This window comes from Dokdonella koreensis DS-123 (genome assembly GCF_001632775.1).
Lineage (GTDB): Bacteria > Pseudomonadota > Gammaproteobacteria > Xanthomonadales > Rhodanobacteraceae > Dokdonella > Dokdonella koreensis.
This window is the reverse complement of sequence record NZ_CP015249.1, coordinates 516,858-574,528: the sequence shown is the minus strand read 5'-3', so window position 1 is coordinate 574,528 and position 57,671 is coordinate 516,858. Positions and strand designations below refer to the sequence as shown.

General features: G+C 71.9%; 36 protein-coding genes and 2 riboswitches (2 of these 38 cut by a window edge). Of the genes, 19 read left to right on the top strand and 17 right to left on the bottom strand.

Annotation, left to right across the window (positions count from 1 at the left end):
- Nucleotides 1–1,703, bottom strand: partial view of a DNA polymerase I gene (gene polA, locus I596_RS02195; protein WP_067643527.1) — the 5' portion only. The gene continues 1,024 nt to the left of window position 1, outside the view; 1,703 of the gene's 2,727 nt are visible here — the first part of the coding sequence; the start codon lies at nt 1,701–1,703; its stop codon lies off the left edge, out of view.
- Between the two features lie 327 nt (nt 1,704–2,030).
- Here polA and I596_RS02190 point away from each other — a divergent pair, with 327 nt between their 5' ends.
- Together I596_RS02190 and I596_RS02185 are read left to right on the top strand one after the other, a co-directional pair.
- The gene (locus I596_RS02190; RefSeq protein ID WP_150131974.1) at nt 2,031–3,992 is read left to right on the top strand and encodes a S9 family peptidase; all 1,962 of its coding nucleotides are present in this window, start codon (nt 2,031–2,033) and stop codon (nt 3,990–3,992) included.
- 200 nt (nt 3,993–4,192) lie between these two features.
- Nucleotides 4,193–4,960 (top strand): oxygen-binding di-iron domain-containing protein, encoded by a 768-nt coding sequence (locus I596_RS02185; RefSeq protein WP_067651311.1) that lies wholly within the window; start codon nt 4,193–4,195, stop codon nt 4,958–4,960.
- Nucleotides 4,961–4,996: 36 nt separating this feature from the next.
- Here the strand turns inward: I596_RS02185 and I596_RS02180 are convergent, their stop codons facing one another.
- Together I596_RS02180 and I596_RS02175 are read right to left on the bottom strand one after the other, a co-directional pair.
- Nucleotides 4,997–5,971, bottom strand: a complete 975-nt coding sequence (locus tag I596_RS02180) for an isoaspartyl peptidase/L-asparaginase family protein (RefSeq protein ID WP_190279023.1) — start codon at nt 5,969–5,971, stop codon at nt 4,997–4,999.
- A gap of 53 nt (nt 5,972–6,024) precedes the next feature.
- Nucleotides 6,025–6,657, bottom strand: coding sequence for an arylesterase (locus I596_RS02175; RefSeq protein ID WP_425478785.1), 633 nt, complete (start codon nt 6,655–6,657; stop codon nt 6,025–6,027).
- Between I596_RS02175 and I596_RS02170 the strand changes: the two genes are divergently transcribed.
- Nucleotides 6,650–7,339 (top strand): ABC transporter ATP-binding protein, encoded by a 690-nt coding sequence (locus I596_RS02170; protein ID WP_067643522.1) that lies wholly within the window; start codon nt 6,650–6,652, stop codon nt 7,337–7,339. The genes I596_RS02175 and I596_RS02170 overlap by 8 nt on opposite strands.
- On the top strand, nt 7,336–9,816 hold the full coding sequence (locus I596_RS02165) for an ABC transporter permease (protein WP_067643520.1): 2,481 nt from the start codon (nt 7,336–7,338) through the stop codon (nt 9,814–9,816). The genes I596_RS02170 and I596_RS02165 overlap by 4 nt, the downstream gene beginning before the upstream one ends.
- Nucleotides 9,817–9,871: 55 nt before the next feature.
- On the opposite strand, the gene I596_RS02160 is transcribed toward I596_RS02165, so the two are convergent.
- The 5 genes from I596_RS02160 to def are packed head-to-tail and all read right to left on the bottom strand — an operon-like array spanning nt 9,872 to nt 15,311.
- A complete protein-coding gene (locus I596_RS02160; protein ID WP_067643517.1) occupies nt 9,872–12,028 on the bottom strand; it encodes a sensor histidine kinase in 2,157 nt (718 codons plus the stop codon).
- Nucleotides 12,007–12,546, bottom strand: a complete 540-nt coding sequence (locus I596_RS02155; protein ID WP_067643514.1) for a DUF4390 domain-containing protein — start codon at nt 12,544–12,546, stop codon at nt 12,007–12,009. Before I596_RS02155 ends, I596_RS02160 begins: the two co-directional genes overlap by 22 nt.
- The gene (gene rsmB, locus I596_RS02150; protein ID WP_190278964.1) at nt 12,521–13,828 is read right to left on the bottom strand and encodes a 16S rRNA (cytosine(967)-C(5))-methyltransferase RsmB; all 1,308 of its coding nucleotides are present in this window, start codon (nt 13,826–13,828) and stop codon (nt 12,521–12,523) included. The genes I596_RS02155 and rsmB overlap by 26 nt, the downstream gene beginning before the upstream one ends.
- Nucleotides 13,825–14,775, bottom strand: a complete 951-nt coding sequence (gene fmt / locus I596_RS02145) for a methionyl-tRNA formyltransferase (RefSeq protein ID WP_190278963.1) — start codon at nt 14,773–14,775, stop codon at nt 13,825–13,827. The genes rsmB and fmt overlap by 4 nt, the downstream gene beginning before the upstream one ends.
- Nucleotides 14,776–14,783: 8 nt before the next feature.
- Nucleotides 14,784–15,311 (bottom strand): peptide deformylase, encoded by a 528-nt coding sequence (gene def / locus I596_RS02140; protein WP_067643511.1) that lies wholly within the window; start codon nt 15,309–15,311, stop codon nt 14,784–14,786.
- A gap of 243 nt (nt 15,312–15,554) precedes the next feature.
- On the opposite strand from def, the gene I596_RS02135 reads away from it, so the two are divergent.
- The 4 genes from I596_RS02135 to tsaC all read left to right on the top strand — a co-directional run bounded on the left by I596_RS02135 (nt 15,555) and on the right by tsaC (nt 21,229).
- The gene (locus I596_RS02135; protein WP_223303901.1) at nt 15,555–16,676 is read left to right on the top strand and encodes a LysM peptidoglycan-binding domain-containing protein; all 1,122 of its coding nucleotides are present in this window, start codon (nt 15,555–15,557) and stop codon (nt 16,674–16,676) included.
- Nucleotides 16,677–16,787: 111 nt separating this feature from the next.
- Nucleotides 16,788–17,930 (top strand): DNA-processing protein DprA, encoded by a 1,143-nt coding sequence (dprA, locus tag I596_RS02130; protein WP_067643501.1) that lies wholly within the window; start codon nt 16,788–16,790, stop codon nt 17,928–17,930.
- A 208-nt stretch (nt 17,931–18,138) separates the two neighbouring features.
- Nucleotides 18,139–20,640: a DNA topoisomerase I gene (locus I596_RS02125; RefSeq protein WP_067643498.1), complete on the top strand. Its 2,502-nt coding sequence runs from the start codon at nt 18,139–18,141 to the stop codon at nt 20,638–20,640.
- Between the two features lie 31 nt (nt 20,641–20,671).
- On the top strand, nt 20,672–21,229 hold the full coding sequence (gene tsaC / locus I596_RS02120) for an L-threonylcarbamoyladenylate synthase type 1 TsaC (protein ID WP_083965305.1): 558 nt from the start codon (nt 20,672–20,674) through the stop codon (nt 21,227–21,229).
- 6 nt (nt 21,230–21,235) lie between these two features.
- On the opposite strand, the gene I596_RS02115 is transcribed toward tsaC, so the two are convergent.
- Entirely contained in the window at nt 21,236–22,666 is a 1,431-nt protein-coding gene (locus tag I596_RS02115; RefSeq protein WP_067643492.1) for a DUF1501 domain-containing protein, read from the bottom strand.
- A 97-nt stretch (nt 22,667–22,763) separates the two neighbouring features.
- Nucleotides 22,764–24,482: a DUF1800 domain-containing protein gene (locus I596_RS02110; RefSeq protein WP_083965304.1), complete on the bottom strand. Its 1,719-nt coding sequence runs from the start codon at nt 24,480–24,482 to the stop codon at nt 22,764–22,766.
- A gap of 350 nt (nt 24,483–24,832) precedes the next feature.
- Here I596_RS02110 and I596_RS02105 point away from each other — a divergent pair, with 350 nt between their 5' ends.
- On the top strand, nt 24,833–25,171 hold the full coding sequence (locus I596_RS02105) for a DUF1820 family protein (protein ID WP_067643489.1): 339 nt from the start codon (nt 24,833–24,835) through the stop codon (nt 25,169–25,171).
- A gap of 10 nt (nt 25,172–25,181) precedes the next feature.
- On the opposite strand, the gene I596_RS02100 is transcribed toward I596_RS02105, so the two are convergent.
- From I596_RS02100 to gpmI, 3 genes are all read right to left on the bottom strand, one after another.
- Nucleotides 25,182–26,522, bottom strand: coding sequence for a S41 family peptidase (locus I596_RS02100; RefSeq protein ID WP_067651293.1), 1,341 nt, complete (start codon nt 26,520–26,522; stop codon nt 25,182–25,184).
- Nucleotides 26,523–26,655: 133 nt separating this feature from the next.
- Nucleotides 26,656–27,810, bottom strand: a complete 1,155-nt coding sequence (locus tag I596_RS02095) for a murein hydrolase activator EnvC family protein (protein WP_083965303.1) — start codon at nt 27,808–27,810, stop codon at nt 26,656–26,658.
- Complete coding sequence (gpmI, locus tag I596_RS02090) at nt 27,810–29,339, bottom strand: 2,3-bisphosphoglycerate-independent phosphoglycerate mutase (RefSeq protein WP_150131972.1); 1,530 nt, start codon at nt 29,337–29,339, stop codon at nt 27,810–27,812. The genes I596_RS02095 and gpmI overlap by 1 nt, the downstream gene beginning before the upstream one ends.
- Before the next feature lie 227 nt (nt 29,340–29,566).
- Between gpmI and I596_RS02085 the strand changes: the two genes are divergently transcribed.
- Together I596_RS02085 and I596_RS02080 are read left to right on the top strand one after the other, a co-directional pair.
- Complete coding sequence (locus I596_RS02085; protein ID WP_067643484.1) at nt 29,567–30,220, top strand: DUF4097 family beta strand repeat-containing protein; 654 nt, start codon at nt 29,567–29,569, stop codon at nt 30,218–30,220.
- Between the two features lie 77 nt (nt 30,221–30,297).
- Nucleotides 30,298–30,495 (top strand): hypothetical protein, encoded by a 198-nt coding sequence (locus tag I596_RS02080; RefSeq protein WP_067643481.1) that lies wholly within the window; start codon nt 30,298–30,300, stop codon nt 30,493–30,495.
- Nucleotides 30,496–30,519: 24 nt separating this feature from the next.
- Here the strand turns inward: I596_RS02080 and I596_RS02075 are convergent, their stop codons facing one another.
- Nucleotides 30,520–31,788: a nucleoside recognition domain-containing protein gene (locus I596_RS02075; RefSeq protein WP_223303900.1), complete on the bottom strand. Its 1,269-nt coding sequence runs from the start codon at nt 31,786–31,788 to the stop codon at nt 30,520–30,522.
- 151 nt (nt 31,789–31,939) lie between these two features.
- Here I596_RS02075 and I596_RS02070 point away from each other — a divergent pair, with 151 nt between their 5' ends.
- The 3 genes from I596_RS02070 (at nt 31,940) to I596_RS02060 (ending at nt 37,508) form a co-directional block, all read left to right on the top strand.
- Nucleotides 31,940–33,370, top strand: coding sequence for a hypothetical protein (locus I596_RS02070; RefSeq protein ID WP_067643479.1), 1,431 nt, complete (start codon nt 31,940–31,942; stop codon nt 33,368–33,370).
- Between the two features lie 96 nt (nt 33,371–33,466).
- Nucleotides 33,467–33,679: riboswitch (cobalamin riboswitch) on the top strand.
- A 197-nt stretch (nt 33,680–33,876) separates the two neighbouring features.
- A complete protein-coding gene (locus I596_RS02065) occupies nt 33,877–36,372 on the top strand; it encodes a ribonucleoside-diphosphate reductase subunit alpha (protein ID WP_067643476.1) in 2,496 nt (831 codons plus the stop codon).
- Between the two features lie 107 nt (nt 36,373–36,479).
- Entirely contained in the window at nt 36,480–37,508 is a 1,029-nt protein-coding gene (locus I596_RS02060) for a ribonucleotide-diphosphate reductase subunit beta (protein WP_067643473.1), read from the top strand.
- A gap of 198 nt (nt 37,509–37,706) precedes the next feature.
- Here I596_RS02060 and metE read toward each other — a convergent pair whose 3' ends face one another.
- Nucleotides 37,707–40,007: a 5-methyltetrahydropteroyltriglutamate--homocysteine S-methyltransferase gene (metE, locus tag I596_RS02055; RefSeq protein ID WP_067643471.1), complete on the bottom strand. Its 2,301-nt coding sequence runs from the start codon at nt 40,005–40,007 to the stop codon at nt 37,707–37,709.
- A gap of 270 nt (nt 40,008–40,277) precedes the next feature.
- Nucleotides 40,278–40,494: riboswitch (cobalamin riboswitch) on the bottom strand.
- A 355-nt stretch (nt 40,495–40,849) separates the two neighbouring features.
- On the opposite strand from metE, the gene I596_RS02050 reads away from it, so the two are divergent.
- The 4 genes from I596_RS02050 (at nt 40,850) to I596_RS02035 (ending at nt 50,672) form a co-directional block, all read left to right on the top strand.
- Nucleotides 40,850–41,857, top strand: a complete 1,008-nt coding sequence (locus tag I596_RS02050) for a bile acid:sodium symporter family protein (protein WP_067643468.1) — start codon at nt 40,850–40,852, stop codon at nt 41,855–41,857.
- A 108-nt stretch (nt 41,858–41,965) separates the two neighbouring features.
- Nucleotides 41,966–44,458 (top strand): winged helix-turn-helix domain-containing protein, encoded by a 2,493-nt coding sequence (locus tag I596_RS02045; RefSeq protein ID WP_150131971.1) that lies wholly within the window; start codon nt 41,966–41,968, stop codon nt 44,456–44,458.
- 144 nt (nt 44,459–44,602) lie between these two features.
- Nucleotides 44,603–49,054: a choice-of-anchor Q domain-containing protein gene (locus I596_RS02040; RefSeq protein WP_067643462.1), complete on the top strand. Its 4,452-nt coding sequence runs from the start codon at nt 44,603–44,605 to the stop codon at nt 49,052–49,054.
- A 169-nt stretch (nt 49,055–49,223) separates the two neighbouring features.
- Nucleotides 49,224–50,672, top strand: coding sequence for a phospholipase D-like domain-containing protein (locus I596_RS02035; protein WP_067643459.1), 1,449 nt, complete (start codon nt 49,224–49,226; stop codon nt 50,670–50,672).
- Nucleotides 50,673–51,546: 874 nt separating this feature from the next.
- Here I596_RS02035 and I596_RS02030 read toward each other — a convergent pair.
- Nucleotides 51,547–54,261: an FG-GAP repeat protein gene (locus I596_RS02030; protein ID WP_067643456.1), complete on the bottom strand. Its 2,715-nt coding sequence runs from the start codon at nt 54,259–54,261 to the stop codon at nt 51,547–51,549.
- Nucleotides 54,262–54,854: 593 nt separating this feature from the next.
- Here I596_RS02030 and I596_RS02025 point away from each other — a divergent pair.
- Entirely contained in the window at nt 54,855–57,233 is a 2,379-nt protein-coding gene (locus I596_RS02025) for a winged helix-turn-helix domain-containing protein (RefSeq protein WP_067643453.1), read from the top strand.
- A 118-nt stretch (nt 57,234–57,351) separates the two neighbouring features.
- Here I596_RS02025 and I596_RS02020 read toward each other — a convergent pair whose 3' ends face one another.
- Nucleotides 57,352–57,671, bottom strand: partial view of an APC family permease gene (locus I596_RS02020; protein WP_083965300.1) — the final stretch only. 1,009 nt of this gene lie beyond the right edge of the window; the window shows 320 of its 1,329 coding nt (coding positions 1,010–1,329); its start codon lies off the right edge, out of view; its stop codon occupies nt 57,352–57,354.

The following is a 57,671-nucleotide window of genomic DNA, read 5'->3' as shown; positions in this document are numbered from 1 at the left end:
GCCTGTAACTGCTTGGGCGAGTCGAGGCTGAAGACGTGCCCGGCCAGGTCGTGCGCCTGGCCGGTCAGCTCCTGCATGCGGCGGGCCAACTGCTGGCTCTGCAGCCGCAGCGCCGGGACGTCGATCAGGACGCCGCACTGCTCCATGCGCGCCAGCACCGGCACCAGCGGCATCTCGATGTCGCGGTAGACCGCATCGAGCTTGGCATCGGCGGCCAGTCGCGGCCGCAGTGCCTGGTGCAGGCGCAGCGTGATGTCCGCGTCCTCGGCGGCGTAGCGCGTGGCGGTCTCCAGGTCGACCTGCGAGAACGGGATCTGCTTGGCGCCCTTGCCGGCGACGTCCTCGTAGTGGATCGTCGTGTAGCCCAGGTGGCGCTTGGCCAGCGTGTCCATGTCGTGGCGCGAGGCGGTCGAATTGAGCACGTACGATTCGAGCATCGTGTCCTCGGTGACGCCGCGCACCGCGATGCCGGCACCGGCCAGCACGTTGATGTCGTACTTGGCGTGCTGGCCGAGCTTGGGCCGGCCGGCATCCTCCAGCAGCGGCCTGAGCGCCGCCAGCACGGTGGTGCGATCGAGCTGCACCGGTGCGCCGGGATAGTCGTGGCCGAGCGGAACGTAGGCGGCCCGGCCGGGCTCGACCGCGAAGGAGAGGCCGACGATGTCGGCCCGCATCGGGTCGATCGAGGTGGTTTCGGTGTCGAACGCGATCAGCGGCGCCTCGCGCAGCTGCTGCAGCCAGTGCTCCAGGCGTGCCGGGTCCAGCACCAGTTCGTAGTCGCCGGGCGCCGCCGCGGCTTCGGGCGGGTCTGCCGCGAGCCGTGATGCTCCGGCGGCCTCGGCGGTGGCGGGCAGCGCATCGAGCTCCTTCAGCGCGGCGTTGAACTCGTAGCGGCGGTACAGCGCGCGCAGCGCCTCGACGTCGCGGTCGCGCAGCAGCAGGCCCTGCGGCCCCTGCTCCAGCGCGACGTCGGTCTTGATCGTCACCAGCTCGCGCGAGAGCGGCAGCTGGGCCAGCGCCTTGCGCAGGTTCTCGCCGATCTTGCCGCCGACGCCGTCGGCACCGGCGATGACACCGTCGAGCGAGCCGTACTCGGCGATCCAGCGCGCGGCGGTCTTCGGCCCGCACTTCTCGACGCCGGGCACGTTGTCGATGGCATCGCCGGTCAGGGCCAGGAAGTCCACGATACGCTCCGGCGGCACACCGAACTTGGCGACCACGCCGTCGACATCGGTGAGCGTGCCGGTCATCGTGTTGATCAGGTGGATGCCCGGCGAGACCAGCTGCGCGAAATCCTTGTCGCCGGTCGAGATGACCACGTCGATACCGAGCTGCTCGGCCTGGCGCGCCAGCGTGCCGATCACGTCGTCGGCCTCCACGCCGGGCACGCACAGGATCGGGAAGCCGAGCGCGCCGACGATGTCGTACATCGGCTGCACCTGCGCCTTGAGCTCGGCCGGCGCCGGGGGCCGGTTGGCCTTGTACGCCGGATACAGCGCGTCGCGGAACGTGGGTCCGGGCGCATCGCCGACGAAGGCGGCGTACGTGGGCTTTTCCTTGAGCGTCGAGCGCAGCATGTTGACGACGCCGAACAGGGCGCCGGTCGGCTCGCCGGCTGCGTTGGTCAGCGGCGGCAGGGCATGGAACGCACGGAACAGGTAGGACGAGCCGTCGATCAGGACGAGGCGCGGACGGGTCGACATGGGCGGCACGAAGCGGCGACGGGCCCGCAGCTTGGCAAGCCGCCACGCCGATTGCAAACCCGCCGCCCGCGCGCGGACGGGCCGCGATGACTTCCGCCAGGGGGGACGGTACGGCCGGCGTGCTAGGGTGCGTCTTCCGCAACCCAGCGGCATGCGCCGGGCCGGGCAAGGGCGGCATCCGCCGCCGGGCCCGCGGCCGTCGCATCCGACACCGGCAACGTAGGGCGAAAACGCCGTACGCGGTGCGGCGCACCGGCCTGCCGGGCGCCGGGCACCGGCTGGGTCACGGACGAACCCTGCCCGACCACCGACCGGCGAGACCCTTCCATGTCATTGCGTACTCCGCTCATCGCATCCGCCCTGACGGCCGCCCTCGCGCTGGCCGGCTGCAAGCAACCCGATCCGCCGGCGGCGGCATCTCCGCCCGCGGCTCCGGCCAGCACCGTGGCCGAGGTCGCGCGTCCCGCCAAGCACTACACGATCGAGGACTTCATCGATACCGTCGCGATCGCGGGCGCCTCGTTCTCGCCCGACGAGAGCCGGATCCTGTTCTCGTCGAACAAGACCGGCGTCTGGAACGCCTACACGATATCCGCCGCCGGCGGGGACTGGACGCCGATCACCCAATCGACGACCGACAACAACAATGCGGTGGCCTGGTTCCCGGCCGACGACCGCAAGCTGATCACGCGCGACCAGGGCGGCGACGAGCTCAACCACCTCTACGTGATCGAACTCGACGGCAGCGAGAAGGACCTCACGCCCGGCGAGAAGCTCAAGGCGCAGTTCGCCGGCTTCAACCACGAAGGCAACGCGTTCTACGTCATTACCAACGAGCGCGATCCGAAGTTCTTCGACCTGTACCGCTACGACGCCAAGACCTATGCGCGCGAGCGGCTGTACGAGAACAACGAGGGCTACGAGATCGGCCCGCTCTCGCGCGACGAGCGCTGGCTGGCGCTCGGCAAGAGCCGCACGACCAACGACAACGACCTGTACCTGTTCGACCGGCGCGAGAAAAAGCTCACCCACCTGTCCAAGCACGAGGGCGATGCCAGCTTCTCCCCGCAGGACTTCGCCCCCGACGGCCGCAGCCTGCTCTACCTCACCAACGACGGTAGCGAGTTCGAGCGCCTGCGCCGCTACGTGATCGACGGCGGCACCCACGAGGACGTGCAGCGCGAAGACTGGGACATCGTCTATTCGTACTTCTCGCACAACGGCAAGTACCGCGTGGTGGCGATCAACCAGGACGGCAGCACGCGCTTCGAGGTCTACGAGACCGCGAGCGGCAGCCGCGTCGCCCTGCCGAAGCTGCCGGCCGGCGAGATCCGTGGCGTCAACATCGGCCGCTCCGAGCAGCGCGCGACCTTCTATCTGAACGGCGATCGCCAGCCCAGCGACCTGTACGTCCTGGAGTTCGGCCAGGCCGACGCCAAGCGCCTGACCAGCACGCTCAGCCCGAAGATCGACCAGGCCGACCTGGTGGATTCCTCGGTCGTGCGCTTCAAGAGCTTCGACGGCCTGGAGATTCCCAACGTCCTGTGGAAGCCGCACCAGGCGACCGCGCAGAGCAAGGCGCCGGCGATCGTCTGGGTGCACGGCGGACCGGGCGGACAGACCACCCGCGCCTACAACCCGCTGCTGCAGTACCTGGCCAACAACGGCTATGTCGTGCTCGGCATCAACAACCGCGGCAGCTCCGGCTACGGCAAGACGTTCTTCGCGGCCGACGACGGCAAGCACGGGCGCGAACCGCTGTGGGACTGCGTCGAGGCCAAGAAGTACCTGCAGGGGCTGGACTACGTCGACGGCGAGCGCATCGCCATCGCCGGCGGCAGTTACGGCGGCTACATGACCCTGGCCGCGCTCGCGTTCAAGCCGGAGGAGTTCAAGGTGGGCGTCGACATCTTCGGCGTCAGCAACTGGCTGCGCACGCTCGAGAGCATCCCTCCGTACTGGGAGAGCTTCCGCGAGGCGCTCTACCAGGAAGTCGGCAATCCGGAGACGCAGCGTGATTTCCTGATCGAGACCTCGCCGCTGTTCCACGCGGACAAGATCACCAAGCCGCTGATCGTGCTGCAGGGCAAGAACGATCCGCGCGTGCTGCTGGCCGAGTCCGACGAGATCGTCGCCGCCGTCAAGAAGAACGGCGTGCCGGTCGAGTACGTCGTGTTCGACGACGAGGGACACGGCTTCACGAAGAAGAAGAACCAGATCGAAGGCTACGGCGCGATCCTGCGGTTCCTGGACACGCACCTCAAGGGTAACGGCGCCGCCGCTCCGTAACGGCCCGGCGCAGATCCCCGCACAGCGGGTCCGGCACGCCCGGACCCGCTGCGGCCTGCCTCGGCCGCACACCGGACCGCTCTCGTCCGCGTGGCCCACCGGCACTCGGCCGCGAGCCGGCCGCATCGTTGACTCACGTCAAGCGCCACGGAGCGCGCGGCGACGAGAATGCGCAGCCCCGCGACTGCGAATCCGACGCCATGCCAACCGAGCTGTTCCGCAAGGGAGACCACCTGTGCGTGGCCTTCCACGACCTGGTACGCGGCGACGACGGCGTGCAGGCGAACCAGTTCCTGGTGATCCACGGCGGCGAGTCGGCCCTGATCGATCCCGGCGGCGCCCTGCTCTACACGCCGCTCAGCCTGGCGATGACGCGCTACGTGCAGCCGCGCGACCTGACCTGGATCATCGCCTCGCACCAGGACCCGGACATCATCGGCTCGGTGGACCGCTGGCTGATGTACACCTCGGCGCGCGTGGTCTGCTCGCGCCTGTGGGGCCGCTTCATCCCGCACAGCGTCCCGCACTACCAGAAGGACACCGGCGCCGACCGCTACCGGCTGCTGCCCGACGAAGGCGGCGAGATCCCGCTCGGCAACGCGACGTTGCAGGCGGTGCCCGCGCATTTCCTGCACAGCGTCGGCAACTTCCAGTTCTACGACCCGATCAGCCGCATCCTGTTCAGCGGCGATCTCGGCGCCTCGATGATCGACGCGCCCTATGCGCCGGTCGCCGACTTCACGCGCCACATCCCGGCGATGGCCGGCTTCCATCGCCGCTACATGGCGTCCAACCGCGCCTGCCGCTGGTGGGCGCGGCGCGCGCGCAAGCTCGACATCGACATGATCGTGCCGCAGCACGGCCTGCCGATCGCCGGGCACGAGAACGTGCAGCGGTTCATCGACTGGGTGGAAGGCCTGGTCTGCGGCGTCGACCTGCTGCCGCTCGAGGAGAACGTCTTCGTCTGAGGCCGGCCGCGCGGATGGTCCGCCGGCCCTCGCCGCTCAGTCCTCGTCTGCGAGGATCGCCACGTGTGCCTTGCCGTCGCGGCCGACCCAGCCGCGGTACATGCCGTCGGTGTTGAACGGCAGCGTGAAGTTGCCGTCGGCATCGACGGCGATCACGCCACCGTCGCCGCCGAGCGCCGGGATCGTGTCCATGACCACCGCGCGTGCGGCCTTGAGCAGCGGCTGCCGGCCGTACTCCACGCGGGCGCAAATGTCGCGGGCGACCGTCGCGCGGATGAAGAACTCGCCCCAGCCGGTGGCCGAGACCGCACAGCGCGCATCGGCGTAGGTACCGGCGCCGATGATCGGCGAGTCGCCGACGCGGCCCCAGCGCTTGTTGGTCATGCCGCCGGTCGAGGTGGCGGCCGCCAGCCGGCCGTGGCTGTCGAGCGCCACCGCGCCGACCGTGCCGTAGTGGATCGCGCGCCCCAGGGAAGAGGACTGTCCCGCGGCCTCCTTCTGCAGCGCCTCCTGCAACTGGCGCCAGCGTTCGTCGGTGTGGAAGTACGCCGGTTCGACGAAGTCGATGCCGCCCACCGTCCTGCCGAAGGCCTCGGCGCCCTCGCCGATCAGCAGCACGTGCGGTGACTTGTCCATCACCGCGCGCGCCAGCAGCACCGGGTTGCGCACGTGCCGCACGCCGGCCACCGCACCAGCGCGGCGCGTGGCGCCGTCCATGATCGAGGCGTCCAGCTCGTTGCGGCCCTCGTGCGTGAACACCGCGCCCTTGCCGGCGTTGAAATGCGGGGAGTCTTCCAGCACCACCACCGCGCGGGCCACCGCGTCCAGGGCGCTGCCGCCGGCCTCGAGCACGGCATAGCCGGCATCGAGCGCGCGGGCGAGATCGGCCCTCACCGCCTGCTCGACCTGCGGCGTGAGCGTGGAACGGATCACGCCGGCACCGCCGTGGATCAGCAGGACGGGCTTGGCGGGACGGGCGGCATCGGCGGTGGCAGCGGTCATCAGCATCATCCAGAGCAGCAAACGAACAATCACGGTTCTTCCCCCTGCCGCGCGTGGCGCGGTCAGCGCGCCAGCGCCTTCTCGAGCGCCGGCCAGACGTTCTCCAGCAGGGTCGGCTGCGCCGCCGCCGTCGGATGCAGGCCGTCGGCCTGCATCAGGTCCGGATCGAGGGCGACGCCGTCGAGCAGGAACGGGACCAATGGCAGGTTGAAATCCGCGGCCAAGTCACGATACATGGCCCTCAGGCTGTCGCGATACTGCGGCCCGTAGTTGACCGGAATCTCGATGCCCAGCAGCAGCACGCGCGCGCCGGCCTCCCGACTCTGCTCGATGATGCGGCTCAGGTTCTCGCGCGGCGCGGCGATCGGCAGGCCGCGCAGCGCGTCGTTCGCACCCAGCTCGACGACCACCAGGGCCGGCCGGTGGTCGGCCAGCAGCTTCGGCAGCCGCGCCAGTCCACCGGCGGTGGTCTCGCCGCTGATCGACGCGTTGACGACCTCGCGCGATTCGGGAGCGGTCCGCAGGCGCTCGGTCAGCAGGCTGACCCAGCCGGAGGCGGCCGGGATGCCGTAGGCGGCCGACAGCGAATCGCCGAGCACCAGCACCGGCCCCGGCGCGGCCCGCGCCGATGCCGGCCACGGTGCCAGGCCCCACACGAACAAAACGACAACCAGGAAACCTCGCAGCATGACCATCGATTCCGCAACCGTCTTGAGTGCGCAGAAGCTTAGCAAAGCCGTCGACGGGCCCGACGGCCGCCTGACGATCCTCGACGACGTCACCCTGGCGGTCGAGCGCGGCGCCAGCCTGGCGATCGTCGGCGCCTCCGGCTCGGGCAAGACCACGCTGCTCGGCCTGCTGGCCGGCCTCGACCGGCCCACCGCCGGCGCCGTGACGATGGCCGGCCAGCGCCTGGACACGCTCGACGAGGAAGCGCGCGCGCGCCTGCGCCGGCGCCTGGTCGGCTTCGTGTTCCAGTCGTTCCACCTGCTGCCCGCGCTCAGCGCCGAGGAGAACGTCATGCTGCCGCTGGAGCTGGAGGGCCGCGACGACGCCCGCCAGCGCGCCCAGGCGGTCCTCGGCGACGTCGGCCTGGCCAAGCGCCTGCACCACTATCCGCACCAGCTCTCCGGCGGCGAGCAGCAGCGCGTCGCGCTGGCGCGCGCCTTCGTGCACGGACCGGAGCTGCTGTTCGCCGACGAGCCGACCGGCAACCTCGACCAGCGCACCGGCGCGGCGGTCACCGACCTGCTGTTCGCTCTGAACCGCGAGCACGCCACCACCCTGGTGCTGGTGACGCACGACCCGAAGCTGGCCGCACGCTGCGCCCGCACCGTCCACATGCGCGACGGGCGCCTGGCGGAGGCGGCTGCATGAAGCCGTTCGCCTTCGCCGCGCGCAGCCTGCGCCGGGAGTTCCGCCACGGCGAGCTGGCCACGCTCGGTGCCGCCCTGGTGCTGGCCGTGGCCGCGCTGGCGGCGGTCGGCACGCTGGCCAGCCGCGTCGAGAGCGCCATCCTCGCCTCCGCTTCCGAGCTGCTCGGTGGCGACCTCGGCGTCGCCGCGCGCCGCGCCGCCGTACCCGAGCCGTTCGTCGAGCAGGCCCGCGCCGATAACCTCGCGACCAACCGCATCGTCGAGTTCTCCAGCGTCGTCTTCGCCGGCGACGCCAGCCAGTTCACCGAGATCCGCGCGGTCGATCCGGCCTTCCCGCTGCGCGGCACGCTGAACGTGCGTGACGCGGACGGCGGCGAGCGCACCGCACCGGCACCGGCGTCCGGCGAGGTCTATGCCGATCGCGCGGTCCTGGTCGGGCTGGGCCGCCGCGTCGGCGAACGGCTGCAGATCGGTGGCCGCGACCTGGCGATCGCCGGCGAGATCGTCAACGCCCCCGGCGGCTCGGTATTCCAGTTCGCGCCGACCGTGCTGATGAGCCTGGCCGACGCCGAGTCGGCCGGACTGCTCGGCCCGGGCAGTCGCGCCAGCTACCGCCTGCTGGTCGCCGGCGATGCCGCTGCGGTCGAACGGTACGCCGGCTGGGCCCGCGCCCACCTGCCGCCGGCAGCGCGGCTGACGACCGTCGAGGACGCCCAGCAGAACCTGCGTACGGCGTTCGAGCGCGGCGAGAGCTTCTTGCGCCTGGCCGCGCTGCTGGCCGCACTGCTGGCCGGCATCGCCGTCGCGCTGGCCGCCCAGCGCTTCGCCCGGCGCAAGACCGAGGAGGTCGCGCTGCTGCGCTGCCTGGGCGCCAGCCGCGGCGAGATCGTGCTGGCGCTGACGCTCGAGCTGGCCCTGCTGGCGATCCCGGCCTGCCTGATCGGCGCGGCACTCGGCCTCGGCCTGCAGCAGGCGGCGTTCGCGTTCGCACGCGAACTGCTGCCGGGCAGCACACCGGCGCTGCCGTGGGGCCCGGCGGCCTCGGCATTCGTGATCGGCCTGGCCGTGCTGTTCGGCTTCGCCCTGCCTCCGCTGCTGCGCCTGCGCGACGTGGAGCCGATGCGCGTGTTCCGGCGCGACCTGGAAACCCGCATCCGTCGCTTCGACGCGCTGTACCTGCTGCCGTTCGCGGTCGGCGCGGTGCTGATCCTGGTCGAGAGCGGCTCGGGCCGGCTGGCCGGCGTGCTCGGCGGCGGCCTGCTCGGCGTCGCCGCGGCGACGCTGGCGGTGACCGTGCTTCTGCTCAAGGCGCTGCGCGTCGGCGGCCGCCGGCTGCCCGGCGCGCTGCGCTTCGGCCTGGCCAACCTCGTGCGCCGGCGTGCGCTGACGCTGATCCAGGTCGGCGCCTTGGCGCTCAGCCTGACCGCGCTGGACCTGCTGGCAGTGGTCGGGCCGTCGCTGCTGGAACGCTGGCGTGCCGACCTGCCGGCCGACACGCCCAACTACTTCGTGCTGAACGTGCAGCCGGACCAGCGCGCGGATTTCCAGACGCGGCTGGCCGGACTCGGTGCGCAGAACCTGAGCCTGCTGCCACTGGCTGCCGGCAAGCTGGTCGCGATCAACGGCAAGCCGCCGCAGGCCGCCGATTTCACCGACGAGCGCGCCGGCAACTGGATCGAGGGCGAGGTGCGCGTGTCCTGGAGCGCCGAGGTGCCGCCGTCCAACCGCATCGTCCAGGGCACCTGGCACGGTGGCGGCGGCGACACGCCGCAGCTGTCGGTCGACCAGAGCTGGTTCGAGATGTTCAAGCTCGCGCTCGGCGACACGATGACCCTGCGCATCGGCGAGCAGGAAATCACCGCCACGGTTTCCAGCGTACGCGAGGTGGACTGGGATTCGTTTCGCGTCAACTTCTTCATGATGCTCGACCCGGCGCACGGCGCGACCCTGCCGCACAGCTTCATCGCCAGCTTCCACCTGCCGCCGGCGCAGACCGGCCTGGCCACGCTGTCGCGCGAGATGCCGAACATCTCGCTGGTGGACATCAATGCGATCCTGGACCGCGTGCGCGACATCATCGAGCGGGTCTCCTCGGCGGTGACCTGGGTGCTCGGCTTCAGCCTGGTCGCCGGCCTGCTGGTGCTGCTGGCCGCACTGGCCGCGACGGCGGACGAGCGGCGCTTCGAGATCGCGCTGCTGCGCACGCTGGGCGCCAACAACGGCCAGCTCAACGCCGCCGTGCTCGGCGAGTTCGCCGCGCTGGGCCTGCTGGCCGGCGTGGTGGCGGCGGCCGGTGCGGCCGCCACCGGCATCGCGCTGGCGCGCACGGTGTTTCGCCTGCCCGACTACTGGCCGCCGCTCGGCACGCTCGGCCTGATCGCGATCGGCTCGACGATCCTGGTCATGCTGGCCGGTCTGGCCGGCACGCGCCGCATCGCGCGCACGCCGCCGGTGACGGTGCTGCGCGGCGCCAGCTGAGCCGCTGCCCACCCGGCCCCGGGTGCTTCCCGGGCCGGGTGGTGCAGGCGCCGTGCTAGACGGCCTCGAGCGGCAGCCGCAGCACGAATTCCGCGCCGCCGCGTTCGCGATTGACCGCGCGGACGCTGCCGCCGTGCTCCTCGGCGATCTTCTTGACCACGGCCAGCCCCAGGCCGGTGCCTTTCTCCTTGCTGGTCGTGTACGGCTCGAACCAGCGCTCGCCGAAGTCCGGCGGCAGCCCGGGCCCGTTGTCCGCCACCGTCAGCTCGACCCAGTCGCCGCCGTCCGCGTGCAGCGTGCGGGTGGCGACCTGGATCTGCGGCTTGATCTCCTCGCCGACCGCCTCGAGCGCGTTCTTGAGCAGGTTGTGCAGGGCCTGGCGCAGACGCACCGCGTCGGCACGCACCAGCGGTTCGCCCTCGGCCAGGTCGCGCGTCAGCGCGATGCGCTGGTCGTTGGCGTAGAGGTCCAGCACCTCGTCCAGCAGCGCGTGCAGCGCGATCGGCCGCGTCGAGAGCTGCTGCGGGCGCGCGTAGTCGCCGAACGCGTTGACCATCGTCTTGAGCGCCTCGACCTGGCTGACGATGGTATGCGTGGCGCGGTCGAGCAGCTCGCTGTCGTCGGCCGGCATGCGTCCCAGGAACCGCCGGCGCAGCCGCTCGGCCGCCAGCTGGATCGGCGTCAGCGGGTTCTTGACCTCGTGCGCCAGCCGGCGCGCGACCTCGCCCCAGGCGGCATCGCGCTCGGCGCGGTTGAGCACGGTGAGGTCGTCGAACACCGCGACGAAGCCGGCATCGCCCGGCAGCGCCGCGCCGCGCAGCATCAGCACGCGGCGGCCGCCGTCGGTCTCGATGACCAGTTCCTCGCGCCATTCGCGCAGGCGCTCGCGCAGATGCCGCGCCAAGGGCTCGATGAATCCGGCCAGTTGCGGCCATTGGCGGCGGATGTCGGCCAGCGAGCGGCCGCTGGCGCGCGACAGGTTGACGCCGAGGATCGTCTCGGCGGCATGGTTGGCGATGCGCAGGCTGCCGTCGCGGTCGAAGCCGAGCACGCCGGCCGACAGCCGCTCGAGCACCGCCTCCAGCCAGCCGCGCTGCTGCTCCGATTCCTGCGCGCTGCTGCGCGCGTGTGCGCCGGCCAGCTCCAGCTCGCGCGTCATCTGCGCGAACGAGCGCACCAGGAAGCCCAGCTCGTCGTTGCTGGCCGGCGGCAGCGGCGTGTCGTAGCGGCCCGCACCGACCGCACGCGTGGCGGCGACCAGGCGGCCGACCGGCGCCACCAGGCGGCGTGCCACGCCGAAGGCCGCCAGCACCGCGAACAGCACCGACAGCAGCAGCACGAAGCTCAGGATCAGGGCGAACGTCAGCTTCAGCGAGCCGCGCAGGAACTTCAGCTGCTGGTACTGGAACGTGGCGGTCTCCACGCTGCGGGTCAGCGGCTGCAGCCGGTCGGGCAGCGCGAACAGCGCCTGCAGCAGCCGCTCGCCGCCGGGCCGCGTGCCGCCGACGCGCAGCACCACGCGCAGCGCCAGCAGGTCGCCGAGCGGCTCGGACGCCGCGTAGCGGCCCTCGGCCGACAGCCGCAGCAGCAGGGCCGCGTCCGGCAACGGCGGATCGAGGAAGCGCGGATCGGAACTGGCGGTCGCCAGGATGCGGCGATCGCCGCCGAAGACGGTCAGCTCGAGCGCGTCGAGCCGGTCGATGGCGTTATCGACGGCCGTCTGCAGGTCCCCTTCGGGCATGCCCTCCAGATCGCGCGCGACCAGGCCGGTATCGAGCTCGGCCGTCTGCAGCCGCTCCTCGACGACGATGCGCGCGATCTCCAGCGCGTCGTCCAGCGAACGCTCCAGCGGCAGGTTGAACCAGGTGTCGACGGTCGCATTGAGGAAGCGCAACGCGAAGCCGTAGACGACCACCACCGGCGGCACCGCCAGCAGCACCAGCATGATCAGCAGGCGCCGCGCCAGCCGCGCGCCCGGCGCGTCGCGCGCCAGGTCCGCGCGCAACCGCCACAGCCGGTGGCCGATGGCCACCGTCAGCACGACCAGGGCCAGCAGCGCGCCGCCGAGTACCCACGGATACTGGCGCGCCAGCGCCGCGTTGCCGCCGGTGGCCTCCTCGGCCAGCTTCAGCGAGCCGAGCAGCAGCGCCAGCACCGCGACGGCCGGCAACAGGCGGCGCCAGAAGAACGTCAGCCCGCGTCGGTAGTCCATGCGTACTCCGGTGAACGCAGGTGCCAGGCCGGCTCGAACAGCGCCGGCAGCCGCAGCGGCCCGGGCAGGGCCGAGCGCTCCAGGCCGATGCGCACGCGCAGTTCCGGGCCGGTCAGGCGCGAGCCGTCCCGCCCCAGCGGCAGGTGCAGCGCGCGCAGGCCGTCGAGCAGGGCGGCCGATGCGGCATAGCTGCGCAGTACGCGGCCGCTGTCCGGGTCGCGCACCAGGTAGCGGCGCGACAGCGGGAAGTAGCGCAGTTCCACGCGCCGGAGCAAGGCCGCCTGCGGCGACTTCAGCTCCACCTTGAGCGTCAGCGGAATGCCGCGGTCGAGGGCGTCGCTCATCGGGCCGCTGAGCCGGCAGTCGAGCGCCAGTTCCAGCATCGCGCCGTCCACGGTGGCCTGCACGCGCGCACCGCGCACGGCCAGCTCCCCGGGCGTCTGCTCGTCGAGCAGCGTGCAGCCTGCCAGCAGCAGCGCCAGCAGTCCCGCGCTAACGATGTTTCTCGACCGCCGCATAGAAGAAACCGTCCATGCCGTCCGCCCCCGGCAGGTTCTGCCGCCCCACGCCGGCAGCGACGCCGAAGCGTTCCGGGACCGGCAGTGCCTTCGCATTGTCGTGGCGGTCCAGGAATTGCGCCAGTACGGTTTCGTTCTCGGCGCGCAGCATCGAGCAGGTTGCGTAGACCAGGCGCCCGCCGGGCGCCAGCAACGGCCACAGCGCCTCGAGCAGTCCGAGCTGGATCGCCGTCAGCGGTGCGACGTCGGCCGCCCGCCGGTGCAGCTTGATGTCCGGCTGGCGGCGGACGATGCCGGTCGCCGAGCACGGCGCGTCGACCAGGATGCGGTCGAACGCCTGGCCGTCCCACCACGCCGCGGGCGTGGTGGCGTCGCCGGCGCGCACGGTGGCCGCCAGCCCGAGCCGCGCCAGGTTGTCCGCGATCCGCGGCAGGCGCGCCGGATCGCGGTCCAGCGCGAGCAGGTCGACGGTGGCGCGCTCGAGCACGTGTGCGGCCTTGCCGCCCGGTGCGGCGCAGGCATCGAGCACGCGCAGGCCGTCGCGCAGGTCGAGCAGATCGGCCACCCGCTGTGCGGCGCCGTCCTGCACCGAGAACAGGCCCTCGGCGTAGCCGGGCAGCCGCGTCACGTCCTGGCTCTGGTCCAGCAGCAGGCTCTCGGCGAGGTCCGCCTGCCGCTCGGCGGCGATGCCGGCCTCGGCAAGACGCGCCAGCAGCGCAGCGGGCTCGACGCGTCGGCGGTTGGCGCGCAGCGTCAGCGGCGCCTGCCGGTTGTTGGCGGCGAGGATCGCCTCGGCCTGGTCCGGCCAGTCACGCCCGATCGCGTCGATCAGCCAGCGCGGATGCGCATGGCGCGTCACCGGATCGCGATCGAGCCGGGCCTCGATCGCCGCACGCTCGCGCAGGAAGCGTCGCAGCAGGGCATTGACCAGCCCGGCATGGCGCGGCTGCCCGAGCACGCGGGCGGCATCGACGCAGGCGGCGACCACGGCATAGGCCGGCAGCGCCAGCACCGCCAGTTGGACCACCCCGAGCACCAGCAGCGCGCGCAGCTCGCGTGCCCTGGCCGGCAGCGGCTTCTCGAGCATCGTGCCGACGGCGGCATCCCAGCGCAGCCAGCCGCGGGACGCCTCGAACAGCAGCGCGGCCAGCAGCGCGCGATCGCGCGGGTCGGCGACCCGCGCAGCCGTCGCGGCCAGCTCGACCCGCAATGAGGCACCGTCCAGCGCGACCCGCGCCAGGGCCCGCGCCGCCTCCGCGCGCAACGCGGCGCCGGCGCTCACGCCGGCGGGCTCGCAGCGGATTTCAATTCGGGGCGCGCGTTGAGGTAGTCGCGCACCGTGATGCGGCGGCCGCCGGCGCGCTGGACGTCCAGGATGCGCAGCGTGCCCTCGCCGCAGGCGATGTCCAGGCCGTCGGCAGCGGCCGCCAGCACCTGGCCCGGCACGGCATCCGCCCGGCCGGGCCGCGCCTGCGCCGACCAGATGCGCAGCCGTTCGCCGCCGATCTCGGCCTCGGCGACCGGCCAGGGATCGAAGGCGCGCACGGTACGTTCCAGTTCGATGGCCGGCCGCTGCCAGTCCAGGCGCGCCTCGGCCTTGTCGAGCTTGTGGGCATAGGTCACGCCGTCCTCGGGCTGCGCGGTGGCCACCAGCGCCGGGCCGGCGCCCAGACGCGCCAGGCCCGCGGCGAGGAGCTCGGCCCCGAGCGCCGCCAGCCGGTCGTGCAGGCTGCCGCCGGTGTCGTCCGCGGCGATCGGCGTGCGCCGCTCGAGCAGGACCGGTCCGGTATCCAGTCCCGCCTCCATCTGCATCAGGCCCACGCCGGTCTCGCGGTCGCCGGCCAGGAGGGCGCGTTGGATCGGTGCGGCACCACGCCAGCGCGGCAGCAGCGAGGCGTGCACGTTCCAGCAGCCCAGGCGCGGCAGCGCCAGCACCTTGCGCGGCAGGATCAGGCCGTAGGCGACCACCACCAGCAGGTCCGGCCGCAGCGCGGCGAGGCGCGCCTGCGCCTCCGGGTCACGCAGGGTCTCGGGCTGCAGCACGGGAATGCCGGCCGCCGCGGCGGCCCGCTTGACCGGACTGGCGGCGAGCTGGCGGCCGCGGCCGGACGGGCGGTCCGGCTGGGTGTAGACGGCGACGACATCCCCGTCGCTGCGCAGGCAGGCCTGGAGGCAGGGAACGGCGAAATCCGGTGTTCCGGCGAACACCAGGCGCAGACGGTCGGCCATGGACGGGCCTAGGCGCTGGCGACAGCGGCCGGCGCGGCCGTGTGGCGCCGCTGCTTCTCGAGCTTCTTGCGCACCAGCTCGCGCTTGAGCGGCGAGAGGTAGTCGACGAACAGCTTGCCGGCCAGGTGATCCATCTCGTGCTGGATGCAGACGGCGAGCAGGCCGTCGGCCTCGATCTCCAGCGCGCCGCCGTCGACGTCCTGCGCCTCGACGCGGACGCGGTCCGCGCGATCGACGTCGGCATAGATGCCGGGCACCGACAGGCAGCCCTCCTGGTAGGTCTGGCTGCCTTCGCGCGCGACGATGCGCGGATTGATCAGGACCAGCGGCTGGTCCTTGGTGTCGGAGATGTCGATGACCAGCAGCTGCCGGTGGACGTCGACCTGGGTCGCGGCCAGCCCGATGCCCGGTGCGGCGTACATCGTCTCGAACATGTCCGCGACCAGACGCTTGAGGGCCGGGCCGAACTCCGTCACCGGCTGGGCACGGGTGCGCAACCGCGGGTCGGGAAATTCGAGGATCGTCAGCAGGCTCATACGCGTTGGGTGCTCCGATTCGGGCATATGCGGGCGAAAACGCCGGTCCGCAAGGGTGCGAACGGATCGGGAACGGCCGGATAGCCGCATTTTGCCGGCTTTGCGCGCGATCGCAAACCCCGTTTCGATTTCGGGAACCTCGTCAATTCTCCACCCTGAACAATTGGGCTACACTCGCGCCGCCATTGGGGAATCAGGTAATTGGCCGCCATGCTTAAAAAACTACTTCCGGTTGCGGCTGGATTGCTGGTCGCATTCGCCGCCTATGCCGCGACCGTGGAGCTGGCCGACCAGCACCCGGCTCGCTATACGGTCAAGAAAGGCGACACGCTCTGGGACATTTCCGCGCGTTTCCTGAAGAAGCCCTGGCTCTGGCCGGAAATCTGGCAGGTCAATCCGCAGGTCCGCAATCCGCACCTGATCTATCCCGGCGACGAGCTGGTCCTGGGTATCGGCTCGGGCGGCCCGGCGCTGTCCTCGATCCGTGCGCGCGCCACGCCGCTGGACCAGGCGATTCCGCCGATCCCGCTGTCGGACCTCAAGCAGTTCCTGACCCATACCCGCATCCTCAGCGACGAACAGCTGCGCAACGCGCCGCACGTCGTCGGCATCGAGGAGGATCGCCTGCGCGGCACCAGCGGCCAGTTGGTCTACGTCCGCGGCCTGGACGCCCAGCCGGGCCAGAAGCTGGCGCTGGTACGCCCGATCGGCCGCTACTACGACACGCCGCCGGACGTGAAGGGCGATCCGCAGGTGCTCAACCGCCAGGAGCGCGACACCCGCGACGGGCGCCGCGCCCTGCTCTGGCGTGACGGCCCGCACCAGATCTCGCTGAAGGGCCGCGTGCGCTTCCTCGGCTACGAGGTGCTCGACTACGCCACGGTCGAAGTCACGCGCGCCGGCGACCCGGCCTCGGTCCTGGTCGGCGAGGCCGATTTCGAGGTCCGCCCCGGCGACTTCGTGCTGCCGTTCGAGGACCGCCCCTACGACGACGAGTACGTCCCGCATCCGCCGGGCGAGGTCCCGGACGGCATGCGCGTCGTCGCGTTCACCGATGCCCTCAACGCGGTCGGCCCCAAGCAGGTCGTCGCGCTGTCGCGCGGCGCCGAGAACGGCGTCGAGAACGGCCAGGTCTACTCGATCTACCACAGCGGCGAGACGGTGACCGACCGCACCGACTACCCCGACCGCAGCACGCGCAGGTTCTTCAATCCGAAGGACGCCAAGGTGCAGCTGCCGCCGGAGTTCGTCGGCCACGTGCTGGTGTTCCGGACGTTCGACCAGGTCAGCTACGGCCTGGTCATGGATACGGTCAAGCCGATCCGGCTGGGCGACTGGCTGCACGATCCGGATTCGACCCCCTAGCCGGTTCCGGCCCGCCGGGCGCCTCGCCGCCCGGCGGCGCACCCTGCACGACCTTCGCAACCGGGCAGCGCGTCGCGCTTCGTGCGACGGGCGTTTCGTAGACTGCCCGGCATGGACGCGAACACCGTCGATACGGAAGCCTGGCTGACCCTGGTGCGCGCACCGGGCCTCGGTGCGGCGCGCCTGCGACGGCTGCTGGACCGGCACGGCCGCGTGGCCGATGCCCTGGAGGCGGTCCGGCGCGGCGGCGAGGACATCGGCGAGGCGGCCTGCGCCTGGGCACGCGCCCCCGATGCGGCGGCGATCGCGGCCGACCGCGCCTGGCTGGCCGCTCCCCAGCATCACCTGCTCGTCGCCGACGACGAGGACTTCCCGCCGCTGCTGCGCGACATCCCCGGTGCGCCGATCGCGCTGTTCGTGGTCGGCGAGCCGACACGGCTGTGGATGCCGCAGGTGGCCGTCGTCGGCAGCCGCAACGCCAGCGCCGGCGGACTGGCCACCGCCCGCAGCTTCGCCCGGGCACTGGCCGGGGCCGGCTTCACCGTCACCAGCGGCCTGGCCGAGGGCATCGACGGTGCCGCGCACGCCGCCGCGCTCGACGCCGGGGGCTGCACGATCGCGGTGCTCGGCACCGGCCCGGACCGCCTGTATCCGCGCCAGCACCGCGAACTGGCGGGCCGCATCGCCGCCGCGGGCGTCCTGGTGACCGAGTTCCCGCCGGGCACCACCGGCCGGCCGGAGCACTTCCCGCGCCGCAACCGCATCATCGCCGGCCTGTCGCTGGGCACCCTGGTGGTGGAGGCCGGCATCAAGTCCGGCTCGCTGATCACTGCCCGCTACGCGATGGAGCAAGGCCGCGAGGTGTTCGCGATTCCCGGGTCGATCCACAATCCGCTCGCGCGCGGTTGCCACCAGCTGATCCGCGACGGCGCCAAGCTGACCGAGACGGTCGAGGAGCTGATCGGCGAGCTGGCGCCACTGGCCGGCGAGCTGGGCGACCGCCTGCGCGGGCGCCTGGCCGCTGCCTCGCTGGCGGCGCCGCCGGCTGCGCCGGCCCCGGCCGGCCGGCGCAGCGACCCGGACTATCACAACCTGCTCGGCGCCCTCGGCCATGACCCGGTCACGATCGACGAACTGGCCCTGCGCACCGGCCTGCCGGTGCCGGCGCTGTCCTCGATGCTGCTGGTGCTGGAACTGGAAGGCGAGGTGGATGCCGGCTCCGGCGGCGTCTATTCGCGGCAGATGCCGCCCTAGAACCGCGAAGCATGCCGCATCTTATTGAAGAAACTCACATTTTAACCGTCCGGTCGAAGCCTCGGGCTTGACAGTCCGGAGCCGGCGTGTTTCCACTGAATAGAGAGAGCGGTCCCTGCCGGACCGCAGCCCTCCCCCGACAATCGCTTCCGCACGGTCCGGATACCGCGCGGTTACGCCGCGCCAGGACGGCGCGACAGGACACTACATGGCCAAGAACCTGCTCATCGTCGAGTCGCCCGCCAAGGCCAAGACGATCAACAAATACCTCGGCAAGGACTTCGAGGTTCTCGCTTCCTACGGACACGTGCGCGACCTGGTGCCGAAGGAGGGTGCCGTCGATCCCGACCAGCAGTTCCGGATGAACTACGAGCTGATCGACAAGAACGAAAAGCACGTCGCCGCGATCGCCAAGGCCGCCGCCAAGGCCGACTCGCTCTACCTGGCGACCGACTTGGATCGCGAAGGCGAGGCGATCTCCTGGCACATCGCCGAGATCCTCAAGCAGCGCAACCTGCTCGACGGCAAGACGCTGCACCGGGTGGTGTTCTCGGAGATCACGCCGCGGGCGATCAAGGAGGCCGTCGCCAACCCGCGCCGGCTGTCGATGGACCTGGTCAACGCGCAGCAGGCGCGGCGCGCCCTGGACTACCTCGTCGGCTTCAACCTGTCGCCGGTGCTGTGGCGCAAGGTGCAGCGCGGCCTGTCGGCCGGCCGCGTGCAGTCCCCGGCGCTGCGCATGATCGCCGAGCGCGAGGAGGAGATCGAAGCCTTCAAGGCGCGCGAGTACTGGTCGATCGAGGCCGAGTGCGCGCATCCGGACCAGGCCTTCAAGGCACGCCTGCTGACCCTGCGGGGCAAGAAGTTCGAGCAGTTCGACCTGACCAACGAGACCGATGCCCAGGCCGCGCGCAGCGCGCTGGAGCGCTCGGCCCAGGGTCGGCTGGTGGTCGCCAACGTCGAGTCCAAGGAACGCAAGCGCCGTCCGTCGCCGCCGTTCACGACCTCGACGCTGCAGCAGGAGGCCGCGCGCAAGCTCGGCTTCACCACCAGCCGCACGATGCGCCTGGCGCAGCAGCTGTACGAAGGCGTCGCGCTGGGCGACGAGGGCGTGGTCGGCCTGATCACCTACATGCGTACCGACGCGGTGTCGCTGTCGGCCGACGCGATCACCGAGCTGCGCGAGGTGATCGGCCGCGACTACGGCGCACGCGCACTGCCCGAGCAGCCGCACGTCTACCGCAACAAGTCCAAGAACGCGCAGGAAGCGCACGAGGCGATCCGGCCGACCTCGGCCTCGCATCGCCCCAAGGACGTGGCGCAGTACCTCAGCGACGAGCAGCGCAAGCTCTACGAGCTGATCTGGAAGCGCGCGCTCGCCAGCCAGATGCAGCACGCGACGCTGAACACCGTCAGCGTCGACCTCGACGCCGGCGGCGAGTCGATGTTCCGCGCCAGCGGCACGACCGTGGTCGACCCGGGCTTCCTCGCGGTCTACGAGGAAGGCCGCGACCAGAAGAACGCCGAGGACGAGGACGAGGGCCGCAAGCTGCCGAAGATGACGATCGGCGAAGCGGTGCCGCTGGCCGCCATCACCACCGACCAGCACTTCACCGAGCCGCCGCCGCGCTACTCGGAAGCCTCGCTGGTCAAGGCGCTGGAGGAATACGGCATCGGCCGCCCGTCGACCTACGCCAGCATCATCCAGGTGCTGCAGAACCGCGAGTACGTGATCCTCGAAAGCCGGCGCTTCCGGCCGACCGACGTCGGCCGCGCCGTCGCCAAGTTCCTGTCCGGCCATTTCACCCAGTACGTCGACTACGACTTCACCGCGCGCCTCGAGGACGAGCTCGACGCGGTCAGCCGCGGCGAGGAGGACTGGGTGCCGCTGCTGGAGAAGTTCTGGAAGCCGTTCAAGGCCCAGGTCGACGACAAGAACGAGAGCGTCGATCGCTCCGAAGCCACCGGCGCGCGCGAGCTGGGCACCGATCCGGTCAGCGGCAAGCCGGTCCAGGTGCGCCTGGGCCGCTACGGGCCGTTCGCGCAGATCGGCACCAAGGACGACGCCGACAAGCCCAAGTTCGCGTCGCTGCGGACCGGCCAGAGCATGCATACGATCACGCTGGCCGAGGCGCTGGAGCTGTTCAAGCTGCCGCGCGTGCTCGGCACTGCCGAGGACGGCGAGGACATCACCGTCGGCGTCGGCCGCTTCGGTCCGTTCGTCAAGCACGGATCGCTCTACGCCTCGCTGAAGAAGGAGGACGATCCGTACACGATCGACCTCGAACACGCCAAGATGCTGATCCGCGAGAAGCTCGAGGCGGCGGCCAACCGCATCATCCGGGACTTCGGCAACGGCATCCAGGTGCTCAACGGCCGCTACGGCCCGTACATCACCGACGGCGCCAAGAACGCGCGCATCCCCAAGGATCGCGAGCCCGCCTCGCTGACGCTGGCCGAATGCAGCGAGCTGCTGGCGGCGGCGCCGGACCGGCCCAAGCGGGGCGGCCGCTTCGGCAAGGCAGCCAAGAAGGCCGAACCGAAGAAGGTCGAGCCGAAGCCCGAAGCACCGGCCAAGGCCGCGGTGAAGAAGGCAGCGGCGAAGAAGGCGCCCGCCAAGAAGACCGCGGCCAAGAAGGCGGCCAAGAAAACCACCGCCAAGAAGGCACCGGCCAAGAAGGCCGCTGCCAAGAAGGTACCGGCCGGCTGAAGCCGGCCCCACCGGTCGTCGGATCGACGTCGTGGACGCCGCTGTCGAGCAGGCCGTTGCCGCGTTGCGCGGCGGCGGCCTCGTCGCCTACCCGACCGAGGCGGTCTACGGCCTCGGCTGCGATCCGCGCGACCGCGACGCCTGCGCCCGGCTGTTCGCGCTCAAGCGCCGGCCGGCAACGCAGGGGGTACTGTTGATCGGCGCCGATCTCGACCAGGTCATGGCCTACGCCGACCTCGCCGCGGTCCCCGTCGACGCGATGGCCCGCGCGCAGGCGACCTGGCCCGGTCCGTACACCTGGGTGTTCCCCGCCGGCCCGGCGGCACCGGCCTGGATCCGCGGCGCACACGCGGGCATCGCCCTGCGGGTCACCGCCCACCCGATCGCCGCGCACCTGTGCCGGCGCTTCGGCGCAGCACTGGTCTCGACCAGCGCCAACCGCCACGGCCAGGCACCGGCCCGCAGCGCCGCCGAGGTCCGGGCGGCGTTCGGCACCGCGCTGCAGGCGATCGTCGACGGCCCGCTCGGAGGACGCGACCAGCCGACCGAGATCCGCGACGTGCTCAGCGGCGCCCTGGTACGCGGCTGACGCCGCTCACCCCGGCCGCAGGAAGCCCAGGTCCGACTGGCCGAAGGCCTGCAGGTTCGGGAACAGCAACGGCAGGCTGGCGGCATCGACGCCGAACCAGCGCGCCAGCGTCGCACCGTACTGATCGACCGCCACGCGCGGGATCAGGTTGCCGTCGCCGGCGAAATCGGCACTGCCCAGAGCCAGGTCCGGGATGTTCCCGAAGACCCGCCGGCCTTCCACCGCGCCACCGAGCACGAACAGGTGATTGCCCCAGCTGTGATCGGAGCCGTCGCCGTTGCTGGTCAACGAGCGCCCGAATTCCGATGCGGCGAACGTGGTGACGCGATCGGCCACCCTGAGGTCCACCGTGGCCTGGTAGAACGCGTGCAACGCGCGCGACAGTCCGGCCAGCAGCTGCGGCTGGTCGGTCATCTGCAGGTCGTGCGTGTCGAATCCGCCGAGCGCGCAGAAGAAGATCTGGCGGCGATGCCCCAGCGCCTCGCGCACGGCGATCAGCTCCGCCGCACGCCGCAGCTGGCTGCCCAGCGCATAGGCGAAGCCGTCGGCCGCCGGCGCGCCGATCGCGGGCGGCCCCGGAAACACCGTCGCCAGCGGTGGAGCGGCCGCCAGTACGGCCTGCAGGGTGCGGTAGTCGTCGATCGCCCCCTTGATCGTGCGCCGGTAGGTGTCGGCCAGCAGGTTGACCTGGGGCTGCGCCAGGAACGCCTCGAACGCGGCTGCCGCGGCCGGATCGCGGTCGTTCTCGACGGCCCGGATCGGGCCGGTGTCGACCGTCAGCGGCTGGGTCGTGCGGCCGACCTGGAACGGGTTGGATCCGGCCAGCGACAGGTTCATCGCCAGCGTCGCCCCGGGGTTGTGTCCGGCATGGACCAGGTCGGCCAGGCGCCCGCCCCAGCCGCTCGCCGGTGTCGACTCGACCGGCGAGCGCACTTCCAGGTTCTGCCAGAAGTCCTGCTGGTCGTTGTGCGAGAACAACTGCGGTGGGAGCCGGGCGCTGCCCTGGTCGTAGGCCTGGCGGCTGACCGGTTCGAGCAGCGCGCCGACGCTGCCGACCAGCGCCAGCGCGCGGGTCTCGAACAGCTGGGCCAGCTCCGGTACCGCCGGATGCAACCCGAGCGCGTGAGGTGCGCCGGACAGCGGCGAGATCGGCAGCAGCTGCTGCTGCGGGATCGTCAGGCCGCGCCGGCGGTGCGCATAGACCGCGTACTCGGCATTGCTGCGCGGCACGAGCAGGTTGTGGCCGTCGTTGCCGCCGAGCAGGAACACGCACACCAGCGCCTTGTAGTCGGCACCACGATCGGCCTGCTGCGCCCACGCCGCATTCAGCAGCGAAAGGCTGGCCGGGACCGCGAAGAATCCGCTGCCGCCCGCCAGCGCGGCCAGGCTGCGCCGCAGGAACCGCCGGCGGCCCGGCACGGTGCGATCGAACGTCATGGCGAACTCCCGGCGAACGGAAACGGCGAACGGCGGAGGCCGGCGGCGCGGCGGCGAATCGCGCAGGACCGGTGTCTCGTGCAGACCGGGCGCGCCATCAGCGCTGCACCGCGTATTCGGGTGAGGTGGCGATCAGGTAGATCGCGTTCTGCACGCGCTGCAGCGTGTCGGCCGGCGCGATCGCCTGCAGCCGGCCGAGGATGCGGTCGCGCAGCGGGGCGGACATCGTTCCGCCGAGCAGGAGTTCGTCGAGGCGGCTCACCAGTTGCTCGACCGCGCCAGGCGGCGCCGGGCCGCCACCCGCCGGCGGCGCGATCAGCTGTTCCCAGCGGTCGAGCTGGATCAGCCGCACGCGGTCGTCGAACTGGTCCATCGGCCCGCCGCGGTAGCCCCAGAAGATCCGCCCGCCGAGGTCGTTGGTCACCGCGATGGCGAAATTGGCGGTGACGATCTGCATTTCCGGCGCCACCAGCCCGGCATTCGCCAGCGGACCGGCCGGCGCGTGCCCCGGCGAGAAGAAATTGAAGACCGACGGCGAGAACAGCGGCGACTGGTTGTAGCGCAGGTGGATGTCCAGGTCGTCGAGCATCAGGGCGTCGTCCTCCCACATCACGTCCAGGGCGCGCCACAGCTGCGCCAGCCGCAGCAGCGGCTCACGCACCTTGCCGAAGGTCTGCGGCGCCAGCCGGTGGCCCTGGCGGGCCTCGACGTCGAGCAGGATCGCCTGCACGACGGCGCGCAGGTCGCCGCGCGCGCCGGCGCCGTTGTCGGCGAACACCGCCGCGATGCGCCCGACGTAGCCCGGCGAGGGATTGCTGGTCACCAGCCGCTGGATCAACTGGCGGGCGATGAACGGAGCGACGTTCGGGTGGTTCGCCAGGGCGTCGAGCGCGTCGCCGAGATCGGTCCGCGCGCCACGCCCGCCCGGCAGCACGATGCCGTCGAACAGCCGCTTCTCGTCGCGGTCGTGATAGGCCTCGTACGGCACCATCGCGTGCTCGGTGCTGCAGGTGAAGTTCTCCTGCACGAACGGATCGGGCGGGCACTGCTGGCCGGCCGCGCAATGGCAGGCCCAACCGGTGAACACGCGCGCCATCGCGCGCACCACGGCCACGTCGTAGGTCGGTACCGTCCGCCCGTCCACGAGGACCGGCGAACCGTCCGGATACAGCCGGACCAGTCCGATCGAGAACAGCTGCATCACCTCGCGCGCGAAGTTCTCGTCGGCCTGGATGTTGTTGGCCGGGTCGGGCCTGCGGTTGCGGTACATGCTGAGGTAGCGGCCCATCGCCGGGCTCAGCGTCACGTCCTCCAGCAGCCGGCGGTAGCTGCCGAGCGCGTTGCGCAGCAGGATGTCGTGGTACGCGCCGAGTACAAGGCCGTCGTTGCCGAGGCCGGCGCCGCGCTCGGAGACGACGAAGATCTCGCTCAGCGCGAACGCGACCCGCTGGCGCAGGTCGTCGGGCGCGGCCAGGACCTGAACGAACCAAGCCTGGCGGAACAGATGGAACGGTAGCGGCTGCAGCGGATCGGCGGTACCGGCCGCCTGGCGCATGTAGGGCAGCACGAATCCGGGTGGCCGCGCCGACTGGGCGTCGAACCAGGCGCCATAGCCGCCGGCCATCAGGGCGTCGATCTGCGCCGACGCGCCGCCGAAGCTCGCCTGCGCCAGGAAACGGCTGGCATCGGCGCGGCTGGCCGGCAGGTCGCCCGGCACCTCGAACCCGTTGCGGAAGATCACGTCGGCGGCACCGGCCGCCGCCGGACCCGCGCCGAACAGGACCATCGCCCCGACCACGATCGCCATGACGTTCATGAACCGCCCCCTGTGTCCCTGCCTCAGCAGGACGCAAAACGCGGGCGGTTCCTATCACGGCCGACGGCCACAGGTGAAAAATACGAGGCCGGAAAATAAAATGCCCCGAGGGCCAGGGGGAGCCCTCGGGGCGGGAAGACCGGACTTGGGGAGAATCCGGGCTTCACAGGATCCACCCAGGGAGGAGGGGATCCGGGGGCGCCGTTGCGTGCACCCGGAAACTACGACAGAACCGAACGCGAAAAAGTTGCGGCGGCCGCCGGGCGGATTTACCGCGCATTCAGGCTGGCGGCACACCCGCTGCGCCGGCGCCTCTTCCCCGCCGGCAGGCCGGCGGCGAGAATGCGCCGATGCCCACCAAGAAGCCGTCCGTCCTCTACCGCGTCACCTTCCTGTCGCAGGGCAAGAGCTACGAACTCTACGCCCGGCGCGTCGCCTCCAGCGCGCTCTGGGGCTTCACCGAGGTCGCCGACCTGGTCTTCGAGCCGCAGGGCGAGGGGCTGGTGGTCGACCCGACCGAGGAACGGCTGCGCGAGGAGTTCGGCAACACCCGCGTGCTGCACCTGCCGATCCAGTCGATCCAGCGCATCGAGGAAGTCGACCGCCGGCGCGCACCGGCGATCCGCGATGCCGGCAACGGCGAGAAGGTCATGCCGTTCCCGCTGCCGCCCCGCCCGGGCCAGCCCTGACGGCCCCGCCTCAGCTCTTCGTTTCCGGCGACACCGCCGGCCGCCGCTGCAGCGCCAGCCCCTTGAGGACGTTCAGCGCCTCGTTGAGCGCATAGTCGGCCTGGACCTGGTCGTCCTGCTCGACCGCCAGCGGCTCGGTGCCTTCATCGGCGCCCTGCAGGTGGTTGCGCAGGTCGCGCTCGCGGAGCATCGGCGTCGGCGGCGCGTCGCGCCGGGTCAGGGCCAGGTCCGAGAGCGCGATGTCCGGCGCGATGCCCTGGGCCTGGATCGAGACGCCGCTCGGCGTGTAGTAGCGCGCCGTGGTCAGCTTGATCGCGTGCTCGGCGTCGAGCGGCAGGATCGTCTGCACCGACCCCTTGCCGAACGTGCGCCGCCCCATCAGCAGCGCCCGGTGGTTGTCCTTGAGCGCACCGGCGACGATCTCGGCGGCCGAGGCCGAGCCGTTGTCGACCAGCACCACCAGCGGCGCGCCGCCGAGCTGGTCGCCCGGCGTGGCGCTGAAGGAGAGTTCGGCCTCCTTGATACGGCCGCGGGTGGTGACGACGACACCGGCATCGAGGAAGGCATCGCTGACGTCGACCGCCGCGGACACCAGGCCGCCGGGATTGCTGCGCAGGTCCAGGATCGCGCCCTTGAGCGGCGCCTTGTTCTCGGCCTGCAGGCGGTCCAGGCGCTTGCGCAGGTCGTTGCCGGTCTCGGCCTGGAACTGGCTGATGCGCAGGTAGGCATAGCCGGGTTCGAGCATGCGGCCCTTCACGCTGGCGACGCGGATCACCTCGCGCTTGAGCGTGACGTCGATCGGAACCGTGTGGCCCTCGTGCAGGATGCTCAGCGTGATCTCGCTGCCGGGCTTGCCGCGCAGCCGCTCGATCGCGCCGCCCAGGTCGTCCGGCGGCAACGGCTTGCCGTCGATGCGCACGATCGTGTCGCCGGCCTTGATCCCGGCGCGCTCGGCCGGCGTGTCGTCGATCGGCGCGATCACGCGCAGGACGCCGTCCATCGGCACCACCTCGATGCCGAGGCCGGCGTAGCTGCCGGTCGTGTCTTCGGTCAGCTCCTGGATCTGCGGGCCGTCGAGGTACTCGCTGTGCGGGTCGAGGTCGGCCAGCAGGCCGCGGATCGCCGCCTGCATCAGGCGCTGGTCGGAGACGTCCTCGACGTAGCCCTGCTTGACCAGGCTGAACACCGCCGTGAACGTGCGGATGTCCTCGAGGCTGACGGCGCTCTTCGGCGCGGCGGGCGCGGCGGCGGGTGCCGCCGCAGGCGCGGGCGCGGCGGCCGGCTCCTCGGCGTGAACGGTCGGCACGACGGCGGCGAGACCGGCGACGAAAAGCAGGGACGGCAGACGCATGCGGCGATCCTCGATCGATGGCAGGGCACGATGGTAGCGCGTCCGGCCTCCACGGCCGGCGGTCCGCGCAACGACGCGCATCCGGTTCATCGACCGCGCGAGGGCCCGGCAAGTTCGCCGTGCCGCCGCCGCGTCACCGCCGCAGCCAGGCGCGCGGATCGACCGGCTTGCCCTTGTGGCGCAGCTCGAAGTACAGGCTGCCGACAGCCTGGCCGCCGCTGACGCCGCTGCGCGCGACCACCTCGCCGGGCGCCACCCAGTCGCCGACCTCCTTGAGCAGCGCCTCGTTGTAGCCGTAGAGGCTGAGGTAGTCGTCGCCGTGGTCGACGATCAGCAGCAGGCCGTAGCCCTTGAACCAGTCGGCGAAGACGATGCGGCCATGGGCGACCGCCCGCACCGGCGTGGCGGCCTGGGCGGCGATGCGCCAGCCGGCGCTGGCCCGCCCCGATTCGTCGGTCGCGCCGAAGCCGGTCAGCACCTGCCCCTGCACCGGCCACGCCAACCGGCCGCGCAGGCCGGCGAAGGCCTCGGCGGCGCCGAGCTGGCGCGGGATGTCGGCGAACACGTCGCGCAGCTTCTCGATCAACCCGAGCACGGCGTTCTCGTCCTTGCCGAGCGCGGCAAGGCGGGCGGCCTGCGTCGTCAGCGTCGTCTCGAAGCCGGCCAGCAGCTGGGTGCGCGCCGTGCGCTCGCCGGCCAGCCGCTGGCTCTCGGCCTCCTGCGCGGCCCGCGTCGCGTCGAGTTCCGCGCTGCGCGCCTCGATCGCCTGCTGCACCTCGGCCAGCGCGGCCAGGTCGTCCATCAGGCCGTCGATCCGCTCGACGCGCGCCTTCTGGAAATAGCGGTGATAGGCCAGCACGCGGGCGATGCCGGCCACGTCGTCCTGCTGCAGCAGCAGCTTGAGTTCCTCGTGGCGGCCGAGCGCATAGGCCGACCGCAGCAGGGCGGCGAGCGCCTCGCGCTGGCGCCGCAGTGCGCCGGTCAGCTCGCTGCGGCGCTGCTCGAGCGCGGCCAGCTCGCGCTCCTGTCCGGCCTGGCGCGCCTGGATCGCGACCAGCTCGCGCGCCACGGCGGCGATCGCCAGCTCCTGCTCGCGCAGCGCCCGCGTGGCCTCGTCGCGCTCGCCGCGCGTGGCGCGCTGCTCGGCGGTGAGCGCCTGGATCTCGGTGCGGATCCGGTCGAGCTGCCGGCGCGCCTCGGCTTCCTGCGCCGCCCGCTCGGCCGGCGTCTCCTGCGCCAGTGCCAGCGCACTGGCGAGCAGCGCCAGCAGCACCGGCGCCCAGCGCATCAACCGGTGAACTCGACCAGGCTGTGCCCGGTCATCTGCGGCGGCTGCGGCAGGCCCATCAAGGTCAGCACGCTCGGCGCCAGGTCGGCCAGCGTGCCGGGCCGCAGCGTGGCCGGCCGGCCGACGTAGACCAGCGGCACCGGCCCGACCGTGTGCTGGGTATGCGGGACGCCGTTCTCGTCGAGCATCTGCTCGAGGTTGCCGTGGTCGGCGCTGATCAGCATCTCGCCGCCGGCGGCGCGGATCGCCGCGACGATGCGGCCGAGCGCGGCGTCGACGACCTCGGCGGCCTCGATCGCCGCCGCCTCGATGCCGGTATGGCCGACCATGTCCGGATTGGCGATGTTGCAGACGATGAAATCGAACGTGCCCGCGCCGATCGCGGCGACCAGGGCGTCGGTGACCGCCGGGCAGCTCATCGCCGGCAGCAGGTCGTAGGTCGCCACCTTGGGACTGGGCACCAGGATGCGCTGCTCGCCGTCGAACGGCGCCTCGCGCCCGCCGGAGAAGAAGAACGTCACGTGCGCGTACTTCTCGGTCTCGGCGATCCGCAGCTGGGCCAGCCCGAGCGAGGCCAGGTACTCGCCGAGCGATCGCTCGGTCGACTGCGGCGGCCAGGCGATCGCCGTGACCGGCAGGCCGGCCGCGTACTCGGTCAGCGTCACGAAGGCCGCCAGGCGCGGCACGCGCGCACGCTCGAACCCGGCGAACGCCGGATCGACGAAGACCTGGGTCAGCTGGCGCGCGCGGTCGGCGCGGAAGTTCATGTAGACGACCGCGTCGCCGTCCTCGACCGGCACGCCGCCGTCGATCACCGTCGGCTGCACGAACTCGTCGCCCTCCCCGCGCGCATAGGCGGCCTGCAGCGCCGACAGGCCGTCGGCGGCGTGAAGGCCGGAAGCGCCCTCGACGATCGCGGCATAGGCGCGCTCGACGCGATCCCAGCGCTGGTCGCGATCCATCGCGAAGTAGCGGCCGCAGACCGTGGCGATCCGCGCATTGCCGAGGCGCCGGCAGGTCTCCTCGAGCAGCCGCAGGCTCGGCTCGGCGCTTTGCGGCGGCATGTCGCGGCCGTCCAGGAACGCATGGACGGCGACCCGCGCCACGCCCTGCCGGCGCGCCAGCTCGAGCAGGGCGAGGATGTGCGCCTCGTGGCTGTGCACGCCGCCGGGCGACAGCAGGCCGAACACGTGCAGCGTGCGGCCCGTGTCCCGGACCGCCGCGCAGGCGCCGTTGAGCGCCGGGTTCCCGTAGAAGCTGCCGTCGGCGATCGCCGCGTCGATGCGGGTCAGGTCCTGGTAGAGGACGCGTCCCGAGCCGATCGTCATGTGGCCGACCTCGGAATTGCCCATCTGGCCGTCCGGCAGGCCGACGTGGAGGCCGTGCGTCTGCACCAGCGTGTGCGGGCAGTCGGCCAGCAGCGTGCGCCAGTGCGGCAGGCGCGCCTGGGCGATCGCGTTGTGGGCGGTCTCCTCGCGATGGCCCCAGCCATCGAGGATCAGCAGCAGGACGGGCTTGGGTCGGGACACGAGGCTTGGGGTTTCCGGCAGGAAGAATCGCGTATGTTAGAGCGTGTCATGGTCTTTGGGGCGCAGACGCGGGCTCCCGCCGCGGCACCGCCGGCAGGCCGGGGGCGAAGGCGGCGGAGCGCCCGCCCGGGACGGACCGTGCCGGAGGTCATGCCGGCGCAGGTGCGTTAAACCGATGACGGCCCGCCTGCATCCCATGGCCGGCATACCCACAGGAGGCCCAAGACATGTCCCGTTTTCTCATCGTCCCGCTCGCACTGCTGCTGGCCCTGCCGGTACTGGCCGACGGCGACATCAGCAAGGTCAACGGCTCGGTGCGCGTGGAAGCCAACCAGACGGCCGGCGACGTCAGCACCGTCAACGGCTCGATCCGCATCGAGGACGGCGCCCGCGTCGAATCGGCCGAGACCGTCAACGGCTCGATCGCGCTGACGGCCGATGTCGGCGCGCGCGAGCTCAGCACCGTCAACGGCTCGATCGAGGTCGGCCCGCGCAGCCGCATCGCCGAGTCGGTCGAGACCGTCAACGGCCGCGTCCACCTCGGCCGCGGCGCCGAGGTCAGCGGCGCGGTATCCAACGTCAACGGCGAGATCCGGCTCGACGCGGCCCGTGTCGGCGGCGGCATCAAGACCGTCAGCGGCAATGTCCTGGTCGGCGCCGATTCGCGCGTCGACGGCGACCTTCTCGTCGAGAAGCCCGGCGGCTGGTTCACGTCGGGCAACTCGCGCAAGCCGCGCATCGTGATCGGACCGCGCGCCGTCGTCGAGGGCACGCTGGAGTTCCGCCGCGAGGTCGAGCTGTTCGTCAGCGACACCGCGCAGATCGGCCCGATCAAGGGCGCCAACGCCCAGGCCTTCAGCGGCGACCAGCCGGCCGGCTGAGGTTGATAGCCGGTCTTTCCGCCACCACCATCCGTCGGACCGGTGCGACGCACCGGTCCGATCCTGCGAGGACATCGATGTTGAGCTTCCTGCTGTGGCTGTTGCTGCTGGTGGTCTGCTGGCCGCTGGCGCTGCTCGCCCTGATCCTCTATCCCGTGGTCTGGCTGCTGCTGTTGCCGTTCCGGCTGATCGGCATCGCCGTCACCGGCGTCTTCGAGTTCCTGCGCAGCCTGCTCCTGCTGCCGGCCCGGGTCTTGCGCGGCCGCCCGGTCTGACCCCGGCCGGTCCCGCACGCCGGCTCAGCCGAAGAACCAGTAGCACACGGCGATCGACGCCAGCACGCCGGCGAGGTCGGCCAGCAGTGCGCAGCCGACCGCATGGCGCGCACGGCGGACGCCGACCGCGCCGAAATACACCGCCAGCACGTAGAACGTCGTCTCGGTGCTGCCCTGCACCGTGGCCGCCAGCAGCGCCGGGAAGCTGTCGACGCCGTGGTGCTGCATCGTCTCGATCAGCAGCGCCCGCGCGGCGCTGCCGGAGAACGGCTTGACCAGGGCAGTGGGCATCGCGTCGACGAAGCGCGTGTCGGCGCCGGCGACCGTCGCCAGCCAGCGGATGCCGTCCAGCGCCAGGTCCAGCGCCCCGGACGCCCGCAGCACGCCGACCGCGCAGAGCATCGCCACCAGGTACGGCAGCAGGTCCCGGGCGACCTCGAACCCCTGCCGCGCCCCTTCGACGAAACTCTCGTAGACCGGCACACGGCGCACCGCGCCGGCGACCAGGAACGCGACGACGATCGCGAACAGCACGAGGTTGCCGAGCAGCGACGACAGCGCCGCGAGCGCCGCCGCCGACAGCGTCGCCAGCACCGCGATGAAGCCGCCCAGCAGCACCGCGCCGGCACCGAGAAACGCCAGCACCACCGGGTCCCACAGCCGCAGCCGCTGGACCGCCGCCACCGCCAGCAGGCCCGCCAGGGTCGAGGCGCTGGTCGCCAGCAGGATCGGCAGGAAGACCAGGGTCGGATCGGCCGCACCCTGCTGCGCCCGGTACATGAAGATCGACACCGGCAGCACCGTCAGCGACGAGGCGTTGAGCACCAGGAACAGGATCTGCGCGTTGCTGGCGGTCTCGGGTGCCGGGTTCAGCGACTGCAGCTCGCGCATCGCGCGCAGGCCGATCGGCGTGGCCGCGTTGTCCAGGCCCAGCGCGTTGGCGGCGAAGTTCAGCGTGATGAGGCCGATCGCCGGATGGTCGCGCGGCACCTCCGGCATCAGCCGCGCGAACAGCGGGCCGAGCAGGCGCGCCAGCGCGGCGACCAGGCCGGCCTGTTCGGCGATGCGCAGGAAGCCCAGCCACAGCGTCAGCGTGCCGAACAGCAGCACCATGACCTCGACCGACAGCCGCGCCATGTCGAACAGGCTGCCGACCATCGCCGCGAACACGGTCCCGTCGCCGCCGAACAGCCAGCGCGCCAGCGCGGCCACCGCCGCGGTCAGGAAGAAGCCGAGCCAGAGCTTGTTGAGCATGCGCACGCCGGTGACGGTCGGCGCCCAGCATAGCCGCATCGCCGGCCGCGGCGAACGCCGCGCCCGGCCGGATCGACCCGACCGGCACGCGACGGCCCCTGAGTGGATCGGGCGCCGGAATCCGTCCTGGTCGGATACCGCCGCTGCATTCGCGGCAGGCGACGCCGATCCCACCCGAGGAGTCTTCCCGATGAAACACCTGATTCTCGCCGGCAGCCTGGGACTCGTGCTGTCGGGCCCGTCGACCGTCCACGCCGGCAAGGCCGCCCTCTTCCACGACAGCATCGCGCTCGCGCCCGGCGACCTCGAGGTGCGGGTCGCCGGCGCGGCGGTCCGCGGCGACGGCAGCTGGGTCACGCTCGGCGCGCGGCTCGACGAGACCCTGCACGAGGCGCTGTACCTGGTCGCGCGCGATCGCGACGGCGCCCGGCTGGCCGCCCGCGCCCTGCCCAGCAACGCCGGACACGCCCAGGTACCGCAATCGCTGGTCGCCCTCGGCGACGGCGACGTCCTCGCCGCCAGCCTCGAATACGACGATTCGGCCGGACCGCGGCGCTTGTTCGTGACGCGCCTGGATGCAGACCTGCTGCCGGTCTGGAGCGTGCGCCTGAACCTGCCGCAGGCCTCGTTCGAGTCCGTGCGCCTCAAGACACCCGCCTCCCCGGGCAGTGCCGTGCGGGTGCTCGGCGAGGTGCAGCGATCGGTCGACGGCGTGTTCGGTACCGGCGACGGCCTGCTGGCGACGATCGACCCGGCCGACGGCAGCGTGCTGTCCGCCTATACGCTCGGCACCGCCGACCAGGAGCGCGTGGTCGACTGGCAGACCGGCGACGACGGCCACGACGTGCTGCTGCTGGAGACGGCGCGGCGGACCGGCCCGGTCAGCGTCGAGAGCGGCGACGGCCTGGTCAGCATCAGCAAAGGCGGCACGCTGCGCGGCGCCCGCCTGATCGGCCACCCGGGCAGCGCCGGGATCCGCGCCCGTGCGCTGGCGCTGCTGCCGCACCCCGACGGCGGCTGGGTGATCACCGGCCGCCGTACCGCGTTCGGCCCCAACTTCTTCTACCTCCAGCGCGTCGGCGCCGACCTGGCTCCGGCGCCGGCGCGCGTGCTGGTGCCGTTCTTCAACGCCATCGACAGCGCCGTCCACGACGGCAGCGTCTGGCTCTACGGCGAAGCCAACGGCGAGGCGCAGCACACCGGCACCGTGCTGATGCGCCTGGACGCGGACCTGGCGCTGCGCGGCCAGCGCCGCTACCTGACCGACAACGGCAGCTTCCCGAGCGGCGCGATCGCCGTGGCCGGCGGCCGGGCCCTGCTGGCGCTCGGCGCCAGCCGCAGCGGCGAGAAGGTCTTCGTCTTCGAGACCGTCCATACGGTCGACCTCGCCACCGCGGGTGCCGGCCTGGTCTGCGGCGAGGACCACTACGCCGGCTTCACGCCGACCACGGACACCCCCGTCGAGCTGGCCGGATGGGCGCCCGAGCTGCGGCCGCTGCCGGACCTGGTGGCCAACCCGATGCCGGCCCTGGCCGAACCGCTCGCGGTGGCCGCGGTGGGCCTGTGCCTGGCCGCGGAAGACGCCCTGTTCCGCGACGGTTTCGAGCCGCCGCCGCGCTGACCGGCACCGGATGCCGGCAAACCCGCGCCCCGCGCGGCCTCCGCAAAAAGCAAGATGCGAGGCACAAAATAATCGGTTGACATGCACCGGCGACCACAATAGCTTGTGTTCGTCGGTGCCCGCCGGACCTAACGGTCCAGCCGGCTTAATAGGGAATCCGGTGCGAGACCGGAGCTGCCCCGCAGCGGTAAGTGGAAACGAAATCCGCGTTCAGCACTGGTCCGTCGGGACTGGGAAGCGGCGGAAACTAGGCGAGCCGGAAGGCCCACGTCCACAAGCCCGAAGACCTGCCGACACGTTGGATGGCTGCGACTGCCGTCGCGTCCCTTGAGACGCCGGACGCCGATCGTCAGCCCGCCGGCGCGGGTGGCCGCCTCCGCGGGGAGGATGCGTCACGAGACGGGACGCCCGACCGCGTGCCGTCGGTGACGTTTCCGTTCCCGGTGGCCAACCCGATCGTTCCTGCGCGGAGGAGCAGGTCGCCCGACAGGCTACGGAGGAAACCCATGCACCCCCTGGATATGCGCCCCGCATCCGCGGATGCCGACACCCCATCTCCCGTTGTCGCCACGCCCGCCAAGGCCGACGGCGCCAACAAGAACGATTTCGCGCTGACCCCGCCGCACAGCCCGGCGCAGATGCGCGTGACCAAGCGCAACGGCTCGACCGAGGTCGTGGACGTCGGCAAGATCGTGCGCGCGGTGACGCGCACCGCCGAGGGCCTGCATGCGGTCGACCCGATGCGCGTGGCGCTCAAGACGATCGGCGGCCTCTACGACGGCGCCAGCACGCGCGAGCTCGACGAACTCTCGATCCGCACCGCCGCCGCGCTCACCGCCGAGGAGCCCGAGTACGGCTTCCTCGCCGGCCGCCTGCTGTCGGCCTACATCGACAAGGAGGTCGCCGGCCAGGAGATCCAGTCGTTCTCCCAGTCGGTCGCCCGCGGCGCCGAGGTCGGCGTCATCAACGACGCCCTGCGCGACTTCGTCGCGCTGAACGCGCGCAAGTTCAACGACGCGATCGACCCGCTGGCCACGCGCCGCTTCGAGTACTTCGGCCTGCGCACGGTCTACGACCGCTACCTGCTGCGCCATCCGCAGCTGCGCAAGGTCCTGGAGACGCCGCAGTACTTCTTCATGCGCATCGCCTGCGCGCTCGGCGGCGGCGACATCGGCGAGACGCTGGAGCTGTACCGGCTGATGTCCTCGCTGGAGTACATCCCGAGCTCGCCGACGCTGTTCAACGCCGGCACCGCGCACCAGCAGCTGTCCTCGTGCTTTCTGCTCGACTCGCCGGGCGATTCGCTGGAAAGCATCTACGACAAGTACGCCGACGTCGCCAAGCTGTCCAAGTTCGCCGGCGGCATCGGGCTCTCGTACTCGCGCGTGCGCTCGCGCGGCTCGCTGATCCGCGGCACCAACGGCCACTCCAACGGCCTGGTGCCGTGGCTCAAGACGCTCGACGCCTCGGTGGCGGCGGTCAACCAGGGCGGCAAGCGCAAGGGCGCGGCCTGCGTCTACCTGGAGACCTGGCACGCCGACATCGAGGAATTCCTCGAGCTGCGCGACAACACCGGCGACGAGGCGCGCCGCACGCACAACCTGAACCTGGCCAACTGGGTGCCGGACGAGTTCATGCGGCGCGTCGAGCGCGACGCGGACTGGTCGCTGTTCGACCCGAAGATCGTGCCGCACTTCGTCGACACCTGGGGCGAGGCGTTCGACCAGGCCTACCGCCAGGCCGAGGCCGACGGCCTGGCCGTCAAGACGATCAAGGCGCGCGAGCTCTACTCGCGCATGCTGCGCACGCTGGCGCAGACCGGCAACGGCTGGATGACGTTCAAGGACCGCAGCAACGCGACCAGCAACCAGACCGCGCTGCCGGCGAACGTGGTCCACCTGTCGAACCTGTGCACCGAGATCCTCGAGGTCACCTCCGGCAGCGAGACCGCGGTCTGCAACCTCGGCTCGATCAACCTGGCGCGCCACGTCGGCGACGGCGGCTTCGACTTCGACAAGCTCGCCGCCACCGTGCGCACCGCGGTGCGCCAGCTCGACCGCGTCATCGACATCAACTTCTACCCGATCGACACCGCCGCCACCGCCAACCGCAAGTGGCGGCCGGTCGGCCTCGGCGTGATGGGCCTGCAGGACCTGTTCTTCCAGCTGCGCCTGCCGTTCGACTCGGCCGAGGCGCTGGCGCTGTCCTCGCAGATCGCCGAGGAGATCTACTACAACGCGCTGGTCAGCTCCTGCGAGCTGGCGGCCGAGCTCGGCCGTCACCCGGGCTTCGAGGAAAGCCGCGCGGCGCGCGGCGAGCTGCAGTTCGACTACTGGCCGCAGGCGCGCCCGACGATCCCGGCCGAGCGCTGGAACGAACTGCGCGAGCGCATCCGCACGCAGGGCCTGCGCAACTCGCTGCTGATCGCGATCGCGCCGACCGCGACGATCGCCTCGATCGCCGGCTGCTACGAATGCATCGAGCCGCAGGTGTCGAACCTGTTCAAGCGCGAGACGCTGTCGGGCGACTTCCTCGTCGTCAACCGCTACCTGGTCGACGAGCTCAAGACGCTGGGGCTGTGGACCGACGCGGTGCGCGACGCGATCAAGCTCGCCGAAGGCTCGATCCAGGGCGTGGCGGCGATCCCCGAGCCGCTGCGCCAGGTCTACCGTACGGTGTGGGAGCTGCCGCAGAAGGCCCTGATCGACCTGGCCGCTTCCCGCGGCGCCTACATCGACCAGAGCCAGTCGCTGAACCTGTTCCAGGAGAACCCGAACATCGGCCGCCTGTCGTCGATGTACATGTACGCCTGGAAGGCCGGCGTCAAGACGACCTACTACCTGCGCTCGCGTCCGGCCACGCGGATCGCCAAGACCACGGTCGGCGCGGTGGCCGAGGCACCCGCGCCGCCGGCCCCGGCACCGGCCAATGACGCCCAGGCCGCGACCCAGGCGGTGTTCTGCTCGCTCGAGAACCCCGAGTACTGCGAGGCCTGCCAGTAAGCCGTCATGCCGCCGGGCGCCCTGCCGGGCGCGCGGCGGCATGCAGCGGCAGCGGCCTTCCGCACGGCGCCGCACGCGGCGCCCCATCGACCGAACCCGAGTACCCCATGTCCGCCCAACCGCCGCTCAAGAAACACCACCTGCTCGACGCCGGCTTCGAACTGACGCTGCGGCCGATGCGCTACCCCGAGTTCTACGAGATGTACCGCGCGGCGATCCGCAACACCTGGACCGTCGAGGAGGTGGACTTCTCGATCGACGTCACCGACCTGCGTTCGCGCATGTCGCCGGCCGACCGCCACCTGATCCATCGCCTGGTCGCGTTCTTCGCGACCGGCGACTCGATCGTCTCCAACAACCTCGTCCTCAACCTCTACAAGCACCTCAATTCGCCCGAGGCGCGCATGTACCTGTCGCGGCAGCTCTACGAGGAAGCGCTGCACGTGCAGTTCTACCTGACCCTGCTCGACACCTACATGCCCGATCCGGACGCGCGCGTGCAGGCGTTCGCCGCGGTCGAGAACATCCCGTCGATCCGCAAGAAGGCCGAGTTCTGCTTCAAGTGGATCGACTCGATCCAGCACCTGGACCGCATCGAGACGCGCGAGCAGCGGCGCGAGTTCCTGCTCAACCAGATCTGCTTCGCCGCCTGCATCGAGGGCCTGTTCTTCTTCGCCGCCTTCGCCTACGTCTACTTCTTCCGCTCGCGCGGCCTGCTGCCGGGCCTGGCCTCGGGCACCAACTGGGTGTTCCGCGACGAGAGCTGCCACATGGCGTTCGCGTTCGAGGCGATCCGCACCGTGCGCAACGAGGAGCCGGACCTGTTCGACGCGCAGATGCAGGAGCAGGTCTACGCGATGCTCGCCGAGGCGATCGACTGCGAGACGCAGTTCGCCGAGGACGTGCTGGCCGGCGGCGTCGCCGGCATCTCCACCCGCGACATGCGCCAGTACCTGGAATACTGCGCGGACCAGCACTTCGTGAAGCTCGGCATGCCCAAGCGCTACGGCGTCAAGAACTCGCTGCCGTTCATGGAGCTGCAGGACGTGCAGGAGCTGACCAACTTCTTCGAGCGCCGCGTCTCGGCCTACCAGGTCGGCGTGCAGGGCGAGGTCGCGTTCGACGAGGCGTTCTGATCGCGGCACCGCGGCGACGGCTGCGGGACGGCACGGCGCGCACGACCGGCCCGGCCACTGCCGGCTCGCGCATCGAAGCGGCGCGCCGGCCTCGGCCGCCGACGGCAGGGCGGCACCCTGCCCTGCCATCGGCATTCCGTTGCAACCGGCCGTCTCCGCGGCACCGGACTCCGGCCGGCGCCGCGGACGCATCCCGACCTAGGCCACCGCCGCCGGCACCGGCAGGCCGGCACGCAATGCGCGTGCCGCCGCCACCATCGCCTCCAGCGCCGTCCGCGTCTCGGTCCAGCCGCGCGTCTTCAGGCCGCAGTCCGGGTTGACCCACAGCTGCTCGGGCCGCAGCACCGCCAGGGCCTTGTGCAGCAGGTCGAGCATCTGTGCTTCCGACGGCACGCGTGGGGAATGGATGTCGTAAACACCCGGGCCGATCTCGTTCGGGTACCGGAAGCGCGCGAACGCGTCGAGCAGCTCCATGCGCGAGCGGCTGGTCTCGATCGAGATCACGTCGGCGTCCATCGCCGCCACCGCGTCGATGATGTCGTTGAACTCCGAGTAGCACATGTGGGTGTGGATCTGGGTCGCGTCGGCCACGCCCGCGGCGCTGATGCGGAACGCCTCCACCGCCCAGGCCAGGTAGGCATCCCACTCGGCGCGCCGCAGCGGCAGGCCTTCGCGCAGCGCCGGCTCGTCGATCTGGATCACGCCGATGCCGGCGGCCTCCAGGTCCAGCACCTCCTCGCGCAGCGCCAGCGCGATCTGCCGGCAGGTCTGCGCGCGCGGCTGGTCGTCGCGCACGAACGACCACTGCAGCACGGTCACCGGACCGGTCAGCATGCCCTTCATCGGCCGCGTGGTCAGCGACTGCGCATAGGCCGACCAGCGCACCGTCATCGGCTGCGGACGCCGGACGTCGCCGTAGATGATCGGCGGCTTCACGCAGCGCGAGCCGTAGCTCTGCACCCAGCCGTTGCGCGTGAACGCGAAGCCGTCGAGCTGCTCGCCGAAGTACTCCACCATGTCGTTGCGCTCGAACTCGCCGTGCACCAGCACGTCCAGGCCGATCGCTTCCTGGATGCGCACGCACTGCTCGGTCTGCGCCTCCAGGAAGGCCTCGTAGTCGCGGTCCGGCAAGGTGCCGGCCTTGTTGCGCGCACGCGCCTCGCGGACCTCGCCCGTCTGCGGGAACGAACCGATCGTCGTCGTCGGGAACGGCGGCAGGCCCAGGCGTCGTGCCTGCTCGACCCGGCGCGTCGCGTAGTCGGAGCGGCGCCGGCTGAGCGCCGCGTCGATTCCGGCGACGCGGGCGGCGACCTCGGCCCGGTGGACCAGCGGCGACAGGCGCCGCGCGGTCAGCGTCGCCCGCGCCGCGGCCAGTGCGGCGTCGGCCGCCTCGCTGCCGTCCAGCGCATCGGCGATGACGCGCAGTTCCTCGATCTTCTGGCGCGCGAAGGCCAGCCAGCTGCGCAGCGAGGGGTTGAGGCCGTTCTCGGACGCGACATCGACCGGGACGTGCAGCAGCGAGCACGACGGCGCCAGCCACACGCGCTCCGCCCCGATCCGGTCGCGCGCACGGCGTGCCAGCGCCAGTGCCGCATCGAGATCGGCACGCCAGATGTTGCGGCCGTCCACCAGGCCGAGCGACAGCACGCGCTCCGGCGGCAGCGTGGCGAGTACGCCGTCGAGCTGCTCCGGCGCACGCACCAGATCCAGGTGCAGGCCCTCGACCGGCAGGCCGGTCGCCAGCGCGAGGTTGTCGCCGAGCCCGCCGAAGTAGGTCGCCAGCAGCAGTCGCGGGCGATCGGCGCCGGCCAGCACCGCATACGCGTGGCGATAGGCGGCCTGGGCCGCGGCGTCCAGGTCCAGCACCAGGCAGGGCTCGTCGATCTGCACCCAGCCGGCGCCGGCCGCCTTGAGCCGGCCGAGCAGCTCGGCATAGGCCGGCAGCAGGCGATCGAGCAGGGCCAGGCGGTCGCTGCCGTCGACGGTCTTGGACAGCAGCAGGAAGCTGACCGGCCCGATCAGCACCGGACGCGCGTCCAGTCCCTGCGCGCGCGCCTCGGCGAATTCGGCCAGCGGCTTGTCGCCGCGCAGGCCGAACGCCTGGCCAGCCTGCAGCTCCGGCACCAGGTAGTGGTAGTTGGTGTCGAACCACTTGGTCATTTCCAGCGCGGGACGGTCGATGCCGTCACGCTGCACGCCGCGGGCCAGCGCGAAGTAGCCGGCCAGCGGGTCGGCATCGGCCAGCGGGCGCGCCGCCGCCGGGATCGCGTCGAATCCGAATGCGGTGTCGAGCATCGGGTCGTACAGCGAGAAGTCGTTGCACGGCACCGTGTCGGCGCCGGCCTCCTTCAGCAGCGCCCAGTGACGGCGGCGCAGCCGCGCCGCCGTCGCGGCCAGCTCCTCGGCGGATACCTCGCCGCGCCAGTGCGCCTCCAGCGCACGCTTGAGTTCGCGCTTGGCCCCGATGCGGGGAAAACCCAGGCAAGTAACAGTGGTCATCGTTGCAATTCCTCGTGTGCAGGTGCGAATGCGATACACAGAGGAACGAAGGAAACGGCGCACCGGAACCTCCGGCTTGCGAACCGGAACCGCCACGCCGGCGACCTTCGCCCCCACGGGCGATCCGGAGCCGGCACGGTGGGCGCGCGGGCACGACGCATCCGGCGCCGCAGGACGCGGCGCGCAGGGACGACACGCGCTGCGCTGCGTGCGCGGCACGTCATGCCCGTGACGCCTCCCCGCGGAGGCCCCAGGTCGAAAACGAAAGGCAGGCGCCTTCCGGCCGAGGCAGGTCTTCGGGCTCGTGGACAGGGGCCGGGGGGCCCGCCTAGTGGCCGTCGCTTCCCGGAGCCGGGGCTCCAGTGCATGGAACGGCGGTCGTTTCCACATACCGCTGCGGGGCAGCGCCGGATTCGCACCGGCTTCCCTTTTCATTTCATCTTTCTATTCGGATAAAAAGATGAAAACCACGACGGCGTGGATGGTGGCCGTCTAGACGGCCAAAGTCAATCGCCGTCATGCCCGGCGGCGGCGTGATGGCCCGCCGGACCGGATCGCCGCCCCGGCACCGCGTCGCGCGGCGCCGGGGCCTTCACGCAGCGGGGTGTCCTTGGCCGCGATGGCGAAGACAGGGTAAGTTGCGCGACCGACGCCGGGTTGCCGGACCAGACAATGACCGTACCTGACCGCGCCGGCGACGCGCGGATGCCGTCCTTCGGGCCGTCCCCGCCGCATGCCGACGCACGCCGGCCACGCCGCGCCCCGGCCGGCACGGCCACGCACGCGTTCCCGCCATGCCGCCGCCGCGCGATGCACGGCCGCCCGCCCTTGCCGCGCCCCCGATGAAACTGCTGCGCACGCTGTTCGACGGCTTCACCCTGGCCCTGATCGCCACCGTGGCGCTGGCCTCGCTGCTGCCGTGCGAGGGACGCGCCGCGGTGTTCTTCGACCGGCTCACGATCGCCGGCATCGCGCTGCTGTTCTTCCTGCACGGCGCGCGCCTGTCGCGCGATGCGATCATCGCCGGCCTGCTGCACTGGAAGCTGCACCTGGTGGTGCTGCTGACCACCTTCGTCGTGTTCCCGCTGGTGGGCCTGGCCTTCCGGCCGCTGGCGGGTACGCTGCTGCCGGCCGACCTGGCGCTGGGCCTGCTGTTCCTGTGCTGCCTGCCGTCCACGGTGCAGTCGTCGATCGCGTTCACGGCGATCGCGCGCGGCAACGTGCCCGCCGCGGTCTGCAGCGCGTCGGCGTCGAACCTGCTCGGCGTGTTCGCCACGCCGCTGCTGGTCGCGCTGCTGGTCGCCGCGCAGGGCAGCACCGGCTCGCCGGTGAAGGCGATCGGCGACATCGTGCTGCAGCTGCTGGTGCCGTTCGTCGCCGGCCACCTGCTGCGGCCCTGGATCGGCGCCTGGGTGGCCCGCTGGCGCCGGCTGCTGGCCTATACCGATCGCGGCACCATCCTGCTGGTGGTCTACGTCGCCTTCAGCGAATCGGTCGCGGAAGGTCTCTGGCGCCAGGTGCCGCCGCCGTCGCTGCTGGCCGTGCTCGCCTGCGTCGTGCTGCTGCTCGCGCTGATGCTGGCACTCACGACCTGGGGAAGCCGCCTGCTCGGCTTCGCCAAGGAGGACGAGATCACGATCGTCTTCTGCGGCACCAAGAAGAGCCTCGCCACCGGCGTGCCGATGGCCAAGATCCTGTTCGCCGGCCATCCGGGCCTGGGCATGATCGTGCTGCCGATCATGCTGTTCCATCAGTTGCAGCTGATGGCCTGCGCGGTGATCGCACAGCATTACGCGCGGCGCCCGGGCGCGTCCGACCCACCGCGGCCGCGGACCGGCACGGCCCCCTGAGCCGGACCGGCGACCGGCACCCGGCCGCGGTGACGCCCGCCGCTGGCGGCGCACGCGCGCCGCGGTTCCGGCCCCGCAACGGGCGCCGTCCGTTGCACGAACGCTTTCGTGAGCGTCCTGCAGCCACCCGGCACGCCGGCTACACTGCGGCCGATGTCCGCCGCCCCTCCCATCCTGCGCTTCGGCGCCTACCGCATCGATCCGGCCACGCGTGAGCTCTACCGCGCCGGCCGGCTGCTGGTGCTGTCGCCGCGGATGTTCGACTGCCTGGCCTGGCTGCTCGAGCACCGCGAACGGGCGGTCGGCCGCGACGAACTGAGTGCAGCGGTCTGGGGCCGGACCGACGTCACCGATGCCCAGATCGACCAGCTGATCCGCAAGGTACGCCGCGCGGTCGGCGACAGCGGCAGCGACCAGGAGATCATCCGGACGATCCCGCGCTTCGGCTACCGCTGGGTCGCCGAGGTGCAACCGGTGGAGGCGCTGGAGGCCGCGGACGCCGCGCGGACGCCGGCGCCGGCACGCGATCCGGCACCGCCGCGGCGGCCGTGGGTGCTGGTCGGAGCCGTCCTGGCCGCCGGCGTCGCCCTGGCGGTCGCGCTGCGCCTGGCACTGGTCGCGCCGGCACCGGACACCGCGCCGCCGGACGCGGCCGCGACGGACGCCGCCACGGCGCCGCGACGGATCGAGGGCATCGCCGTCCTGCCGGTCAGCGTCGACGCGGCGGCCGACAGCGAATGGAACTGGCTGCGCCTCGGGCTGATGGACCTGATCGGATCGCGGCTGCGCGAATCGGGACTGACCGTCATCCCGGCCGACAACGTGCTGGCATTGACCGGCAACGGAACCGTGGCTGCCGATCCGGCCGCCGTGCAGGCGGCCACTGGCGTCCGCTACGTGGTCGTCCCGTCGCTGCGGCGGATCGCCGGCGGCTGGCGACTGCACCTGGATCTGTCCGATCGCGACGGCGCGGCGCGCGAAGTGGAAGCCCATGCCGACGAAGCGGCGATCAGCGCACGCGCGGCCACCGACCGGCTGCTGGTACTGCTGGGCCAGCCGCAGGTGGCCGACGTCCGCAACCGGGAGCCGCCCGGGGCCGACGTGCTGGTGTCGCGCATCGACGCGGCGATCTACGGCCGCGACTACGAATCCGCGCGCCGCCTGATCGAGTCCGCCCCGCCGGACCTGCAGGCGCAGCCGCCGCTGCTGCTGCGCCTGGCCGAGATCACGCGCGTCGGCGGCGACATCGATCGCGCCCGCACGCTGTTCCAGGCCGTGCTCGACAATCCGGCGCAGGCCCCGCTGGACGTGTGGACGCACGGCGACGCGCTGCACGGCCTGGTCGTCATCCTGACCCAGGTCCAGCAGACGGACGCGGCGCTGGCGCGGCTCGACGAGCTGGTCCAGCTGGCGCGCAGCAACGACCAGCCGCTGATCTACGGCCGCGCGCTGACCAGCCGGGCCGCGCTGCACACGATGGCCCGCCAGGACGATGCCGCCGACAGCGATTTCGCGCAGGCGCGCGTGGCGCTCGAGCTCGCCGGCGATACGCTGGGACTGGCACGGGTCGAGGCCAACCAGGCAGCCAGCCTGATCCTGCGCCGCCGCTATGCCGAGGCGCAGACGCTGCTGGGACGCGCGATCCCGCGGCTGGAGCGTTTCGCACCCAGCGAAACCCTGCTGGCGGCGCTCGGCAACCAGATCCACATGCACCTGGTCCTGCTGGAGCCCGACCAGGCACTGACCGTCGCCCGTCATGCCCACGCGCAGGCCGAGCGCCTGGACAGCACGCGCCAGCGCCAGCTGCTGACGCGCCAGGAGGCGCGCGCCCTGCTCGCCAACGGGCGGCTGGAGGAAGCCGGCCAGGTGCTCGACGCGCTGGTCGCCAGCCTCGATCCGCAGAAGGTGCCCGACGTCTATGCCGGCGCCCTGGTCAACCAGGCGCAGTTGGCCCTGGCGCTGGCACGGCCCGAACAGGCCGCCACGCTGGCGGCCCAGGCGCTGGCGCACCTGGCCCGGCCCGAACTGGCGGCACCGATGCCGGCGCGCAACCGGGCGATCGGCTGGCTGACGCGGGTCCATGCATTGCGGGGCCAGGGCGCCGCTGCCGAGGCCGCCACCGAACAGCAGGCCTTCGCGGCCTGGGCCGCCGATCGGGACGATCCGGCCATCGTCGTCCTGGCCGAGCTGGCCCAGGCCGAGCAGGCCGCGATCGAGCAGCGCCCGGACGCGAACGCCCGCTTCGAGGCCGCGCTCGCGTTCGCCACGCGCCTGGCCACGCCCGCCGACGTCGCGCAGATCGCCGGCGCCTACGGCAGCGTGCTGATCGAGTCGGGCAACCTGGCCGAGGCCGCGCGCGTGATCGGCCAGACCGCCGCCTGGGCCGATCGCGACTACGAGTGCGCGCTGCAGCAGGCGCGGCTCTATCACGCGCTCGGCCAGGTCGAGCCTTGGCGGCTGGCACTGGCCCGCGCCCGCGCGCTGGCCGGCGAACGCACGATCCCGCCCGCGCTGGACCGGCCGCCGCTCAATGCGCGCTTGCCGTCCGGCTGGCCGGGCACGCTGGAGAGGACCGCCCAGGCCAGCGCGCCGAAGCGGTGAAACCAGGCGAATCAGCCGCTTGTAGCGAGCGAAAAGGAAACGGCAAGGGACGGTCGAGATGAGCGGCGCGCGGCGCGGCTAGATTCGGCCGTCATGTGCCGGCGATCGCGCCGGTGCATCCGCTGCCCTATCCGAGGTCGCCCGATGAGATCCGCTTGCCTTCGCTCGCTGTTCGCCGCCGCCCTGGCGGTCCTCCTCTGTACGGCCTGTGCGCCGGTCTTCGCGGCGACCCGGACGGTCACGCACTGCCTCGACGACGGCAGCCCCGGCAGCCTGCGCAGCACCGTCGCGGCCGCCCAGCACGGCGACGTGATCGATCTGAGCGGGCTCGACTGCCCGGCGATCGCGCTCACCCAGGGCCCGGTGGTCATCGGCACCATCGATGAAGTGAACCCGAGCGGCCCGGCGTTCGACCTGACCTTCACCGGCCCCGGTGCCGACCGGCTGGCGATCCAGGGCACCGACAGCGACTACGTCCTCTTCAATTTCCGCTCCGGCACGCTGACCCTGGAAGGCCTGACCGTCAGCCACGGCCGCTCGCCGCCGACCAACGTGCTGGGCCTGCCCGGCGTCGGCGGCTGCGTGTTCGCGATCGACAACGTCACGCTCAGGCACGTCGCCCTGCACGACTGCACGGCCCAGTACGGCGGCGGCGTGCTGTCCTACATCGGCGACATCCGCGCCGAGGACAGCGTCGTCCACGACAACCGCGGCATCCTGTACGCGCCGACCGGCCAGGTGGCCGGCGCCGGCCTGATGGCGATGAACGGCTTCAGCTTCGGCAAGGGCAATCTGCACCTGCTGCGCAGCGAGGTCTACGGCAACGTCAGCACCGGCAGCGCAGTGCTCGGCGGCGCGGTGTTCGCCCATGCCAGCCTGACGGTGACCGACAGCGTGCTGCGCGACAACCACGCGGTCAGCATCAGCCAGGGCGCCCAGGGCGGCGCCGGCCTCGCCAACCTCAACCTGACCGTCACGCGCAGCCGGCTGTACGGCAACAGCGTGTCGGGCGGTGTGGTCGGCATGGGCGGCGCACTCTACGGCGCCAACGGCGTGCTCACCCTCACCGAGAGCAGCGTCTACGACAACCGCGCCGCCGGCTCCAGCCAGGTCTACGGCGGCGGCATCCACAGCACCAGCAACCAGGCGGTACCGTCCGTGGTGGTCAACAGCACCGTCAGCGGCAACCGGGCGGAACTGGCTTTCGGCAGCGGCTCGACCACTGCCGGCGAACTGGCGGCGGCCCGGGCCGGCCTGCTGCGCGAAGGCACCACGGCGGCCGACGTGCCGGCCGGCCTGCCGCCGGTCTCCGGCGGCGGCCTGTCGCTGTGGGCGCCGCTGAACATCGCCAACAGCACGATCGCGTTCAATACCAGCCACGGCAACGGCGGCGGCCTGCTGCACATCGCCACCTATCCGACCCATACCGTCACGATGCACAGCGCGATCGTCGCCGCCAACCAGGCACCGGCCGGGCGCGACATCGCCGGCGCCGAGCAGAGCAGCCTGATGACGATCGTCACCGGCAGCCACAACCTGGTGCAGAGCGTCAACGCCACGGTGACGCTGCCGGCCGACACGCTGACCGCCGATCCGCGCCTGCTGCCGCTGGCCGACAACGGCGGCCCGACGCCGACGCACGAGCTGCGCTTCGACAGTCCCGCACTCGACGCGGGCACCAATCCCTCCGCACTGGCGTTCGACCAGCGCGGCAGCGGCTTCCCGCGTGAACTGGGCGCCGCCGCCGACATCGGCGCCTACGAACTGGACGTCGCCAACACGCGCTACCGGGTCACGCCCACGGCGAACGCCGGCGGCCGGATCGACCCGGCGCTGCCGCAGGAGGTCGTGCCGGGGCAGACCGCCACGTTCACACTGACGCCCGATCCGGGCTTCCAGGTCCTCAGCACGGGCGGCAGCTGCGGCGGCAGCCGCACCGGCGCCACGTTCACCACGGCCCCCGTCGTCGCCCACTGCACGGTGGAGGTCCGCTTCGTCGACAGCGCGATGATGCCGGTCGCCACGGTGACGCCGGGCACGCTCTCGTTCGACGTCGACAAGGGCGACAGCGGCACCGGCCTGCTGACGATCGGCAATACCGGCACCGGCCTGCTCGAATGGACGCTCCACGCCAGCGCCGCCGCCCGCCACGAGGCGCTGTCCGCGCCCGTGGCCGCCTCCGCGACCGCACGCCTGGCGGCCGCGCAGCAGGCGGCGCCGGCCGGCACCGCGTCCGCGCTCCCGACGCCGGCGCGCGGCAGCCTCGCGCTGTCGCAGACGACCGACCTCACGCCGGTGGTGCGGAACTCGGCCGCCTGCTACGAGCCGGAGCTGTACACCACCGAGAACCGCTACTTCCGTCGCTTCTACTTCCGCGACCACCCCGAGATCGGCGCCGCCGTCACGATCCAGAGCGTGGACGTGGCGGTCGAGTCGAGCACCGGCAAGAACCTGACCGTCAATCTCTACACGCTGCCCGCGGCGACCACGCCGGAGACGATCCCGCTGGACGGCCTGACCCTGATCGGCACGGGCAGCGCCTACGCGCTGGGCGGCTCGGCGCTGTCCTCGCTGCGCGTGCCGGTGCAGGGCGTCGTCGCCAACACCGCGGCCTACGACCTGGTGGTCGAGATCGTCGCGCCGAGCGGCATCGACGACGGCGGCTTCTTCTACATCGGATCGACGCGCTCGCCGGAGACCCATGCCACCTTCATGATGGCGCCCGCGTGCGACATCGACGCGCCGACCCGCGTCGCCAGCCTCGGCTTCCCGAACATGCGCCTCATCCTGGTCGTCAACGTCGACGACCAGACGCCGGTGGTGCCCGGCTGCGACAACCCGACCGACATCCCGTGGCTGCGCGTCACGCCCGAAGCGGGCGCGACCGCGGCCGGCCAGACCAGCACCGCGACGGTCAGCGTCGACAGCGCCGGGCTGACGCCCGGTGTCCATTCGGCCCTGCTGTGCGTGGCCAGCAACGACATCGGCGGCCATACGCCGATCGAGGTACCGGTCCGGCTGCGCGTGGCCGAACGCCAGCCGATCGCCGACGTCACACCGGCCAGCTTCCGCTTCGAGGCCACCGAAGGCACGCATCTCGCCGATGCGATGCTGGTCGGCAACCGTGGCAACGCGCCGCTGACCTTCGACCTGCACACCGCGGCGGCGCGCTGGCCGCTGCCGTACGGGCCGACGCCGGCCAAGACCGATGCGTCCATCCCGGGCGCGTTCCAGGCCAGCGGCCTTGCGCCGACGCAGGCCGCCGCCGCACCGGCCGGCGCGCCGCCGGCCGGTGCGCTGCCGCTGGCGCAGACGCAGGACCAGACGCCGGCCGCGATGAATTCGATCGCCTGCGGCTCGACCGCGCATACCTCGGCCAGCAGCTACTACCGCCGCTTCCATTTCGCCGAGCACCCCGCGGTGGGCGCGCGCGCCGACATCGCCGGCGTCGACGTCGGCGTCGAGTCGAGCAACGGCATCGCGCTGACGGTCAACCTGTACACGGTGCCGGCCGCTACGCCCGCCGACGCGATACCGCTCGGCCAGCTCACGCTGATCGGCAGCGCCGGCACCACGATCGCCGCCGGTACCGCGCTGCAGACGGTCCACGTGCCGGTGACCGGGGCCGTGACCGATACCACCGCCACCGACCTGGTCGTGGAAGTGGCCGCTCCGGACGGCAGCACCACCGGCAGCCGCTTCTTCATCGGCTCGACGCCGGCACCGGAAACCCGTTCGGGCTTCATGATGGCGCCGGCCTGCGGCATCACCAATCCGGCACCGCTGCCGAGCCTCGGCCGTCCGGACATGCACCTGATCCTGGTCGCCTATGCGGTTTCGGAGCCGGTCGAGCCGCTGGCCTGCGACGATCCGGCGACGATTCCGTGGCTGGCGCTCGGCGCCACCGGCGGCGTGGTCGCGCCGCTGGACCTGCGCCCGGTCGCGCTGGACGTGCGCAGCGGCGGCCTTGCCGTCGGCGAGCACCACGCGCTGCTGTGCATGACCACCAATGACCCGCAGCGCGCGCGCATCGAGGTCCCGGTGACACTGGCGGTGACCCGCACCGACTGCATCTTCGGCCACGATTTCGAGGCCGGCGGCGGCAACCGCTGCGGCGGAACGACCGCCCCGCCCACGGCCGGCGTCGTCTTCTCCGGACCGGTCGATCATCCGATCGCGCAGGATCGCGCCGGCACCTCGATCCACTGGACGCGCGGCGAGGTCGCCGACGGCGAGCGGATCGACGCCCACTTCAACGCCTACTTCAACGGCCGCCGCCTGGCGTTCTGGTGGCCGGGCGCCGGCCTCGCGCCGCAGGCCGGTGTCGCCCTCCATCCGGCCAGCGCCGAATACCGCGTGCTGGAGCGGGGCGACACCGTCGGGCCCGCCGCGGTCTACTCGGCCGTCTCCGACCCGGGCAGCACGCTGTGGAGTGGCGGCGGCAGCGGCTACCTCGGCTTCCGCTTCGGATGCGCGGCGCCGGGTGGCACCTGCTACGGCTACCTGCACCTGGAGACCACGGCCGGCACCGGATTCCCGGCGCGGATCGTCGACTACGCCTACGATCCCAGCGGGCGCCCGATCCGGATCCGCTGACGGCAGCTGCGCCGCGCCCGCGGCGGTCCGCGCAACCGAACCGCCGCGACGGCGACGAAGGCCGGCGGATGTGCCCGGCGCCCCCTAGAATGGGGCGCCTGCCATCCGTCGCCCCGGGAAGCCGCGGACCACGCAGGTCCAGTGCGTCGTGCCGCCACCGGGAGTCCCCATGTCCGCCGCCTCGCCGTTCCGCCGCCGCCTGCGCCTCGCCTTCGCCGTGGTGCTGGCCGCCTGGATCGGCTCGGCGGCCTGGCAGGCCGGCAAGCCGCTCCCCGATGGCCTCGCCCTGGCCGGCCCGCTGCGGCCGGCGACCAACATACGTTTCCTGGCCGACCGGACCTATCTCGACCTGCACGGCGTGCGCCGCAGCGAGCAGGCGATCTTCGACGAGGCCTTCGCCCTGATCGCGCAGGCCCGCCAGCTGATCGTGGTGGACATGTTCCTGTTCAATGCGTTCACCGGCGCCGACGGTCCCGCCTACCGGCCGCTGAGCTCGCAGCTGGCCGACGTGCTGATCCGCCGCCAGCGCGAAGTGCCTGCGCTGCGCATCGTCGTCGTTACCGACCCGGTCAACACCGTCTATGGCGGCCTGCGCGCACCGCAGCTGGACGCACTCGAAGCGGCCGGCGTGCACGTGGCGATCACCGACCTGCGCCGTCTGCGCGCATCCAATCCGCTGTGGAGCGGGCTGTGGCACCTGTGCTGCGCCGCCCTGGGCAATGACCCGGACGGCGGCTGGCTGGCCAATCCGTTCGGGCCCGGCCACGTCAGCCTGCGCAGCTACCTGGCCCTGCTGAACTTCCGCGCCAACCACCGCAAGACCCTGGTCGTGGACGAAGGCGCCGGCTGGACCGCACTGGTCACCTCGGCCAATCCGCACGACGGCAGCAGCGCCCACGGCAATGTCGCCCTGCGCTTCGGCGGCGCCGCCGCGCTCGACCTGCTGCACAGCGAGCGGCCGCTGCTCGAGCAGGCCGGACTCGCGCTGCCGCTGCCGGCCGTGCCGCCGGCCGATCCCATCGACGCCACGTCGACGCAGGTCCAGGTGCTGACCGAGCGCCGCATCCGCGACGCGCTGCTCGCCAGCCTCACCACGGCCGCCCGCGGCGACCGCATCGACATCGCCGTGTTCTATTTCGCGCATCGCGGCCTGGTGCGCGCCGCGCTTGCCGCGCACCGCCGGGGCGTCGCCCTGCGCGTGCTGCTCGATCCGAACCGCGACGCCTTCGGCCGCGAGAAGAACGGCATTCCCAATCGCCAGGTCGCCGCCGAGCTGCACGCCGCCGGCGTACCGGTCCGCTGGTGCGACACGCACGGCGAGCAATGCCATGCCAAGCTGCTGCTGCACACGCGGGGCGACGGCCGCGGCGAGCTGATCCTCGGCTCGGCCAACTACACCCGCCGCAACCTCGACGACTACAACCTCGAAACCGATGTGCGCCTGCTCGGCGACGCCGGCGAACCGGCCCTGCAGCACGCCGCTGCATATTTCGAGGACAGCTGGACCAATGCCGCCGGCCATCGCGTCAGCCTGCCCTACGCCGCCTTTGCCGACGACTCGACCTGGCGCCGCCTGCTCTACCGCTTCGGCGAAGCCACCGGACTGTCCACGTTCTGACCGCCACGACCGTGACGCGCCGTCGAGGGCAGGCGGACCGCTTCAGCCCCTGCCCCTGCTTTGGCTTTGGCTTTGGCTTTGGCTTTGGCTCTTGGCTTTTTCGCCCTAAAGCAAGCCGAGCATCGCAGGGCGACGAGGCCGCAGAGGCGCCCCGTGTCTGAGCGAAGCGAGTTGGGGCGCCGTGCCTCGTCGTCTGAGAAGCGCAGGGGAGCGGTCCGGCGCAGCCGGATCGGCTTGCGCCGGGCAGAGGGGTTTTGGTTCCTTTTGGCCCGTCAAAAAATGTCCGGGAGACATTTTTGACATCGCGTCAGCGATGGCCCGGAGGGCGGCGGCCAGGGATGGCTGCCGCAAAAGGGACTCGGCCGCGCAGTGGACGAAAGCTCTGGATGTTGCTCTTTTCTCGCCTGTGATCTCATCGAAAAAGCCACGGCGCAAGCTGAGAGCAACAGCTTCCGCACGCTGCGCGCGCGGGTCACTTTTGCGGCAGCCATCCCTGGCCGCCGCCCTTCGGGCCGTCGCTGCGCGACGTCAAGAATTTCTCCAGGAAATTCTTTGTCTTGGCAAAAGTAACCAAAACCGTGGTCGCCGGCGCGAGCCGGCACGGCTGCGCCGCGCCGGTCCCCTGCGCTTCTCGGCCAGCCAGGCACGCTGCCCCAACTCGCTTCGCTCAGACACGGGGCAGCTCTGCGGCCTGGCCGGCCTGCGATGCTCGGCTCGCTTTAGGCGCCAACAGCGAGAGCAAGAGCAAGAGCAGCACCGACAGCGACGAAAACGGCAGCCGATTGTTTCCCGCGAACGGGTGAAGAACCTTGTGTTTCGCAGACTCCTTCCCGCGCACACGCACGGGAAGGAGCGCCGATGATCGCGAGTACCGTCACCGATCGTTCGCGAGGGGGCGACAGCCGCTCCCCTGCGCGTCGAATCCATCGCAGAACAGGTCATCGCTCAGCGTGGCCGGTTCCACCACCAGGCTGACCGGAACGGCGACCTGCGCGTTGGCCGGATCGTTGCTGTTGACGCAGAGGTTCGCTGCATACGCACCGGCCGCCAGGCCCGCCGCGTTGGCGGTGACCGTCACCTCGGCACTGGCGCCGGGGGCGACCCGGCCACTTGCCGGCGTCTGGCTCAGCCACGGGATCTGGCTGGCCTGCTGGCAGCCGGGCGGCACGACGTCGCCGAGGTTGACGATCATCGTCAGATGGAAGTTGGGAAGGCCCAGATTGGCCGCATCGATCGGCTCTTCGAGCTCGCAGGCCACCGAGGACATGAAGGTCGGGTGCGTCTCGGGCGTCGCATTGGCGCCGGGGAAGAACAGGCCCAGCCAGTTGCCGATACCCGGCGTGTGGTATTCGACCACCAGGTCCAGCGCCGCCGTGTCATCGATCGTGCCGGACACCGGGATCGTCACCGACACCAGGCCGCTGTCGATCGTGCCGCTGCCGGTCCCGATCAGGGTCAACGCGCTGGTCGGGATCGTGTCGGCCGGGACCGAATGCGCGATCGTGTACAGGTTGATCGTGATCGGCAGGCCATTGGGGCCCATGCTGCCGGACGAGACGGTCACGCTGGTGATGCCGGCACGCCGGCCGACCTGCGGGTGCTCGCCGAAGTAGAACCGCCGCCACCAGCTGTTGTCGGCCGTGTTCTTGCCCACCACGCCGCAGGCCAGTCCCTCGTCGCCCGGCGTGTTGTCCGCCATCTGCGAGATCGCCCAGTCACCGAGGACTGCAGGAACGCCCGCAGCGGGAATCGACGCGACGCGCACGGCGCGGTGCAGGCTCGGCCGCTCGCCGGTGGCGACCTGCGCCGCTGCCAGGCGGGCGGCGGCATAGCTCGGCGGGAGCGCCGTGGCGGCATGCTGGTCCAGGCTGTAGTCCAGGTCGGCGCCGCCACCATTGGCGATCGTCAGCGGCCGGGACGCGGAAGCACCGCTGGCTACGGTGAAGTCGAGGCTGACCGGCGTCACCTGGATCGCCGGCGTCGGCGCGTCCGGCGGCGTCACGGTCAGCTCGACCGGCACGTCGATCGTCGCGCGTGCGGGGTCGTTGGTCAGCACGCACAGCGTGGCCGTGTGCAGGCCCTGGCCCAGCGCGGCCGCATCGGCGAGGACCGCCACCTGGCCGGCGCGGCCGGGCGCGAGGCTGCCCGAGGTCGCGGCCAGCGTCAGCCAGGCGATGTCGCCCGGCCGTTCGCAGCCGCCTTCCGCAACGCTGTAGTCCAGGGTCGCGCTGCCGGTATTGGTGACGGTCAGCGCCAGCGCGCGCGAGGCGCCTTCGGTCACGGCCGTCGCCAACGGGTCGGGCGCGACCGTCGCGGCCGGCTGGCGGGTGCCGGTCAGGGCCGTGAAGAAATAGCCGGCGCCCTGCAGGAACTGGCCGCCGGGGCTGGCGACGCCCGAGGCGAGCAGCACGGTCGTGCCGTCGATGGCCGCCGTCGTGCCGAGCGAGTCGTTCGAGGTCGCGTCGCTGGCGATCAGCTTCTGGTCGTAGCGCCAGGCCTGGTTCGCTTCGGTGAAGACGTAGCCCGCACCGGCCCATGACTGGCCGTTGACGTTGGCCGCCGTGGCGCTGGCGACGATCGCGGTGTCGGTGATACCGACCGAGTAGCCGAAGCTGGCGAATTCCTCACCCTCGGGCGAGGCGATCGTGTGGGAGCGGCGCCAGACGCCGTCGATCTGCGTGTAGACGTAGATGACGCCTTCCGTGCCGAGCGTGGGCGCGCCGGCGACGAGCCGGTTGCCATTGGCCGCCAGCGACTGCCCCAGGTTCGAGTACAGCTCGCCGATCACCTTCTGCTTCTGCACCCAGCCCGTATCGCTGGGCTTGAAGAAGTACAGCGCGCCCGGGAAGTCCATGAAGGCCAGTTGCGCGCTGACGATGATGCTGTCCTCGGCGAAGGCCACGCGCCAGCCGAAGGCGTCACCGTTGCGCGTGTCCACGCCGCGGATCTTCTGCGTCTGCGACCAGCTTCCGCCCGCTCCGGTGAACAGGTACGCCGCGCCGCGCGCATGGCCGTTGGTCTGGGCCTTGTGGGCGCCGATCAGCGCCGCCCCGCCCGACAGCGCCACCGCGTTGCCGAAGGCGTCGCCCGCCGCACCGTCCGCCGCCGTGAGCTTGGCGACCTGGGTCCAGTGCCCGCCGCTGGCGGTGAAGACGTAGACCGCGCCCTGGCCGGCGCTGCCGCCGACCGTCGCGTTGTCCGCGCCGATCAGCGCGGTCGTGCCGTCGAGCGCGATCGAAGCACCGAACCGGGCCTGGTCGCCGGCCGCACCGTCCGAGGCCTGGAGCTTCTGCACCTCGGTCCAGCTGCCGGCCGACCGCCGGAAGACGTAGACCGCGCTGCGTCCCGTCACGGTGTCGTTGGTCCCGACCATGGCCGTGTCACCCGCCAGCGCCACCGATTCGCCGAAGCGCTGAAGCTCGCTGCCGTCGCTGGCGACGATCTTCTGGTTCTCCAGCTGGTCGATCGCGAACGGCACCGACCCGCTGGCGGCCAGGACCGCTCCGGACGGCGCGGCCGCGACGCTGAACCAGACCAGGAGAATGGCACCACGAACCCCGTACCGGCGGGCTTGCCTCATCGATTTCATGTCAATCGCCTTCTTATTGGTATGTCGTTGAACCGCCTGGCGTCCCTGCACGTCTCGCTCACCCCGACCGCACACCGCGATCGCTGCACCCGCGCCGAGGAAACGCGCCCACCCCGGACCGATCCTCGAAACCTGCGCGGCGGGCGCTGCACCCCGCGAACGGCCGGGGCGCCGGCCCGGTCGCACCACCACCGCCGGCCGGCCCGAGCGAACGGCCCTGCGCAGGCGCCGGCATCGGGGCCGCATCAGCGTCGAATGCGCCGCGCATCGACGCCCGGGGCGCGGTGCATGCCAAGGCAGCTGGCCTCGACGAACACGCAAAGGCCGCCGGGCCGCCCGGCCCGGACGCGTCCTGCGCGCCGCATTGCCGTGTCCATCCACAATGGCAGGAACCGGCCTGCCGGCTTTCACCGGGTGTTTTCATCCCGTTTACGACGCGTTTTTCGGGCGTTCCCGGCCGGCCGCCGCGCAGCCGGGCCGCGCGCCGGTGGCAGGCCCACCGGGCGCCGCCCAGCCAGGCGCGACCGCCACCGGCGGCACGCCGGCCGGCCTCGCCCTGGTCAGGCGCCGGCCCACCGCTTACCCTTCCGGCGGTGGCACGACGTCTTCGCTTCGGCACCCATGTCATCGATCTTGCGACACGCGAGCTGCGCGACGACGGGCGCTTGCTGCAAGTGTCGCCGCGCGTATTCGATTGCATCGCCTACCTGATCGAGCATCGCGACCGCGCGGTCGGGCGTGACGAGCTGATGGCCAGTGTCTGGGGCCGGGCCGACATCGCCGATACCCAACTCGGCCAGGTCGTGCTGCGGGCGCGGCGGGCGGCCGGCGATTCGGGCGACGCGCAGCTGGCCATCCGCACCGTGGTGGGCTTCGGCTACCGCTGGGTCGCCGAGACCGTCGAGGACGACACCGATGCGGCGCTTCCGGCGGACCCCGCGCCCGACCCCGCGCCCGTGCCGGTCGCCCCGGCCGCGCGCCGGGTGCCGCTGATCGTCCTGGCGCTGCTGCTGGTGGCCGCCGGCGCCCTCGGATGGACGGTGCACAACGGCCGGCAGGCCGACCCGACGCCCGTCGCTGCCGCCCCCGCTCCCGTCGTCGCCACCGGCCGTACCATCGCGATCACGCCGGCCCGGGTCGACGCGACGGCGGAATGGGACTGGCTGCGGCTGGGCGCGATGGAACTGATCGCCGGGCGCCTGCGCGGCGCCGGGCAGATCGTCATTCCCAGCGAGAACGTCATCGCGCTCGCCCAGGCGGCGCCCGACCCGCGTGCGCTGGCCGACGCCGTGCACGCTGCGCTGCATCCGCGCTGGATCGTGGCATCCACGTTCCTGAAGGCCGACGCCGGATGGATCGTGCGCCTGCAGCTGCGCGCGCACGGCCACGAGACGCGCGAGTTCCAGGGACAGGCCGACGATGCGATCCGCGCGGCGGGCCTGGCCACCGCACAGCTGCTGGCGACGCTCGGCGCACCGGCCGATGCTGCCGCGGCGCCACCCGATGCGCTCGAAGAATGGCTGTCGCGCATCGATGCCGCCGTGCTGGTGGAAGATCTCGACAGCGCGCGCCAGTTGCTGCGGAACGTTCCGGAAGCGATGCGCACACGCCCGGCGCTGCGCCTGCGCCAGGCCGAGGTGGATTTCACGGCCGGGCAGAACGAGGCCGCCGCCGCGGCACTGCAGGACCTGCTGGACGGCCTGCCGGCCGAGTCCGATGTCCTGGTGCACGCCCGCGCGGTCGCGTTGACGGCCGCGGTCCAGGTCCGGCTGGGCCGTGCCGCCGAGGCCGAGCACAGCGCGACGAAAGCCCTCGCGCTGCTCGAAGGGCACGATGCACCGGCCCTGATCGGCAAGAGCTTCATGCGCCGCGGCGTCGCGCGGGCGCGGCTGGGCCGCGCCGACGAGGCACTGGCCGACCTGGCGCAGGCGCGGATCGCGCTGCAGCTGGCCGGCGACACGCTGGGCATCGCGCTGGTCGAGCTCAACGAGGGCGCCCTCAGCGGCATCCGCAACCAGCCCGCCGAGGCGCTCGCCAGCTTCGTGCGGGCCGAAGCCCACTTCCGGCCGTTCGGCGCGTCGAGCGAGTTGGCGATTGCGCTCACCAACCAGGTGGTGGCGCACCGCGCCCTGCTGCAACCCGACCAGGCGCTGGCCGCGAGCGAACGCAGCCTGGCCCTGCTCGGCCACCTCGCCAACGTCGAGTCGACCCAGCTCGTCGAGGTCCGCCGTGCGCAGGCGCTGGCGGACGTGGGCCAATGGCGCGAGGCCGAAGCACGGCTGGACTCGCTGGCCCGCGCGCCCGACCTGGAGCAGCAGTTGGAACTGGCTGCCACCGTCGCCAACGAGCGCGCCCGCATCGCGCTCGCCCGCGGGCAGCCCGAGGTCGCGCTCGGGCTGGTCCAGCCCCTGATCGAACGCCTGACCGCGCGCGAGTTCGCCGGCAACCGGCTGGAGTGCTGGGAGACCGTCATTCGCGCCCTGCATGCGCTCGACCGCGACGCCGAGGCGGCGACCGCGGCGACGGCGCTGGCGGAGTGGGCCCGCCATGCCGACGATCGAAGCTTCACCGCCCGCCTGCGGCTGGTCGAGGCCGGGCAGGCCGAACGGGCAGGCCGCTTCGACGAGGCCGACGACCGCTACGGTGCCGCGCTCGCCGCGGCCGGCCAGGAAGGCGTGCCGGCGGACATCGCGCAGGTCGCGATCGCCTACGCCACGGCGCTGCTGGCACGCGGCGACATCACGCGTGCGGTGCCGGTCGCCGGCCGCCTGGATCGCTACGCGTCGCGCAGCTACGACGCCGCGGTGGTGCAGGTGCGTCTGTATCGCGCCCTGCGCCAGGCCGAAGCCTGGCGCAGGGCGCTCGACAACGCCCGGGCACTGGCCGGGGAGCGTCCGATCCCGGCCGACCTCGCGATCGAGCCCGGTGCCCTGGTGATCGGACCGGCACTGCCGCCCGCCGGGCAACGGTGAACGACCGCAACGGCGCTTCCATCACCGCCCTGCGCTGCCTGTTTCTCGTGCATGGGCCGGTGGCTGCGGCGGGCGCCCGCGCAAGGCACCGCGTGGCGCCTGCGCCGGAACCGGATGCTCAGCCGCGGCGCCGCGCCCGCAGCCCGCGCAGCGCGGCGTACACGACCACCAGCCCGGCCAGCGCCAGCGCGATCGCCAGCCACTCCGCCTGCGTCAGGGTCGCCACGATCGCCGCCATCGCCAGCACCGCCAGCAGCGGGATCAGCGGCCCGCCCGGCAGCACGAACGGCGCACCGCGCTCGCGCAGGTCCTTGCGCTGCGCCTGCCACGCAGCCAGGGCGACGCCCACGTAGAGCAGGCAGTTGGCACCGCCGGAGATCAAGGCGAGGGTCTCGAAGCTGCCGGCGATCGCCAGCGCGCAGCCGATCGCGCCGTGGG

Coding starts and splice junctions, on each gene's coding strand:
- I596_RS02190 (WP_150131974.1), top strand. CDS start 2,031: ATGTCATTGCGTACTCCGCTCATCGCATCCGCCCTGACGGCCGCCCTC.
- I596_RS02185 (WP_067651311.1), top strand. CDS start 4,193: ATGCCAACCGAGCTGTTCCGCAAGGGAGACCACCTGTGCGTGGCCTTC.
- I596_RS02180 (WP_190279023.1), bottom strand. CDS start 5,971: ATGATGCTGATGACCGCTGCCACCGCCGATGCCGCCCGTCCCGCCAAG.
- I596_RS02170 (WP_067643522.1), top strand. CDS start 6,650: ATGACCATCGATTCCGCAACCGTCTTGAGTGCGCAGAAGCTTAGCAAA.
- I596_RS02175 (WP_425478785.1), bottom strand. CDS start 6,657: ATGGTCATGCTGCGAGGTTTCCTGGTTGTCGTTTTGTTCGTGTGGGGC.
- I596_RS02165 (WP_067643520.1), top strand. CDS start 7,336: ATGAAGCCGTTCGCCTTCGCCGCGCGCAGCCTGCGCCGGGAGTTCCGC.
- I596_RS02160 (WP_067643517.1), bottom strand. CDS start 12,028: ATGGACTACCGACGCGGGCTGACGTTCTTCTGGCGCCGCCTGTTGCCG.
- I596_RS02155 (WP_067643514.1), bottom strand. CDS start 12,546: ATGCGGCGGTCGAGAAACATCGTTAGCGCGGGACTGCTGGCGCTGCTG.
- fmt (WP_190278963.1), bottom strand. CDS start 14,775: ATGGCCGACCGTCTGCGCCTGGTGTTCGCCGGAACACCGGATTTCGCC.
- def (WP_067643511.1), bottom strand. CDS start 15,311: ATGAGCCTGCTGACGATCCTCGAATTTCCCGACCCGCGGTTGCGCACC.
- dprA (WP_067643501.1), top strand. CDS start 16,788: ATGGACGCGAACACCGTCGATACGGAAGCCTGGCTGACCCTGGTGCGC.
- I596_RS02125 (WP_067643498.1), top strand. CDS start 18,139: ATGGCCAAGAACCTGCTCATCGTCGAGTCGCCCGCCAAGGCCAAGACG.
- I596_RS02115 (WP_067643492.1), bottom strand. CDS start 22,666: ATGACGTTCGATCGCACCGTGCCGGGCCGCCGGCGGTTCCTGCGGCGC.
- I596_RS02110 (WP_083965304.1), bottom strand. CDS start 24,482: ATGAACGTCATGGCGATCGTGGTCGGGGCGATGGTCCTGTTCGGCGCG.
- I596_RS02105 (WP_067643489.1), top strand. CDS start 24,833: ATGCCCACCAAGAAGCCGTCCGTCCTCTACCGCGTCACCTTCCTGTCG.
- I596_RS02100 (WP_067651293.1), bottom strand. CDS start 26,522: ATGCGTCTGCCGTCCCTGCTTTTCGTCGCCGGTCTCGCCGCCGTCGTG.
- I596_RS02095 (WP_083965303.1), bottom strand. CDS start 27,810: ATGCGCTGGGCGCCGGTGCTGCTGGCGCTGCTCGCCAGTGCGCTGGCA.
- I596_RS02085 (WP_067643484.1), top strand. CDS start 29,567: ATGTCCCGTTTTCTCATCGTCCCGCTCGCACTGCTGCTGGCCCTGCCG.
- I596_RS02080 (WP_067643481.1), top strand. CDS start 30,298: ATGTTGAGCTTCCTGCTGTGGCTGTTGCTGCTGGTGGTCTGCTGGCCG.
- I596_RS02075 (WP_223303900.1), bottom strand. CDS start 31,788: ATGCGGCTATGCTGGGCGCCGACCGTCACCGGCGTGCGCATGCTCAAC.
- I596_RS02070 (WP_067643479.1), top strand. CDS start 31,940: ATGAAACACCTGATTCTCGCCGGCAGCCTGGGACTCGTGCTGTCGGGC.
- I596_RS02065 (WP_067643476.1), top strand. CDS start 33,877: ATGCACCCCCTGGATATGCGCCCCGCATCCGCGGATGCCGACACCCCA.
- I596_RS02060 (WP_067643473.1), top strand. CDS start 36,480: ATGTCCGCCCAACCGCCGCTCAAGAAACACCACCTGCTCGACGCCGGC.
- metE (WP_067643471.1), bottom strand. CDS start 40,007: ATGACCACTGTTACTTGCCTGGGTTTTCCCCGCATCGGGGCCAAGCGC.
- I596_RS02050 (WP_067643468.1), top strand. CDS start 40,850: ATGAAACTGCTGCGCACGCTGTTCGACGGCTTCACCCTGGCCCTGATC.
- I596_RS02040 (WP_067643462.1), top strand. CDS start 44,603: ATGAGATCCGCTTGCCTTCGCTCGCTGTTCGCCGCCGCCCTGGCGGTC.
- I596_RS02035 (WP_067643459.1), top strand. CDS start 49,224: ATGTCCGCCGCCTCGCCGTTCCGCCGCCGCCTGCGCCTCGCCTTCGCC.
- I596_RS02030 (WP_067643456.1), bottom strand. CDS start 54,261: ATGAAATCGATGAGGCAAGCCCGCCGGTACGGGGTTCGTGGTGCCATT.